Source organism: Nonomuraea aurantiaca (genome assembly GCF_020215705.1).
GTDB classification, from domain to species: domain Bacteria; phylum Actinomycetota; class Actinomycetes; order Streptosporangiales; family Streptosporangiaceae; genus Nonomuraea; species Nonomuraea aurantiaca.
The window spans coordinates 1-56,048 of sequence record NZ_JAIWNB010000035.1 but is presented as its reverse complement, the minus strand read 5'-3'; the positions used below and the strand labels follow the sequence as shown (position 1 = coordinate 56,048).

The 56,048-nt window shown below is 69.8% G+C and carries 51 protein-coding genes (1 of these 51 running past the window's edge); 19 read left to right on the top strand and 32 right to left on the bottom strand.

The annotated features are described in order from the left end of the window. From LDL49_RS48140 to LDL49_RS48125, 4 genes are all read right to left on the bottom strand, one after another. Positions 1 to 1,490, bottom strand: the 5' portion of a protein-coding gene (locus LDL49_RS48140) for a beta-N-acetylhexosaminidase (protein ID WP_225301666.1). 115 nt of this gene lie to the left of the window's left edge; 1,490 of the gene's 1,605 nt are visible here — the first part of the coding sequence; the start codon lies at positions 1,488 to 1,490; the stop codon falls past the left edge of the window. Further along, a complete protein-coding gene (locus LDL49_RS48135) occupies positions 1,487 to 2,338 on the bottom strand; it encodes an N-acetylmuramoyl-L-alanine amidase (protein WP_225301665.1) in 852 nt (283 codons plus the stop codon). Before LDL49_RS48135 ends, LDL49_RS48140 begins: the two co-directional genes overlap by 4 nt. Positions 2,339 to 2,414: 76 nt before the next feature. Beyond that, on the bottom strand, positions 2,415 to 2,669 hold the full coding sequence (locus tag LDL49_RS48130; protein WP_225301664.1) for a hypothetical protein: 255 nt from the start codon (positions 2,667 to 2,669) through the stop codon (positions 2,415 to 2,417). A gap of 96 nt (positions 2,670 to 2,765) precedes the next feature. Beyond that, positions 2,766 to 3,815 (bottom strand): LacI family DNA-binding transcriptional regulator, encoded by a 1,050-nt coding sequence (locus LDL49_RS48125; protein ID WP_263656463.1) that lies wholly within the window; start codon positions 3,813 to 3,815, stop codon positions 2,766 to 2,768. 200 nt (positions 3,816 to 4,015) lie between these two features. Between LDL49_RS48125 and LDL49_RS48120 the strand changes: the two genes are divergently transcribed. Beyond that, complete coding sequence (locus LDL49_RS48120; RefSeq protein ID WP_225301663.1) at positions 4,016 to 4,627, top strand: TetR/AcrR family transcriptional regulator; 612 nt, start codon at positions 4,016 to 4,018, stop codon at positions 4,625 to 4,627. 135 nt (positions 4,628 to 4,762) lie between these two features. Here the strand turns inward: LDL49_RS48120 and bldC are convergent, their stop codons facing one another. Next, positions 4,763 to 4,966 carry a developmental transcriptional regulator BldC gene (gene bldC, locus LDL49_RS48115; RefSeq protein WP_013133571.1) on the bottom strand — a complete coding sequence of 68 codons (204 nt, stop codon included), beginning with the start codon at positions 4,964 to 4,966 and terminating at the stop codon, positions 4,763 to 4,765. Between the two features lie 322 nt (positions 4,967 to 5,288). Then, positions 5,289 to 6,152 (bottom strand): DUF8083 family protein, encoded by an 864-nt coding sequence (locus LDL49_RS48110; protein ID WP_225301662.1) that lies wholly within the window; start codon positions 6,150 to 6,152, stop codon positions 5,289 to 5,291. Positions 6,153 to 6,259: 107 nt separating this feature from the next. On the opposite strand from LDL49_RS48110, the gene LDL49_RS48105 reads away from it, so the two are divergent. Both LDL49_RS48105 and LDL49_RS48100 read left to right on the top strand, forming a co-directional pair. Then, complete coding sequence (locus LDL49_RS48105; RefSeq protein ID WP_225301661.1) at positions 6,260 to 7,339, top strand: Glu/Leu/Phe/Val family dehydrogenase; 1,080 nt, start codon at positions 6,260 to 6,262, stop codon at positions 7,337 to 7,339. Positions 7,340 to 7,490: 151 nt separating this feature from the next. Continuing rightward, positions 7,491 to 7,703, top strand: a complete 213-nt coding sequence (locus tag LDL49_RS48100) for a DUF3073 domain-containing protein (RefSeq protein ID WP_225301660.1) — start codon at positions 7,491 to 7,493, stop codon at positions 7,701 to 7,703. Positions 7,704 to 7,949: 246 nt separating this feature from the next. On the opposite strand, the gene purM is transcribed toward LDL49_RS48100, so the two are convergent. The 4 genes from purM to LDL49_RS48080 form a co-directional block, all read right to left on the bottom strand. Next, entirely contained in the window at positions 7,950 to 8,975 is a 1,026-nt protein-coding gene (purM, locus tag LDL49_RS48095; protein WP_225301659.1) for a phosphoribosylformylglycinamidine cyclo-ligase, read from the bottom strand. Continuing rightward, positions 8,972 to 10,408 carry an amidophosphoribosyltransferase gene (gene purF / locus LDL49_RS48090; protein ID WP_225301658.1) on the bottom strand — a complete coding sequence of 479 codons (1,437 nt, stop codon included), beginning with the start codon at positions 10,406 to 10,408 and terminating at the stop codon, positions 8,972 to 8,974. The genes purM and purF overlap by 4 nt, the downstream gene beginning before the upstream one ends. Before the next feature lie 49 nt (positions 10,409 to 10,457). Beyond that, a complete protein-coding gene (locus LDL49_RS48085) occupies positions 10,458 to 11,204 on the bottom strand; it encodes an SDR family NAD(P)-dependent oxidoreductase (RefSeq protein WP_225301657.1) in 747 nt (248 codons plus the stop codon). 94 nt (positions 11,205 to 11,298) lie between these two features. Next, a complete protein-coding gene (locus LDL49_RS48080) occupies positions 11,299 to 11,703 on the bottom strand; it encodes a MarR family winged helix-turn-helix transcriptional regulator (protein WP_225301656.1) in 405 nt (134 codons plus the stop codon). Between the two features lie 141 nt (positions 11,704 to 11,844). On the opposite strand from LDL49_RS48080, the gene LDL49_RS48075 reads away from it, so the two are divergent. Continuing rightward, positions 11,845 to 12,840, top strand: a complete 996-nt coding sequence (locus LDL49_RS48075; protein WP_225301655.1) for a DUF4190 domain-containing protein — start codon at positions 11,845 to 11,847, stop codon at positions 12,838 to 12,840. A gap of 14 nt (positions 12,841 to 12,854) precedes the next feature. Here LDL49_RS48075 and LDL49_RS48070 read toward each other — a convergent pair whose 3' ends face one another. Then, positions 12,855 to 13,295 carry a sterol carrier family protein gene (locus tag LDL49_RS48070; protein WP_372470687.1) on the bottom strand — a complete coding sequence of 147 codons (441 nt, stop codon included), beginning with the start codon at positions 13,293 to 13,295 and terminating at the stop codon, positions 12,855 to 12,857. A gap of 166 nt (positions 13,296 to 13,461) precedes the next feature. On the opposite strand from LDL49_RS48070, the gene LDL49_RS48065 reads away from it, so the two are divergent. After that, positions 13,462 to 15,462 carry a PhoX family protein gene (locus LDL49_RS48065; RefSeq protein ID WP_225301654.1) on the top strand — a complete coding sequence of 667 codons (2,001 nt, stop codon included), beginning with the start codon at positions 13,462 to 13,464 and terminating at the stop codon, positions 15,460 to 15,462. 34 nt (positions 15,463 to 15,496) lie between these two features. After that, positions 15,497 to 17,374: an ABC transporter ATP-binding protein gene (locus tag LDL49_RS48060; RefSeq protein ID WP_225301653.1), complete on the top strand. Its 1,878-nt coding sequence runs from the start codon at positions 15,497 to 15,499 to the stop codon at positions 17,372 to 17,374. Here the strand turns inward: LDL49_RS48060 and LDL49_RS48055 are convergent. Next, the gene (locus tag LDL49_RS48055) at positions 17,371 to 18,795 is read right to left on the bottom strand and encodes an MFS transporter (RefSeq protein ID WP_225301652.1); all 1,425 of its coding nucleotides are present in this window, start codon (positions 18,793 to 18,795) and stop codon (positions 17,371 to 17,373) included. The genes LDL49_RS48060 and LDL49_RS48055 overlap by 4 nt on opposite strands. A gap of 69 nt (positions 18,796 to 18,864) precedes the next feature. Here LDL49_RS48055 and LDL49_RS48050 point away from each other — a divergent pair, with 69 nt between their 5' ends. After that, positions 18,865 to 19,518, top strand: coding sequence for a TetR/AcrR family transcriptional regulator (locus LDL49_RS48050; RefSeq protein ID WP_225301703.1), 654 nt, complete (start codon positions 18,865 to 18,867; stop codon positions 19,516 to 19,518). 10 nt (positions 19,519 to 19,528) lie between these two features. Next, complete coding sequence (locus LDL49_RS48045; protein WP_225301651.1) at positions 19,529 to 20,278, top strand: methylenetetrahydrofolate reductase; 750 nt, start codon at positions 19,529 to 19,531, stop codon at positions 20,276 to 20,278. 39 nt (positions 20,279 to 20,317) lie between these two features. On the opposite strand, the gene LDL49_RS48040 is transcribed toward LDL49_RS48045, so the two are convergent. The 3 genes from LDL49_RS48040 to LDL49_RS48030 are packed head-to-tail and all read right to left on the bottom strand — an operon-like array spanning position 20,318 to position 24,507. Next, positions 20,318 to 21,748, bottom strand: a complete 1,431-nt coding sequence (locus LDL49_RS48040) for an MFS transporter (protein WP_225301650.1) — start codon at positions 21,746 to 21,748, stop codon at positions 20,318 to 20,320. A gap of 45 nt (positions 21,749 to 21,793) precedes the next feature. Next, entirely contained in the window at positions 21,794 to 22,456 is a 663-nt protein-coding gene (locus tag LDL49_RS48035; protein WP_225301649.1) for a Crp/Fnr family transcriptional regulator, read from the bottom strand. 32 nt (positions 22,457 to 22,488) lie between these two features. Then, positions 22,489 to 24,507, bottom strand: coding sequence for an adenylate/guanylate cyclase domain-containing protein (locus LDL49_RS48030; RefSeq protein WP_225301648.1), 2,019 nt, complete (start codon positions 24,505 to 24,507; stop codon positions 22,489 to 22,491). Positions 24,508 to 24,747: 240 nt separating this feature from the next. Here LDL49_RS48030 and LDL49_RS48025 point away from each other — a divergent pair, with 240 nt between their 5' ends. Then, positions 24,748 to 25,539 carry a collagen-like domain-containing protein gene (locus LDL49_RS48025; RefSeq protein WP_225301647.1) on the top strand — a complete coding sequence of 264 codons (792 nt, stop codon included), beginning with the start codon at positions 24,748 to 24,750 and terminating at the stop codon, positions 25,537 to 25,539. 68 nt (positions 25,540 to 25,607) lie between these two features. On the opposite strand, the gene purL is transcribed toward LDL49_RS48025, so the two are convergent. The 4 genes from purL to purS form a co-directional block, all read right to left on the bottom strand. Then, positions 25,608 to 27,812 (bottom strand): phosphoribosylformylglycinamidine synthase subunit PurL, encoded by a 2,205-nt coding sequence (purL, locus tag LDL49_RS48020; protein ID WP_225301702.1) that lies wholly within the window; start codon positions 27,810 to 27,812, stop codon positions 25,608 to 25,610. 44 nt (positions 27,813 to 27,856) lie between these two features. Then, on the bottom strand, positions 27,857 to 28,534 hold the full coding sequence (gene purQ / locus LDL49_RS48015) for a phosphoribosylformylglycinamidine synthase subunit PurQ (protein WP_225301646.1): 678 nt from the start codon (positions 28,532 to 28,534) through the stop codon (positions 27,857 to 27,859). A 148-nt stretch (positions 28,535 to 28,682) separates the two neighbouring features. Beyond that, entirely contained in the window at positions 28,683 to 29,069 is a 387-nt protein-coding gene (locus LDL49_RS48010) for an ATP-binding protein (RefSeq protein WP_225301701.1), read from the bottom strand. 222 nt (positions 29,070 to 29,291) lie between these two features. After that, entirely contained in the window at positions 29,292 to 29,537 is a 246-nt protein-coding gene (gene purS, locus LDL49_RS48005; protein ID WP_225301645.1) for a phosphoribosylformylglycinamidine synthase subunit PurS, read from the bottom strand. Between the two features lie 226 nt (positions 29,538 to 29,763). Between purS and pdhA the strand changes: the two genes are divergently transcribed. From pdhA to LDL49_RS47990, 3 genes are read left to right on the top strand one after another with little or no spacing between them, the layout of a single operon-like run. Continuing rightward, a complete protein-coding gene (pdhA, locus tag LDL49_RS48000) occupies positions 29,764 to 30,855 on the top strand; it encodes a pyruvate dehydrogenase (acetyl-transferring) E1 component subunit alpha (RefSeq protein WP_225301644.1) in 1,092 nt (363 codons plus the stop codon). A gap of 51 nt (positions 30,856 to 30,906) precedes the next feature. Then, entirely contained in the window at positions 30,907 to 31,887 is a 981-nt protein-coding gene (locus LDL49_RS47995) for an alpha-ketoacid dehydrogenase subunit beta (protein WP_225301643.1), read from the top strand. 11 nt (positions 31,888 to 31,898) lie between these two features. Beyond that, positions 31,899 to 33,401 (top strand): dihydrolipoamide acetyltransferase family protein, encoded by a 1,503-nt coding sequence (locus LDL49_RS47990; protein WP_225301642.1) that lies wholly within the window; start codon positions 31,899 to 31,901, stop codon positions 33,399 to 33,401. Here the strand turns inward: LDL49_RS47990 and LDL49_RS47985 are convergent. Genes LDL49_RS47985 through LDL49_RS47970 form a run of 4 tightly spaced genes read right to left on the bottom strand, consistent with a single transcriptional unit; the run spans position 33,398 to position 37,110 of the window. Continuing rightward, complete coding sequence (locus LDL49_RS47985; RefSeq protein WP_225301641.1) at positions 33,398 to 34,570, bottom strand: adenylosuccinate synthetase; 1,173 nt, start codon at positions 34,568 to 34,570, stop codon at positions 33,398 to 33,400. The genes LDL49_RS47990 and LDL49_RS47985 overlap by 4 nt on opposite strands. Beyond that, positions 34,567 to 35,529, bottom strand: a complete 963-nt coding sequence (locus LDL49_RS47980) for a hypothetical protein (RefSeq protein ID WP_225301640.1) — start codon at positions 35,527 to 35,529, stop codon at positions 34,567 to 34,569. Before LDL49_RS47980 ends, LDL49_RS47985 begins: the two co-directional genes overlap by 4 nt. A 10-nt stretch (positions 35,530 to 35,539) precedes the next feature. After that, positions 35,540 to 36,382, bottom strand: a complete 843-nt coding sequence (locus LDL49_RS47975) for a molecular chaperone DnaJ (protein WP_225301639.1) — start codon at positions 36,380 to 36,382, stop codon at positions 35,540 to 35,542. Beyond that, the gene (locus tag LDL49_RS47970) at positions 36,379 to 37,110 is read right to left on the bottom strand and encodes an NUDIX hydrolase (RefSeq protein WP_225301638.1); all 732 of its coding nucleotides are present in this window, start codon (positions 37,108 to 37,110) and stop codon (positions 36,379 to 36,381) included. The genes LDL49_RS47975 and LDL49_RS47970 overlap by 4 nt, the downstream gene beginning before the upstream one ends. Before the next feature lie 143 nt (positions 37,111 to 37,253). On the opposite strand from LDL49_RS47970, the gene LDL49_RS47965 reads away from it, so the two are divergent. Next, on the top strand, positions 37,254 to 40,517 hold the full coding sequence (locus LDL49_RS47965) for a glycosyl hydrolase 2 galactose-binding domain-containing protein (RefSeq protein WP_225301637.1): 3,264 nt from the start codon (positions 37,254 to 37,256) through the stop codon (positions 40,515 to 40,517). 4 nt (positions 40,518 to 40,521) lie between these two features. Next, positions 40,522 to 40,815, top strand: a complete 294-nt coding sequence (locus LDL49_RS47960) for a Dabb family protein (protein ID WP_225301636.1) — start codon at positions 40,522 to 40,524, stop codon at positions 40,813 to 40,815. On the opposite strand, the gene LDL49_RS47955 is transcribed toward LDL49_RS47960, so the two are convergent. The 4 genes from LDL49_RS47955 to LDL49_RS47940 all read right to left on the bottom strand — a co-directional run bounded on the left by LDL49_RS47955 (position 40,778) and on the right by LDL49_RS47940 (position 44,679). Continuing rightward, entirely contained in the window at positions 40,778 to 41,356 is a 579-nt protein-coding gene (locus LDL49_RS47955) for a hypothetical protein (protein ID WP_225301635.1), read from the bottom strand. The genes LDL49_RS47960 and LDL49_RS47955 overlap by 38 nt on opposite strands. A 178-nt stretch (positions 41,357 to 41,534) precedes the next feature. Then, the gene (locus LDL49_RS47950; protein WP_225301634.1) at positions 41,535 to 41,759 is read right to left on the bottom strand and encodes a hypothetical protein; all 225 of its coding nucleotides are present in this window, start codon (positions 41,757 to 41,759) and stop codon (positions 41,535 to 41,537) included. 65 nt (positions 41,760 to 41,824) lie between these two features. Continuing rightward, positions 41,825 to 42,766 carry an MBL fold metallo-hydrolase gene (locus tag LDL49_RS47945; protein ID WP_225301633.1) on the bottom strand — a complete coding sequence of 314 codons (942 nt, stop codon included), beginning with the start codon at positions 42,764 to 42,766 and terminating at the stop codon, positions 41,825 to 41,827. A 107-nt stretch (positions 42,767 to 42,873) separates the two neighbouring features. Continuing rightward, positions 42,874 to 44,679, bottom strand: a complete 1,806-nt coding sequence (locus LDL49_RS47940) for an acyl-CoA dehydrogenase (protein WP_225301632.1) — start codon at positions 44,677 to 44,679, stop codon at positions 42,874 to 42,876. Positions 44,680 to 44,770: 91 nt separating this feature from the next. On the opposite strand from LDL49_RS47940, the gene LDL49_RS47935 reads away from it, so the two are divergent. Beyond that, positions 44,771 to 45,580, top strand: a complete 810-nt coding sequence (locus tag LDL49_RS47935) for a class I SAM-dependent methyltransferase (RefSeq protein ID WP_225301631.1) — start codon at positions 44,771 to 44,773, stop codon at positions 45,578 to 45,580. Then, entirely contained in the window at positions 45,571 to 45,741 is a 171-nt protein-coding gene (locus LDL49_RS47930; protein ID WP_225301630.1) for a hypothetical protein, read from the top strand. The genes LDL49_RS47935 and LDL49_RS47930 overlap by 10 nt, the downstream gene beginning before the upstream one ends. Here the strand turns inward: LDL49_RS47930 and LDL49_RS47925 are convergent. Then, on the bottom strand, positions 45,707 to 46,156 hold the full coding sequence (locus LDL49_RS47925; protein WP_225301629.1) for a hypothetical protein: 450 nt from the start codon (positions 46,154 to 46,156) through the stop codon (positions 45,707 to 45,709). The genes LDL49_RS47930 and LDL49_RS47925 overlap by 35 nt on opposite strands. Positions 46,157 to 46,240: 84 nt before the next feature. Here LDL49_RS47925 and LDL49_RS47920 point away from each other — a divergent pair, with 84 nt between their 5' ends. After that, positions 46,241 to 46,705 (top strand): GNAT family N-acetyltransferase, encoded by a 465-nt coding sequence (locus LDL49_RS47920; RefSeq protein ID WP_225301628.1) that lies wholly within the window; start codon positions 46,241 to 46,243, stop codon positions 46,703 to 46,705. Here LDL49_RS47920 and LDL49_RS47915 read toward each other — a convergent pair. Next, the gene (locus LDL49_RS47915; protein WP_225301627.1) at positions 46,678 to 47,226 is read right to left on the bottom strand and encodes a PadR family transcriptional regulator; all 549 of its coding nucleotides are present in this window, start codon (positions 47,224 to 47,226) and stop codon (positions 46,678 to 46,680) included. The two genes, LDL49_RS47920 and LDL49_RS47915, sit on opposite strands and share 28 nt — an antisense overlap. Positions 47,227 to 47,293: 67 nt before the next feature. Between LDL49_RS47915 and LDL49_RS47910 the strand changes: the two genes are divergently transcribed. Then, positions 47,294 to 48,043, top strand: a complete 750-nt coding sequence (locus tag LDL49_RS47910; protein WP_225301626.1) for an alpha/beta hydrolase — start codon at positions 47,294 to 47,296, stop codon at positions 48,041 to 48,043. Here the strand turns inward: LDL49_RS47910 and LDL49_RS47905 are convergent. Then, entirely contained in the window at positions 48,021 to 50,000 is a 1,980-nt protein-coding gene (locus LDL49_RS47905) for a molybdopterin-containing oxidoreductase family protein (RefSeq protein ID WP_308016284.1), read from the bottom strand. The two genes, LDL49_RS47910 and LDL49_RS47905, sit on opposite strands and share 23 nt — an antisense overlap. A gap of 174 nt (positions 50,001 to 50,174) precedes the next feature. Between LDL49_RS47905 and LDL49_RS47900 the strand changes: the two genes are divergently transcribed. Beyond that, positions 50,175 to 52,610 (top strand): lysylphosphatidylglycerol synthase transmembrane domain-containing protein, encoded by a 2,436-nt coding sequence (locus tag LDL49_RS47900; RefSeq protein WP_225301624.1) that lies wholly within the window; start codon positions 50,175 to 50,177, stop codon positions 52,608 to 52,610. Here LDL49_RS47900 and mgrA read toward each other — a convergent pair. Continuing rightward, entirely contained in the window at positions 52,579 to 53,577 is a 999-nt protein-coding gene (mgrA, locus tag LDL49_RS47895; RefSeq protein ID WP_225301623.1) for an L-glyceraldehyde 3-phosphate reductase, read from the bottom strand. The two genes, LDL49_RS47900 and mgrA, sit on opposite strands and share 32 nt — an antisense overlap. Further along, complete coding sequence (locus LDL49_RS58825) at positions 53,574 to 55,622, bottom strand: S9 family peptidase (RefSeq protein ID WP_225301622.1); 2,049 nt, start codon at positions 55,620 to 55,622, stop codon at positions 53,574 to 53,576. The genes mgrA and LDL49_RS58825 overlap by 4 nt, the downstream gene beginning before the upstream one ends. Positions 55,623 to 56,048 lie beyond the last annotated feature (426 nt).

Sequence of the window (56,048 nt, the reverse complement as noted above, 5' to 3'; positions counted from 1 at the left end):
GGACCGTCCAGCGGCCGGTACTCCACCCCGATCGCGTCGAGCCGGCCGAGATGTTCGCTCAGGCGGGCCGGGAAGTCGGTCCCCGCCGAGCCGGACCACGCCACCTCCGCCAGGGCGCACGCCCGCGGCCACGCCCGGTAGTCGAGCGTGCGGGGGTCAGGGATGCGCTCGCTCCAGAGCTGGGCCTGCGCCCCGACGACCCGCGACCGCTCCTCCTCGGACCAGTCGTCCGGGGCGGGGGAGAAGGCCGCGACGTCGGCGACCGTGATCGCGTCGCCGATCGCCACGGGCTCGTCGGCCGACGCCGACTCTGCGTAGTCGAAGTACAGCGGGAACACCGGTGTCGCGATCACTTCGTGGCCCGCCGCGGCGGCCCGGCGGCCGACGCTCATCCCGCGCCACGGCATCACCAGCGTGTCGTGCCGCAGCTCGCCGCTGACGAACGCCTCGTCCCACACGACCGCCCGCGCGCCGCGCTCTGCGAGCACGTCGGCCAGCCGGCGCAGGAACCACGCCTGCAACTCGCCCATGGAGGACAGGCCCAGCGAGTCGCGGTAGGCGGTGATCTCTGCGGAGGCGGTCCAGTGGTCGAGGACCACCTCGTCGCCGCCGATGTGCACGTAGGGGGTCTCGCCGATGGCGCCGATCAACTCGTCGAAGATCGTGGTCAGGAACTCCACTGTGGGCGGCATGGGAGACAGGATGGCCGGCGTGATGCCCCACCGCTCCAGCACCTGGTAGTCCTCATCGGAGGAGCCGAACTCCGGATAGGCGGCCAGGATCGCCTGGGCGTGCCCCGGCACGTCGATCTCCGGCACGACGGTGACGGCGCGGGCCCGCGCGTAGGCGGCGATCTCCGCCAGGTCGTCGAGCGAGTAGTGGCCGCCGTGCGGGATCTCGTCGTAGGCGTTGGGCTCGCGGTAGTGGTTGACCGCGGTGCGCGAGCGGTGCGACGACACCTCGTGCAGCCTCGGGTAGGCCCTGCTCTCCACCCGCCAGCCCTGGTCGTCGACCAGGTGCAGGTGGAGGCGGTTGAGCTTGTGCATCGCCATCAGGTCGACCAGGCGCAGCACCTCCCGCTTGGGGAAGAAGTGCCTGGCCACGTCGAGGTGCAGCCCACGCCACGAGAAGCGGGGAGCGTCCTCGACGCGTACCCCGGGAACGATCCACGCCGCCTCGGCCGAGAACGCGGAACGGTAGGACGCGTGCGGCAGCAACTGGTGCAGCGACTGTCCCGCGTAGAAGGCGCCCGCCCGGTCACCCGCCGTGATCTCCACTCCGCGCGACCCCACGACCAGCCGGTACGCCTCCGGCCCGAGGGCGGGGTCGTGCCGCAGGTCGACGGCTCCCGCGTCGCCCGGCCGCAGGTCGAGCACCGGGAGCGCCAGGCGTACGGCGTCGACCAGGTCAGCGGGCCCCGAGACGGCCGCGCCCGAGGCCAGCTCGTAGGAGGCGGAGAGATCGCTCAGCAGATTGGGGCGAGGAATCATGCTTTGAGATAGTGCTGCAATCCGTCGGCGAGCGCCACCGCGATCCGCTGCCTGAACGCGGGATCCTGGAACTTGGCCGCCTCGCCCGCGTTGCGCATGTTGCCGCACTCGATGAAGATCTTCGGCACGGTCGACAGGTTGAGGCCGCCGAGGTCGTTGCGGTAGTCGAGGGCCTTGCTGCCGATGTAGGTGGAGTAGGGCAAACCGGTGCCCTTCTTGAACGCGTCGCGCACGGCCACGCCCAGCCTGCTCGAGTCGGCCACGACGGGGTCGACCGGGCCGTTGATCTTCTTCGGCATGATGACGTGGAAGCCGTGGTCGGCGGCCGGGGCGCCGTCGCCGTGCACGGAGATCGCGGCGTCGGCCTTGGCCTTGTTGCCGATGGCGGCCCGCTGGGTGATGCACGGCCCGACACTGTTGTTGTCGGTCCTGGTCAGCTTCACCTTGGCGCCGCGGGCCTTCAAGATCTTGACCATGCGGTTGGCGACGTCCCAGCTGAAGGCGGCCTCGGTGTAGTGGCTCGCCGTCTCGGTGCCCGTCGTGTCACACGGCTTCCACTTGGTCAGCACGTTGACCTTGCGGTTGATGGCCGTGGGATTGCGGTAGTTGCCGCCGTTGTGCCCAGGGTCGATGACGATGGTCTTGCCCTCCAGCGGGCCGGCCACCGCCTGAGGCTTGGCATGGGCCTGAGACTTCGCCTGGGTCGGCGCCGACGCCGGGGCCGCGGCTGGGGTCGTCGCGGCTGCTCGGGCGGCCTGACCTGCTGCGGCGCCACCGCTGTCGGTGCCGCCGCACGCGGTGGCGATCAGGCCGCAGGCGGCGAGGAGTGACGCTGGTAGAGCACGCATGCGTTCCAACTTACGTCAAGCGGGGCCCTCACCAGACGCTTATGTGAAGAGCGGCTCCTGTGCGGAGAGCGGCTCCTCACCAGACGTGTTCGCCCACCTCCTGCCGCTCCAGCAGCGCGGCGAGCTCCCGGGCGTCCTCGGCGTCGAGGCCGAGGACGACGCGGGGACGGCCCCACGGGTGGTCGAGGGAGTGGGCGACGTAGCTGGCCACGGATTCTGCGCCGACGTCGATACCCCTGCCCCTGTCCCGGCCCGCGCGCCACTGCGCCCAGGCACGTTCGAGCTCGGTCGCCGCGCGCTGGGCGCAGGACACCAGTTCCGGATCACGCATGGTTGTCCCCCCGGATCAGATCGTGTCGCATGACCCTGACGAGTAAACCGCCGTGCGGCGCCGCCACCGCACGGGTTGACCCAGCTTTGGCTCTCTCTAAACGGGACCCGTGCTCCGCCGGACGATGAGTTCGGGTGTCACCTGTCGCAGGCGGGCTACTTTCGCGGGGTCTCCGATCCGGTCGCTGAGCAGTGCCGCCGCGGACCGGCCCATGGTGCGGCGCGGCTGGTCGACGGAGGTGAGGGAGATGTGGTGCGAGGCGGCCAGGTGGGTGTTGTCGTAACCGACCACCGACAGGTCGTCCGGTACCTTCAGGCCCAGTTCCGCCGCGGCCGAGAGGACGCCGAGCGCGACCACGTCGTTGGCGGCGAAGATCGCCGTGGGCCTGGGTTCGCGGCTGAGCAGGGCGAGGGCGGCCTGCCGGCCGTCCTCCTCGGTCGACTCCGCGGCCTCGACCATGATGTAGGGCGCCAGCGAGTGCCTGCGCATCGCCACGAGATAGCCCTCGCAGCGTGAGGAGCGCGGACCCTCGATGTGCGCGATCCGTTTGTGGCCGTGATCGACCAGGTGGTCGATGGCCAGACGGGCGCCGAGCTGGTCGTCGTCGACCACGATGTCGACGCCTTCGAGCTCGATGTCACGTTCCCCTACGACGACCGTCGGCGTGTAGGAGGTCGCCTCGATCAGCGTCTCGCTGGTCGGCGCGATGCCGAGTAACACCAGCCCGTCGACCCTGAGCTCCAGGAAGGCCTCCACGGCCTCGTCCTCGAAGGCGGGGTCCCATTGGCTGTTGCCGATCAGCATGCGCAGTCCGTCGCCGTGCAGGCTCTCCTGCAGTCCGTCGAGGAACTCGGCGTAGAACGGGTTGTGCAGGTCGGCGACGAGCGCGCCGACGAGGTGAGTGCGGCCCTCGACGAGGCTCCGCGCGACGGCGTTGGGCCGGTAGCCGAGCTCGCGGGCCGCCTGCAGTACGGCTTGCCGCCGGTGCTCACTCACGTGCGGGGATCCGCGTAGTACGAGTGAGACCAGCGACTTCGAGACGCCGGCTCGCTCCGCGACGTTGCGGATGGTCGGTCGTGGCCGAGGTACCGCGTCTACCTCCCTGAGCTCGGTAATAGTTGAAGTGTTGACGGGTGGTCCTGACATGTGTCTCCCCCGCGATGCGAAGTTGGGCACCTGTCTGACCAAACGATCGAGTTCGCCGCAGGGTACGGCCTCATGTTAGGGAAGGCTGATATTGACCCCTTGGCTACATGTCCGCTATTAGGCACGGCGTCGGATACTGTGCTGTTGTGACACCCGGGAAGTCAGCCGAAGCGGCCCGACCGGCTCGGCGCAGGCTCAGCGTGGATCGCCGTCGCGAGGAGCTCATGGCCGCGGCCCTCGAACTCTTCAGCACACGCGACGCGGAAGACGTCTCGATCGACGACGTGGCCTCGGCCGCCGGGGCTTCGCGGGCACTGGTCTACCACTACTTCGGCGGCAAGCAGGAGCTGTACGTGGCGGCGCTGAAGAGCGCGGCCGACCAGCTGGAGTCGCGGCTGCGCCCGCAGGGCGGCGGCCGGCCCCTGGAGGAGCTGGCCTCGGGGCTCGGGCGCTACTTCGACTTCGTCGAGGAGCACGCGGCCGGCTTCGCGGCGCTGCTGCGCGGCGGCCCCACCAACCGGGCGGGGGAGGTCGGGGAGATCGTCGACGGTGTGCGGCAACGCCTCTTCCGGCTCATCCAGCGGCAGATGCGGGTCGAACGGCCGAGCCCGGTGCTGCGTACGACGCTGAGATCGTGGATCGCGTCGGTGGAGACCGCCGGCCTCGACTGGCTGGAACACCGCGACATCGAGCGTCCGACGCTCGAGAAGATGCTCGTGGACCACATGGTCGCACTACTCGGAGTAGCCGCCGGCTATGACCCGGAGGTCAACCGGCTGCTGGATCTGCTGACCAGGGAACAACTGGCCTAGATCCCCTTCGGGAAGGATGGCGCCGGGCGGGCGGCGCCAGCTCCCCATTATGACATGACGTCGTCACCTGGGTGGACCGGGCTGTCCAGCACGGCCCACCATTCAACCCCCCTGAGGTTCGTGACGACCCCGGCACTACTCCGAGCGCTGCTGCGGAATCCCCGCCAGCAGTGCGCGGACCTCGGTCTCCCGGTAACGCCGGTGACCGCCGAGGGTACGAATCGACGTCAACTTGCCTGCCTTCGCCCACCGGGTAACGGTCTTGGGGTCGACCCTGAACATGGTCGCGACCTCAGCGGGCGTGAGCAGCGGCTCGGCCTCGGGTGTACGAGCTGACATTTGTGCGGCCTCTCCTCCGTGTGGACCGGCTCAGCGATCCTGTGACTCCCTTTGCGCGTGTCACGGATGTCCCCCTATAGCCCAGAGCGTGCGGCTTTTCTGAGCCATATGCGGCATCACCCGAAGTGACCATACCGCCACGCAGAGCGATTTGCGAGCCCTTCTTTGACCCAACTGCCCGCTCACATGGCGATGTCACGCTCGGTGATTCTAGCGACACGTTTCGTGGTATCGCAGTGAAAACGGCAAACTACTCAGTTCGCAGAAGAGAGCAGCCGCGAGTCATGACCTACTTATGCAGGTCAGACGGTTGTATTGGGGTTCAGTTGGCAGATTCCAGAAGTTGCATTGACTTCCAGCGCAGGATCACCCTCTGATACATGGCGTAGGCAAGCTCTTCTTGACCCGTGTCCAGACCTGTGAGGGCCGCTGAGAGCTCCGCGACGGACTGGTCCGCTTGCAGAGCGTCATCGTTCATGAGGCGCACCAGGCCGCCGTAGTCGAGCTCGACCAGCGAGTGCGGGTGGAACTCCTCCAGCCACCTCGCCACGTCCTCCACGTCCATGTTGTTCGCCACGTCGCCCAGGTGCCTGCGCAGCACCTGCAGCGCCCGCGCGCAGCGCCTCCTGGCCTGGGCCATGGAGGTGACATAGATGAGGTTGCGTCCCGTCGTGGTGGTCACGTCCTGTCCCGGCGTCGAGGAGCCGAGCACCAGCCAGCGCTCGTTGCCGTCGAAGGGTACGAACCACGCGGGTGGCACGTGCCATGCCGTCGTGCGGATGTGGGTGCGCAGCGTGGCGGAGTCGCCCGCGCGCTTGTAGCGGTCGAAGTCGTCGGCGGTCTGCTCGGCGATCGCCTTGGGCACGAACCGGTCCATGAGCTTCGTAGGAGTACTGCCACGCAGTCTCGAGAAGGCCAGCCACGAGCGCAGCCGGGTCTGCCACGGACAAACATAGAGACGGTCCTCAACGCGCCGCAGATAGGCGTTGGGGCTCTCCTGTGCGGGTGCCGGGTGGGGCGGCATGCCGAGCAGGCGCCCGACGGCCTCGGCGTGCTCGGCGTTGAGCGCGGTGGCCCGGCGGGGGCGATCACGCGATTCGGCGTACTCGGCCCAGACCTTGCGCTCGGACTCGGCGAACGCGGTCAGCGGCTCGTAGACCCGGAGGTAAGCGGCATAGGGCAGCACGGAGGCATCGTGTCATGAAGACAACCTGCTCGCATCGTCGCGCTACTACGCTGAGAGACGAGATCCGTCGCAACGGGGCGACGGACACGGGACAGGGAGTCACTACCGTGACCGATGTCTTCGGCTCGTCCCACAAGGACGTCCATGAGCAGGTCGTGTTCTGCGCCGACGAGCAGAGCGGCCTGCGGGCCATCATCGCCATCCACAACACCGCACTCGGGCCGGCCCTGGGAGGCACCAGGTTCTATCCGTACGCGGGCGAGCAGGCGGCTCTGGCCGACGTGCTCAACCTGGCCAAGGGCATGGCCTACAAGAACGCGCTGGCCGGTCTCGACCATGGCGGCGGCAAGGCCGTCATCATCGGCGACCCGCGCCGGGACAAGAGCGAGGCGCTGCTGCGCGCCTACGGTCGCTTCGTCGAGTCGCTCGGCGGGCGCTACATCACCGCCTGTGACGTGGGCACCTACAGCGAGGACATGGACGTCATCGCCCGGGAGTCACGCCACGTGATCGGCCGCACGCTGGCGCACGGTGGCGCCGGCGACTCCTCGATCCTCACCGCCTTCGGCGTCTACCAGGGCATGCGCGCCTCGGCCGAGCGCGTCTACGGCTCGCCGTCGCTTCGCGGCAGGCGGATCGGCGTCGAGGGCGTCGGCAAGGTCGGCCACCGGCTGGTCGACCTGCTGCGCGAGGACGGCGCCGACGTGGTCCTGTGTGACGTCGATCCCAAGGCGGTCGAGCGCGTACGGCGGCGTCACCCCGAGGTCGACGTCGTGGGCGACGCGGTGGCGCTCACCGGGGCCGACATCGACGTGTTCGCGCCCTGCGCGCTGGGCGGGGCCCTCGACGACCACTCGGCGGCCAGGCTGCGCGCCAAGATCGTCTGCGGCGCGTCCAACAACCAGCTCGCCCATCCGGGCGTGGAGAAGCAGCTCGCGGAGCGCGGCATCCTCTACGCGCCCGACTACGTGGTCAACTCGGGCGGCGTGATCCAGGTCGCCGACGAGCTCGAGGGCTTCAACATGGAGCGTGCCAGAGCCAAGGCGACCCAGATCTACGACACGACTCTGAAGATCTTCGCGATCGCGGCCGACGAGGGCGTCCCTCCGGCGGTCGCAGCAGATAGGCTGGCCGAGCGCAGAATGTCGGAAGTCGGGCGTATTAGGGGCATTTGGCTAGGCCACTGACGCCCCGCGCCCATACGACGTACCGAGCTGGGCACAAAACAGGTACGGTAATAGGCGAACGATAGGCTGACGCCCAAAGTCAGGCGGCGTCAGTGTGTGGTGCGTTAGCGACGAGGGGTCGGGGACGACCCCACACGAGGGGGTCGAGCCAATGGGGCGCGGCCGAGCAAAGGCCAAGCAGGTCAAGGTTGCTCGCCAGCTGAAGTACAACAGCGGTGGCACGGATCTTGATCGTCTTCGCGATGAACTCGGGGTCGGAGACTCCAGCGACAATGACGACGCCGCCGACGACCTCAGCGATGAGCTGGCGGATCGCTATGCAGATTACGTCGATGACTACAGCAACAAAGACGACGACAGGTAACCGTCGTTCCGGTTGAGCACCCAGCCCCACGGCACCCACCCGTGGGGCGCTTTTCTGCCGCCACCCCTTTTGATCTTTCAGGGTTACGGCAAGCACGGCCGGCCGCCACCCGCCGTACAGGGCTGAGGGCCTCCAGGAATACGGCCGCTGAGCCCGCACAGGGCTGGGCGCCGTTACAAGACGGTGTAACCGTCTGGGTGCCAACGGGTGGCAGGTGTCGTCGGCGACCCCGCCACCCTGTGAGCGTCAGCGGTAGGTGGCTTGGCCGGTGCCTTCTGTGACTTCGCCCAACACCCAAGCCGGTAGGTTGCGTTCGGCCAGTAGGCGGAGGGCTTCGTCTGCTGCCTCCTGGGCGACGATGGCGGCCATGCCGACGCCCAGGTTGAAGGTCTTGTCCATGTCCTTCTGCTCGATGCCGCCGTAACCCGCCAGGACCGAGAAGATCGGGGGCGGGGTCCACGAGGAGCGGTCGAGGACGGCGTCGAGGTGGCCGGGGAGCGAGCGGGACAGGTTGCTCTCGATGCCGCCGCCGGTGATGTGGGCGTAGGCGTGCACGTCGACCGTCCGGGCCAGCTCCAGGCAGTCGAGCGAGTAGATCTTCGTGGGCTCCAGCAGCTCGGTGCCGAGCGGCCTGGCCAGCTCGGGCAGGTCGGCGTCGAGCGACAGCGACGATTCGCGCAGCACGTGGCGTACCAGCGAATAGCCGTTGGAGTGCGCTCCCGACGACGCCAGGCCGAGGACCACGTCGCCGGCCCGCACGCGGTCGGCGCCGAGCATCGCCGACGCCTCCACGACGCCGGTGCCCGCGCCCGCCAGGTCGTATTCGTCGGGACCCATGGCGCCCGGGTGCTCGGCGGTCTCGCCGCCGAGCAGGGCCGCCCCGGCCAGCCGGCAGCCCTCGGCGACGCCGCCCACGATCTCGGCGATGCGCTCGGGCACCACCTTGCCGCAGGCGATGTAGTCGGTCATGAACAGCGGCTCCGCGCCGCATACCACCAGGTCGTCGAGGACCATGGCGACGAGGTCGACGCCGATCGTGTCGTGCTTGCCGTACTGCTGGGCGAGCATGACCTTGGTGCCCACGCCGTCGGTCGAGGTGGCCAGCAGCGGGCGCTGGTAGCGCAGCAGGGCCGAGGCGTCGAACAGACCGGCGAATCCGCTGGCGTCGTCGACCACCTCGGGCCTGCGTGAGCGGGCCACCTTGGCCTTCATCAGCGAGACGGCGCGCTCGCCCGCCTCGATGTCGACCCCGGCGGCCTCGTACGTCGTCACGCCTTGCTCTCCAACACGAACTTGCCCACGTTGTCCTGGTCGATGGGGATGGGATAGGAGCCGTCGAAGCAGGCCCGGCACAGGCGCTCGGCGGGGATCGTGGTGGCCTTGGTCAGGCCCTCCAGCGAGATGTAGCCCAGCGAGTCGGCGCCGAGCGAGGCCCGGATCTCCTCGATGCTGAGCGAGCCGGCGATGAGCTCGGCCCTGGTGGCGAAGTCGATGCCGTAGAAGCACGGCCAGGCCACGGGCGGCGAGGAGATGCGTACGTGCACCTCTTTGGCGCCGGCCTCGCGCAGCATCCTGACGATCGCGCGCTGGGTGTTGCCGCGCACGATCGAGTCGTCGACGACGACCAGACGCTTGCCCTCGACGACCTCGCGCAGCGGGTTGAGCTTGAGCCTGATGCCGAGCTGCCGGATGGTCTGCGAGGGCTCGATGAAGGTGCGGCCGACGTAGGAGTTCTTCACCAGGCCCTGGCCGTAGGGGATGCCGCTCTCCTCCGCGTAGCCGACGGCGGCGGGTGTGCCGGACTCGGGCGTGGGGATGACCAGGTCGGCCTCGACGGGGTGCTCGCGGGCCAGCGCGCGGCCGACCTCGACCCTGGTGACCTGGATGCCGCGCCCGGCGATGGTGGTGTCGGGGCGGGCCAGATAGACGTACTCGAACAGGCAGCCCTTCGGCTCCGCCAGCGCGAACCGGCGCGACCTGACGCCGCGCTCGTCGATGGTGAGCATCTCGCCCGGCTCGATCTCGCGGGTGAACGTGGCGCCCACGATGTCGAGCGCGGCCGTCTCGGAGGCCACCACCCAGCCCCGCTCCAGGCGACCCAGGACCAGCGGGCGGATGCCCTGCGGGTCGCGGGCCGCGTAGAGCGTCTTCTCGTCCATGAACACCAGTGAGTAGGCGCCCTTGACCTGCGGCAGCAGCTCGGCCGCCGCGTCCTCGATGGACCGGTCGCGGTCCTGGGCGAGCAGCGTGGTGAGCACCTCGGTGTCGGTGGTCGCCCTGGTCGCCCCGGGAGCCAGCCGCTGGGCCAGCTCCGGGGTGTTGATCAGGTTGCCGTTGTGGGCGAGCGCGAGGCCGCCGTCGTCGGTGGAGCTCAGCGTGGGCTGGGCGTTCTCCCACACGCTGGAGCCGGTCGTGGAGTAGCGGCAGTGGCCGATGGCCAGGTGACCCCTGAGGGTGCCGAGCACCGACTCGTCGAAGACCTGGGAGACCAGGCCCATGTCCTTGTAGACGAGGATGCGGCTGCCCTCGCTGACCGCGATGCCCGCGGACTCCTGTCCGCGGTGTTGCAACGCGTACAGTCCGTAGTAGGTGAGTTTGGAGACTTCCTCGCCTGGCGCCCAGACACCGAAGACGCCGCAGGCGTCTTTAGGAGCATGGTCTTGGGGGTCCAGGTCATGGCCGAGCCGGCCGTCGCCTTTCAGCACGTGCTTCAGTCTAGGTCGGCCGTTCCCCTGCTCGCACCCGGGGGCCAGATCAGAGGGCGTGCGCCGACCGGCCGGCGTTGGATCCGTCGCGGATGATCTCTCCGGTGAGGTTGCGGTTCGCCGCGGAGCCGAGGAAGACGATCAGCGCCGCCAGGTCGTCGGCCGTCGAGAGCCGCCGGGTGGGCGTACGGGCGGCGAGCGCGTCCGCGACCTCCTGCGGAACGGGCCGTTCGCGCTCGGTGAGGGTGAATCCGGCGGCGGCGACGTTCACCAGGATGCCGTCCTTGCCGGCCTCCCAGGCCAGTGCGCGGGCCATGCCGTGCAGGGCCATCTTGGCCGTGCCGTACGCGCCGGGGCCCGGCAGTCCCTCCTCCGCCGCACCCGACGAGACGAACACGATCCGCCCGAAACCATTCCGCCGCATGCCGGGCAGCACCGCCCCCGCGAGGATCGCGTTGCCGACCACGTTGGCGTGCAGGGCGGCCGTCCACTCCGCCGCGGGTACGTCCTCGAAGGCGACGCTGTTGGGCATGATCGTGCCCCAGCGCACGGCGTTGGCGACCAGCGCGTCCACGGGCCCCGCCGCCCACGCGGCGGCGGTGATGCTCGCGTGGTCTTCCAGATCGAGGTGGACGGCCGTGGCCGTGCCCCCGGCCTGCTCCACACGCTTGACCACCTCGGCCGCCCGTTCCTCGCCCGAGTTGTAGGTGATGGTGACGCGGGCTCCCGTGGCTCCGTAGGCGACGGCCGTGGCCGCGCCGATGCCGGACGAACCGCCGGTGACGAGCACGTGCATGATGAACTCCTCTATTTGTTAGCCGACTAATTAGCCAGCTAACTCTATCGCGACGCCTGCGCGCAAGGCGGTTTCGCTGGGAGTGAAAGGGTCGTTAGGGCATGGCACGCAGCAGGCGGCCGAACATGTCCCGCTCATCCGGGTCGAACGCGCTCAGCAGCTCTTCGTCCATCCTGGTCCAGATCTGCTCCACGGGCTCGCGGACCGCCTTGCCCGCGTCGGTCAGCCAGACCCGGCTCACCCGCGGCCGGTCGGGGTCGGGCGAACGGTGCAGGAAGCCGGCCCGCTCCAGGCGCTGGACGGTCTTGGTGACGGTCGGCGGCTCGACGCCCAGCCGCCGGATGAGCTCGGTCTGGGTGAGGCCGTCCTCCTGCCACAGCTGGTTGAGCAGCAACTCCTGGCCGCTGTGCAGGCCGAGCGGGACCAGGGCCGCGGCCATCCGGTTGCGTTTCGTCTTCATGACCATGATCAACGCGTAGGTCAGGGTCTCTTCCAGCATGTCCTCATCTTGCCCGTCGCCTGCCACTTTGGCGCATGGTGACCCAAGGATGAGCGGGCTCTTACCGTGTCGCGTGGTTTCGGCGATGTCTGCCGCGAAAAGGTGAAGTATCCGGCATACGACCCGTCGGGAGACGCAGACGTGACCACACCTGGGGATCCGAACCAGCCTCGGCCGAACGACGGCGACCCCTCGAAGGACGAGCCTCCGGAGGAGCAGCCGCGGCCCCGCCGCGAGCCGGGCAAGCCGTTCCACCCCGACCTGCCCACCGCGCCCGAGACCCCTGAGCCGGCCGAGGTCGAGGAGGGTGGTGGCGAGGCGGAGGAGACCCAGGTGTTTCCGACGCCGGGCGCGCGGCCGTCCTATCCGGGCTGGAATGACGAAGGAGAGGAGCCCGGCGCGCCGGGACCCACGCCGCCGTCGCGCTACGAGCCGCCGACCTCGCCGGAGGGGGAGCCGCCGCGCCACGAGCCGCCGCCCTCGCCTGAGGGTGGGCCGCCGCCGTCACCGGAGGAGGACCGGCCGTCGTTCGTGCCGCAGCCTCCGTCGTACGGGGAAGCCGGGCCGCAGACCCCGTCCTATGGGGAAGGGCGGCCGCCGGAGGAGCCTCCTCGGACCGAGCCCATCCCGGCCGTGCCCGGCACCTCGCCCTCCAGCCCGTACGGCGGGCCGCCCGGCGGGGGCGGCCCAGGCTACGGCCCACCGCCAGGGGGCGCCGCCTACCCGCCAGGGGGCGCCGCCTACCCGCCAGGGGGCGCCGCCTACCCTCCAGGGGGTCCTTACCAGCAAGGGGGCCCGTACCAGCAGTACCAGGCGGGCCCACCCGCCCAGCCCGGCAGCGGCCTGGCCACGGCCTCGCTGGTGCTGGGCGTCGCCAGCCCGTTCCTCGTCTTCGTCTGCTTCACCGGCCTGCTCACCGCGATCCTGTCGATCGTCTTCGGCTGCGTCGCGCTCAGCAAGGGCGTGGGCAAGGGCCGCGCCATCACCGGCATCGCGGTCAGCATCCTGGCCCTGATCATCTTCGCCGTCGTGGCCATCTGGTTCTGGAGCGTGGTCCAGGAGTGCGGCCACCTTCCCGGCCAGCTCGCCGACCAGTGCTTCGAGAGCAAGTTCCCCTGGATGAGGCGTACTCCCTAGTGTTCGCCAGCCCGCTAGGAGAGCGGGAGATGGCCGGACAGGTCGGCACGGGCGCCGCTCGCTGAGACGGCGCCCTTCGCCATGGCCTCGGCCCACGTGAGGCGGCCCAGCGCGAGCTCGATCCAGGTGCGGCCGTCCGTCTCCACGACGTTCGGGGGAGTGCCGCGGGTGTGCCGCGGCCCCGCGATGGCCTGTACGGCCGCGTACGGCGGCACCCGCACCTCCACCGTCCGGCCGGGCGCCTCGGTCGCCAGCCGGTCGAGCAGGTGGCGTACGGCCTGCCGGGCGGCGTCGCGTTCGGGCCGGAGATCGCGTTCGTAGGCGGCGAGCACGGCGGAGACCAGCGCGTCGGCCAGTGCCGAGGACGGTCCGTCGAAGGGTGGTTCGTCCAGCGCCACGAGCTGGGCGTCCAGTGCGGCCCGCATTTTTTCCGGGTCCAGTTTCCGCGAAGGCACTTGACCATTGTGTCGTGGAAAGCGTTCATCGTGTCGGAGGTCCTCGTTCACCTGCGGTTTCGATGGCGGTCGTAGCGTCCCCGCCGTAAGACAGCTCATTTTTGGAGGAACTGTGGCGAACCGGCTGCTACCGCTGCTTCCCGCGCATACATCTGGACGATCGGCGATGACCTGCCGGTTCCGCTGCGGCAACGCCTGTGCGCACGACGTGGCCAACACCAGTGACAACACCTACTTCGGCGATGTGGTCGCCGAGGCGATGTCCCGCCGGGGCATGCTCCGCGCCGGCGCCCTGGGCGCTCTGGCCGCCGGGGTCGTCGGGGCCGGCGTCGCCGGGGCCGTACCGGCTCTGGCCGACTCCACGGAGCCGCCGGAGGCCGAGCTCCTGGGCCACTCCTCGGGCGGCATCCGCTTCACCCCCGTGCCGCCGAACAAGGAGGACGCGCTGACCGTCGCCGAGGGCTACACCTCGGGCGTCGTCGCGCGCTGGGGCGACCCCGTGACGGCCGACGCGCCCGCGTTCGACTTCGACCACCAGAGCCCCGAGGCGCAGGCCAAGCAGTTCGGCTACAACTGCGACTTCGTCACGCTCTTCCCGATGGGCGCCAACCGCGGGCTGCTCTGGGTGAACCACGAGTACACCAACGAGAACCTGATGTTCCGCGGCTACACCAACGGTGCCGCCGCCACCGAGGACCAGATCAAGATCGCGCTGGCCGCCCATGGCGGCTCGGTCGTCGAGATCGAGCGCGTCCGCGGCACCGGCCAGTGGAAGCTGGTCACCACCGGCCGCCGGCGCTACAACCGGCGCGTCACCGCCCAGACGCCGATGCGCTTCAGCGGCCCGGCCGCGGGCAGCGACCTGCTCAAGACCGCCGCCGACCCGAAGGGCCGCACGCCCGTCGGCATGCTGAACAACTGCTCCGGCGGATCCACGCCGTGGGGCACCGTGCTGACGGCCGAGGAGAACATCGACCAGTACTTCGTCAACGGCGACAAGGTCCCGGCGGCGCAGCTGCCGTACATCTCCCGCTACACGATCACCACCGGCACCCCGTCGAGCAGCCGCCGCTTCGACCGCGTCGAGGAGCGCTTCGACCTGGCCAAGCACCCGAACGAGGCCAACAGGTTCGGCTGGGTGGTGGAGATCGACCCGTTCGACCCCGACTCGACGCCCGTCAAGCGGACCGCGCTGGGCCGCCTGAAGCACGAGGCCGCCAACACCACGCTGGCCCGCGACGGGCGCGTGGTCGTGTACATGGGGGACGACTCCCGCTTCGAGTACATCTACAAGTTCGTGTCGAAGAACCGGTTCATCCCCGGTAACGACCGGCACAACAGGGACCTGCTCGACGAGGGCACGCTCTATGTCGCCAAGTTCACCGGAGACAGCCCCGCCGCCGAGATCGACGGGTCGGGCAAGCTGCCCTCCGACGGCGCCTTCGACGGCTCCGGCCAGTGGATCCCGCTGGTCTCGGGCGACAGGTCGTACGTGGACGGCATGACCGCCACCGAGGTGCTGGTCTACACCCGCGTCGCCGCCGACAAGGTGGGGGCGACCAAGATGGACCGCCCCGAGGACATGGAGCGCAACCCCGTCACCGGTGGCGTCTACGTGGCGCTGACCAACAACACCAACCGCACCGCGGCCCAGGTCGACGAGGCCAACCCGCGCCCGTCCAACAAGCACGGCCACGTGCTGGAGATCGTCGAGCGGCGCGACGACGCGGGGGAGAGGACGTTCGCCTGGTCGATCCCGCTGGTCTGCGGCGACCCGAACGACCCGGCGACCTACTTCGCCGGCTACGACAAGACGAAGGTCTCGCCGATCTCCTGCCCGGACAACGTGGCCTTCGACCGGGACGGCAACCTCTGGATCGCCACCGACGGCAACCAGCTGGGCAGCAACGACGGTATGTTCGTGATGCCCGTGCGCGGCAAGGAGCGCGGGCACCTGCGGCAGTTCCTCACGGTCCCGCTCGGCGCGGAGACCTGCGGCCCGATGGTCACCGTGGACCAGCGCAGCGTGTTCGTCGCGGTGCAGCATCCGGGCGAGCTGGACGGCGCCACCCCCGACAAGCCGGCCAGCCACTGGCCCGACGGTGACCAGCCGCGTCCGTCGGTCGCGGTCGTCTGGCACGAGAAGGGCCAGAAGATCGGCGCTTGACCTGAAGTTAAGTTGAGGTCCTAGGCTGCCATGCATGAGCATGGAAATGACCGCCTGGCATCAGCTGTACTCGATGAACAACCAGACGGAGCGCCGCCCGCTGTCCAGGGCGACGCTCCGTCGCATCGGCGCCTTCGCCCGGCCACACCGGCGAAGGGTGACGCTCTTCCTGGTGTTAAGCGTGGTGATGGCGGCCTTGGCGGTGGTCGCGCCGGTCCTCGCGGGCCGGGTCGTCGACGCGATCGTCAAGGGTGAGGCGTTCGGCATCGTGGCCGGGCTGGCGGGGTTGATCGCGGTCCTCGCCCTGGCGGAGGCCGGGCTCGGCCTGGTGACCAGATGGCTGTCGGCGGGGCTCGGCGAAGGACTGATCCTCGACCTGCGTACGGCGGTCTTCGACCACGTCCAGCGGATGCCGATCGCCTTCTTCACCAGGACCCGCACGGGCGCCCTGGTCAGCCGGTTGAACAACGACGTGATCGGCGCGCAGCGCGCCTTCACCGACACCCTGTCCAGCGTGGCGGGCAACATCGTGACGCTCGTGCTGACCCTCATCGTGATGATCGGGATCTCCTGGCAGATCACGCTGCTCGCGCTGTTGCTGCTGCCGGTGTTCGTCCTGCCCGCGCGCCGGATGGGCTCCAGGATCGCCCGGCTGCGGCGTGAGGCGGCCGACCACAACGCGGCCATGGGCACGCAGATGACCGAGCGCTTCTCCGCGCCCGGAGCGACGCTGGTGAAGCTGTTCGGCCGGCCCGCCCGCGAGTCGGCGGAGTTCGCCGCGCGGGCGAAGCGGGTGCGTGACATCGGCGTGCGCACGGCCATGACCCAGTCGGTCTTCGTCACCGCGCTCACCCTGGTGTCCGCGCTGGCCCTGGCCCTCGTGTACGGTCTCGGCGGCTTCTACGCCTTGCGCGACCAGCTCGACCCCGGCTCGGTCGTGGCCCTGGCCCTGCTGCTCACCCGCCTCTACACGCCGCTGACCGCCCTGGCCAGCGCCCGAGTGGACGTGATGAGCGCGCTGGTCAGCTTCGAGCGGGTCTTCGAGGTGCTCGATCTCGAACCGCTCATCAAGGAGCGGCCGGGCGCGGTCCAGGTCCCCGATGGGCCGGTCTCCGTGGAGTTCGACGACGTGCATTTCGCCTACCCCGCGGCCGACAAGGTCTCGCTCGCCTCGCTGGAGGAGGTCGCCGTCCTCGACTCGCGCGGCGGGGTCGAGGTGCTGCACGGCGTCTCCTTCACGGCCGAGCCGGGCCAGATGGTCGCCCTCGTCGGCTCCTCGGGCGCGGGCAAGTCGACGATCGCCCAGCTCCTGCCGAGGCTGTACGACGCCGACTCGGGGTCGGTGCGGATCGGCGGCGTGGACGTACGCGACCTGACCGCCGACTCGATCCGCGACACGCTCGGCATGGTGACCCAGGACGGGCACCTGTTCCACGAGACGATCAGGGCCAACCTGCTGCTCGCCCGGCCCGAGGCCGATGAGACGGAGCTCTGGGAGGTGCTCGGCCGGGCCCGGCTGGCCACGCTCATCGAGTCCCTGCCCGACGGTCTCGACACCGTGGTCGGGGAGCGCGGTTACCGGCTGTCGGGCGGCGAGCGCCAGCGGCTGACGATCGCCCGGCTGCTGCTGGCCAGGCCCAGGGTGGTGATCCTGGACGAGGCCACCGCGGCGCTCGACTCCACCTCGGAGGCGGCCGTGCAGGAGGCGCTGGGCGAGGCTCTGCAGGGCAGGACCGCCGTGGTGATCGCGCACCGCCTCTCCACGATCCGCGCCGCCGACGTCATCCTGGTGATCGAGGACGGGCGGGTGGTCGAGCGGGGTACGCACACCGAGCTGCTCGCCGCCGGGGGGCGCTACGAGGAGCTGTACCGCACCCAGTTCGACGAGCCCGCCACCGTCGGGGCCGCTTAGGCGGCGGTCGTCTGCTCGTGCCGCTCGGGTCGCGGCTGGTTCACCTGGCCGCTCGTACGTTGGGTGCGCAGGGCGTACAGGCTGACCGGGATCGCCGTCAGCACGAGCACGGCCGCCAGCACCAGCGTGAACTGGTAGGCGTCGAGGAAGGCGGCCAGCGGCGGCCGGTCACTGGCGCTCTGCCTGGAGCTCAGCACCGCGCCCAGGACGGTGATGCCGAGCAGCCCGAACACCTCGCGCGAGACGTTCAGCACCCCAGAGGCGACTCCCGAGCGGCCCTGGGGCATGCCGGAGAGGATCGCCGCGGTCAGGGGCACCAGCAGGCCGCCGCCCAGGCCGTACACCAGGAACCAGGGCAGCACGTCACCGTAGCCGCCGTCGGCGCCGATCCCGGAGATCATGAACAGGGCGCCGCCCATCAGCGCCATGCCGAGCGCGACGGTCGGGCCGATGCCCAGCCGCGCGCTGACCCGCTGCGACAGGATCGCCATGACCGCCATGACCAGGGCCATCGGCACGAACGCGGCGCCGGCCTCGGTAGGGGAGAAGGCGAGCACGTTCTGCAGCCAGAGAGCGCTGAAGAAGTAGATGCCGAACACGCCGAACGACCAGATGCCCATGGTGATCAGGCCGCCGCTGAACATCCTCGCCCTGAACAGTGACAGGTCGATCATCGGCTCGGCGGACCGCGCCTCGACGAGCAGGAACGCCAGCGCCGCCGCGAGCGCGACACCGAAGGCGGTCAGGATCTCCGGCGAGGTCCAGCCGGCGCCGTCGCCCTCGATCAACCCGTAGGTGAGGGCGAACAGCGCGAGCGCCGAGGCGGCCAGGCCCGGGAGGTCGAGGCCGCGCCGTACCCGGGTGAAGGCGGGACGGACGGCCCAGAGCGCGAGACCGAGCGTCACCAGTCCGATCGGCACGTTGATCAGGTAGATCCAGCCCCAGTGCAGCCGCTCGCTGATGAAGCCGCCGGCCGCCGGGCCGAGCGCCATCGACAGGGCGCCGGAGGCGCTCCAGATGCCCACCGCCCGCCCGCGCTCGCCCGGGTCGGGGAAGATCTGCGTCAGCAGCGAGAGCGCCGTAGGCGTGAGCATGGCCGCGCCGAACCCCTGCACGGCGCGGGCGGCGATCAGCATGGTGCCGTCGGTGGCCAGCCCGGCGGCGAGGGACGACAGCGTGAAGATCACCAATCCGGTCGCGAACACCCGCCGGGCGCCGAACACGTCGGCCAGCCTGCCGCCGACCAGCATGAGCCCGGCGAACACCAAGATGTAGCCGCTCACGATCCACTCCAGGCCGGAGATCGTCAGCCCGAGCTCCCGCTGGATCGTCGGCAGCGCGACGTTCGCCAGGTTGTTGTCGAGATAGGTCATGAAGGTGCCGAGCGTCACCGCGGTGAGCGCCCACCAGCGCCGGTCCATATTCGTCTCCTATACGCCGTACTTGTACGTCGTATAGTGAACTTGTACGTCGTATAGTTGTCAACCGTGATGGGAAAACTGACCGCGGCGGCCATCGTCGAGCGGGCCCTGGAGATCGGTGACGCCGAAGGGCTCGACACCGTGACGATCAGGCGCCTGGCGGCCGACCTGGGCGTGACGCCGATGGCCCTCTACTGGCACTTCAAGAACAAGGACCAGCTGCTCGTCGGCATGGCGGATCACCTGATCCTGGGCTTCGGCATCAAGGCCGACGACGACCGCCCGTGGCCCGACCGGCTACGGGAGCTGGTCGAGGGCCTGATCAGGGTCCTGCGCGCCCACCCGTGCGCGAAGAGCGTGCTGGAGCAGGTGGACCAGGGCGCCGTGCCCAGCTTCCTGGCGGTCTGGGACCTGGCGCTGGGGCTGGCGCGGGCGGCGGGGTTCACGGTGGAGGAGTGCTGTCTGATCTCCAAATACCTGCTGCAGAGCGCCATCTCCATCGCCGACGCCCCGGTCCACTTCCGCTCCCGCCACACCTCGGAGGAGATCGCCGAGATCGTCCGGGTGAAGCGCCTGGGCCTGGAGTCACTGCCGGCGGACCAGTACCCGAACCTGGTGGAGATGGCGGGCCCGATGGTCGAGGGGATGACGGCCGGCTTCTACGACTCGTTCGGCGTGGACCTGGTCATCAGCGGCGTGGAGGCCTTGGCGGCCAGGCGTTAGGGTGCTCGGCATGACTTTCGAGCTGGTCTGCGAGATCGAGCCGCCCACCACGCCGGACCTGAAGCACGTCCGGCACCAGATCGGCACGATGAGCAAGATCGCCCACTCGTTCCTCATTCCCGACAACCACATCGGCCGGGCGACCGTGTCCAGCGTGGCAGTCGCGCACGAGGTCGAGGCGATGGGCGGGCGGAGCATCGCCTGCCTCAACTCCCGCGACCGCAATCTGCTCGGCTTCCAGCGCGACCTGCTGACGGCCGCGGCCTACGGGGTCGACCAGTTCCTGTTCGTCTACGGTGACAAGCCGGCGAGCGGCATCCGGACCAGCGACCTGACCGTCCGCTCGATGATCGAGGAGGCCAGGAACTTCGACGGCGGGTTCCGCGTCGGCGCGGCGGCCGGGCTGCGTCCCCTGCCTGCCTGGAAGCGCGCGGCCGACTTCCTGTTCCTCCAGGTCGGCTTCTCTGTGGAGGCCCTGCTGCGCTGGCGCGAGGCCAACCAGGTCGACGTGCCGGTCTACGCGGGGGTGATGGTGCTGGCCAGCGAGCGCCACGCCCGCACTCTGGCCGCGGCGATCCCCGACATCGCCATCCCCGACCGGCTGATCCACGCGGTGGCGGCCGACCGCATGGCGGGCGTGGACGCGGCCTGCGAGCAGGTCCTGGCCATCCGCGACTCGGGCGCCTTCGACGGCGTCCATCTGATCCCGGTCAGCCGCTACCGCGACGTGGAGCCGAGGCTGGCCGCGGCTTTCGGCTGAGGCCGCTGCTCGCGCTCCCGAGCGCCTGGAAGCCGATCGTCACGACGGTCGTGGCCGGGCCAGTGCGGCGAACAAGGTGCCCGTCAGGGCGACGGCGAACAGCATCGCGTACGTCCGCTCGAACCCGTGCATCACCTGCCCCACCGCCACCGGCGACAGCTTGGCCAGCGTCCCCGCGTACACCTGGGCCCGTTCGGCCGGTCCCACCGAGCCGGCCAGGACGCTCAGCGACACGCCCACGCTGATCACGATCCCCATGTTCATGATCATCACCCGGAAACCGTTGACCACCCCCAGGCTGCCGCTCGGCAGCGCCCGCATGACCTGCGTGGTGTTGCCGGTCAGGAAGGTGCCGCTCCCGCAGCCGGCCACGAACAGGCCGATCCCGATGATCCAGTACGGCGTGGCCGGGTCCGCCGTCAGCATCAGTGTGCCGAGCCCCACGGCGCTCATCAGCGAGCCGCCGATCGCCACGACATATGGGGAGATCTTCAGCGAGCCCACCAGGGGCGAGGCCACCGCCATGCCGACCGGCACCGGCAGCACGCTCAGCCCGGCCGTGAAGGCGTCCACGCCCCTGGCCGCCTGGAAGTACAGCGCCACGACCAGGATCAGCGCCGAGCGGGCCAGCGCGTTGCAGAACGAGGCCAGGTTGGCGAAGGCCAGCAGCCGCTCCCCGAACAGCCGCAGGTCGAGCACCGGATGCGCGGCCCGCCGCTCCACCAGCGCGATCAGTGGCACCAGCACCGCGAACACCGCCGCCCCCGTCAGCACGGCGGGGCTCGACAGCCCGGCGGAGCCCGCCTCGGACAGGGCGATGAGGATGGCCGAGAGCGCGGCGAACACCAGGGCGTTGCCCAGCGCGTCCACCGGTTCGCGGGGGCCCCGGGGCATCTTTCGCAGGATCACCGCGCCCCAGCCGAAGGCGAGCAGGCCGGCCGGTACGTTCACCCAGAAGATCCACTGCCAGCCGGCCGTGTCCGCGATGAGCCCGCCCAGTGTCGGCCCGGCGAGCTGGGCCACGGAGAGGGTGCCGATGTAGACGCCCATGCCCTGGCTGAGCCGGTCGGGCGGGAACGCGTCGGTGATGATGACCGTGCCGTTGGCCAGGATCATCGCCGCGCCGACCGCCTGCAGCACGCGCATCGCGACCAGGAACCACACGCCCGGCGACAGCCCGGCCAGCAGCGAGGCCACGGTGAACAGTGCGAACCCGGCCAGATAGATCTCCCGCCGCCCCAGCAGGTCCGCCACCCGGCCGAAGAACACCAGGCTGGCCGTGTTGACCAGCAGGAAGGCCAGCAGGATCCAGCCGGATTCGAACGGGCTCGCGTGGAAGTGCCGGACCACCGTGGGCAGGGCGACGTTCAGGGTACTGCCCGCGATACCGATGAGGACGAGGCCGAGGCTGGTGACCGAGCAGACGCGCCAGGCGTAGCGGAGGCGGTCGTCGTAGGCGGCGAGGGGCATGCCGTCCACTATGACGTACGACGTACGTCCGATTTGTCGGCAGGGCTATCTGGCCCGCTTGCGCAGCCCGTCAAGATCGTGGATCACCACGCGCCGCCGCCCGGTCTCGATCAGCCCGCGGTCCCGCAGCAGCCGCAGCGCCTTGCTGACCGCCTCGCGCGAGGCCCCGGTCCACCCGGCCAGCTCGTCCTGGGAGAGCGGCAGCGCCACGCGTACGCCGCTGTTGGTCTTCTCGCCGTAGCGCTCGGCCAGCTCGATCAGCCTGGTCGCCACCCGGCCCGTGGTGTCGAACGCCCCGTACTCGATCCGCTTGCGGTCCGCGTCGCGCAGCCGTCCCGTGACGAGCTGCATGAGCAGTACGGCGATGCGCCCGTGAGCCTGGAGGAACGCCGGGAAGTCGCGGACCACGATGCCCGCGATCGGCTCCAGCGCGGTGACCGTGGCCGAACGCGGCGAGCCGTCGATGGCCGACATCTCCCCGAGCAGGCCGCCCGGCCCGCGTACGGCCAGCACCACCTCGGTGCCGCTGCTCGTGTGCGAGGAGACCTTCACCCGGCCCTCGGTCAGGACGAGCACCCAGTCGGAGGTGTCGCCCTCGCTCATCACGGTCGTGCCGCGTTCCCACCTGCGCGGGCGGCCCGCGGCGCGCATTTCCTCGACCTCGTCGGCTGTGAGCATGGAGAGGAACTCGCCGGGATCTGCGTTCATGCGCCGATTATGTCGGTACGGTCAGCGCCCTTCTAGGTCATCGCGGTCAGAACGTAGGCACCCACGAGTTCTTCCTTGCCCTTGAGGCTCAGCTTTCCGAGGGGGTTCACCGTGACGCCGGCTCCCAGCTGCCTGCGCGTCGTCTCGCCGATCACCACCGTGCCCGGCTCGGCGAGGCCCTGCAGCCGGGCGGCCACGTTCACGCAGTCGCCCATCGCGTTGAAGCCGCGTAGCTCGGGGCTGCCGATGTTGCCGACCAGGGCGGGACCGGTGTTGACGCCGACCCGGAACGTCGGCCACGCCTCCGCGTCCTCCCGCTTCCAGGCGATCTCCTCGGCCACCTCGGAGGCGGCCTCCTGCATGGCCAGCGCGGCCCGGCAGGCGGCCCTGGCATGGCCGCGCTGCGTGGCCGGGGCGTTGAACAAGGCCAGCAGCGCGTCGCCGACGAACTGCACGATCGTGCCGCCGTTGGCCAGGATGCAGGGCACCGCGGCCGTGTGATAGCGGTTGAGCATCTCGACGATCTCGCCGGGGGTGACCCGCTCCGAGAACGTGGTGAAGCCCTTGAGGTCGGCGAAGAGCGCGGTCAGCTCCTTCATCTGGCCGCCGAGGGCCGCCTGGCCCGGATCGGCGAGCAGGGCGTTGGCCACGTCAGGCGACATGTACTGGCGGAAGAGCGTGTCGAGCTCCTGATAGAGGCGGGCGTTCTCCAGCGAGATCGAGATCTGCCCGGCCAGGGTGGCGGCCAGCGCCTCGTCCTGCGCCGTACGGCCGACCGGCACCTCGAGCACGCCCGCCAGGTTGCCCTTGACCGTCAGCGGGAAGGCGAACAGGTTGTCCCGCCTGATGGGGGCGTCTCCGGCGAACTCGTACGCGCGGGAGCCGATCTGCGTCTTGCCGTCGGCGACCAGACCGATCCGCACGTCGCCGTACGCCTGCCGGACCCGTTCGAGCGCGGTGGCCAGGAGGTCGCTCTCGGACTGGCGTACGCGGGTCTGGGCGCTCACCGCCACCAGGGCGCTCAGGCGCTCCGAGAGCTCCCGCTCGCTGGCCAGCGCCTCGCCGGCCCGGTCGAGGACCGCGGCCTGCCCCTCGTTGAGCCGGAACTTCTCCGATAACCGGGTGGCCGCCAGCGGCTCGCCACGCCGTACGTGCTCGACCAGCTCTTCCAGGACCGCGTCGTAGTCCCGCTGGATGCGGGCCACGGTCGCCGACAGCGCGACCGAGTCGAACAGACCGCCGCTCGACCCCTCGCGCCTGAACTGGATGTAGGCGCTGTAGGCGACGAAGACGAAGGCCAGGGTCAGCAGGATGTGCCACTCCCACCAGGACAGGTGCCAGTTGAGCTGCGACATCCCGGCGATCATGGCCTCGGCGAGCAGCGCATAGGCGGTGATCAGGCTGACCAGCATGGCCGACGGCCGCTGCCGGTGCAGCTGGAACATCATCACGCTGGCCGCGCCGTACAGGCCCAGGCCCGGCAGCGACAGCCAGACGAGCCAGTTGACCGGCTCCTTGAGCGGTGGCTGGCTGAGCGGCGTCAGCCCCGGGATCAGCGAGGCGAGCCCCCAGAGGACCATGAATCCGAGGAGCACGCCCCGGATGACGTGCTGGGATCTCATGACGGTCCGCGCCGCCCGCTCGCCCAGCGGGAAGGCCGAGACGAACGCGAACGCCGAGGCGATCGTCAGCCCGACCTGCTGCCCGAGGTCGAACCCTATCGATCCGGTGGGCAGGATGATCTGCGGAGTGGCCAGGCCGTGCAGGAAGAAGAAGCCGGCGCTGGCCAGGAACACCATCGAGACCAGGAAGAGCCGGGCGTCCTGCCGTTTCCGCGACGCCTCGCTGATCAGCGCGCCGAGCGCCACGTTGAGGCCGGCCACCGAGATGATCATCCAGAAGTGGCTGGAGTGGTGCTCCCACATGATGTTGAGGTGGCTCTGGGCCAGCAGCAGCCAGAGGCCGAGCAGTGGCAGGGCCAGATGGATGGCCCAGACGACCCCTCGCACCGGCTGCGTGGCAGGAGGGAGGTAGGGACTGGCGGTCGACAAGGTCATCCTCCGTGGAATGCGTGCGCCCCCGAACGGTCCCGATTATCCATCGTAGACAGGCCCGGCCAATGCGTCCTTTTACCCACAGCCGACTTTCATGACTCGTCAAGTGGCGTCATCACCGTCTGTCTGGTTTGTCCTGTAATGAACCCGTTATGCGTTTCCTGTCATCCGTTGGAACGGTTGAAACGTGAACCTCATGCTCAACCTGAGCAACACCCGTTCCCCGGAAGGAAAGCCGTGGCTATCAAGATTCGCGGTGCGCGTACGCTCACCCTCGCCACTGTCGGAGCGCTCGCCGCCTCGCTCCTCGCGGTTGGCGGAGTCGCCACCGCGTCGTCGGCTTCAGAGGTGTACGCGTGCGTGCACAAGAAGACCCGGTACGCCCGCATCGTCAACGCCACCACCCCGTGCCGGAAGACGGAGACCCGGATGGTGATCGGCGGCGGCGGCCAGTCGACGACCACGATCACGGAGGGCACCAAGGGCGACACCGGCCCGCAGGGGCCGAAGGGTGACACCGGCCTCCAGGGCCGTCAGGGCTTCCCCGGCAAGAACGGCAAGGACGGTAAGGACGGCCTCCCTGGTAAGGACGGCCTCCCCGGTAAGAACGGCACCGATGGCAAGGACGGTCTCCCGGGCAAGAACGGCACCGACGGGGTCGATGGCAAGGACGGCAAGGACGGCCTTCCGGGCAAGCCCGGTGCCGACGGCAAGGACGGCGCTGACGGCAAGAACGGCCTGCCGGGCAAGGACGGCAAGGACGGTGAGGACGGGAAAGGCATCACCTACACGACCTACACCCGTTCGAACAACTTCAGCTCGGGCAGCGGCTCCGCCTCCTGCAACAGCGGCGACGTGGCGACCGGCGGCGGCTTCACCATCAGCGGCAACGGCAACGTCACCAGCAGCGCCCCCAGCGGCGCGTCGAGCTGGTCGGTCACCGCGGCCAAGAACGACACCAACAACCTGACCAGCGGCAACCACGGCGTGAGCGGCACCGTTTACGTGGTCTGCCTCAAGAAGTCCTGATCCTCAAGACCGCCTGACAAGCGAAGGCCGGTACGGCAGCACCCCGTACCGGCCTTTGCGCTGAAATCTCAGCCGAACAGCGCCGGCAACGTGCCGGAGTGCGTCTCGCGCAGCTCCGCGACCGGCACCTCCAGCACCCCCTCCACCACCAGCGACGTGCCGCCGGTGGTGCCGAGGCCGTAGCAGGGCACCTCGTGGTCGGCGCAGAGCGCGGCGAACCGGTCGAACGCCTCCGGCCGGACCACCACCAGCGCGCGGGCCGACGACTCGCTGAACAGGTCCGTGAACGCGTCACCGCTCAGCGCCACCGTCGCCCCGATGCCCCGCGCCAGGCAGGACTCCGCGAGCGCGATGGCCAGGCCGCCGTCGGACAGGTCGTGGGAGCCCTCAAGGAGCCCCTGAGCGGCGGCCTCCACCAGCACGGTGGCCATGGCCTGCTCGGCCGCCAGGTCGGCCGCGGGCGGCAGGCCGCCGAGGTGGCCGTGGGCGACGTGCGCCCACTCCGACCCGCCGAACTCCTCCTTCGTCTCACCGAGCAGCGCGATGCGCAGGCCCTCGGCGACGAACCCGGTGGCGATCCGCTTGGCCACGTCGTCGATCACGCCGAGCACGCCCACGACCGGTGTCGGGTGGATCGGGGTCGAGCCGGTCTGGTTGTAGAAGGAGACGTTGCCGCCGGTGACCGGCACGCCGAGGGTGCGGCAGGCGTCGGCGAGCCCGCGTACGGCCTCGGCGAACTGCCACATGACCTCCGGGTCCTCGGGCGAGCCGAAGTTGAGGCAGTTGGTGACGGCCAGCGGACGGGCCCCGGTGACGGCGACGTTGCGGTAGGCCTCGGCCAGCGCGAGCTGGGCGCCCGCGTAGGGGTCGAGCCGCGCGTAGCGGCCGTTGCCGTCGGTGGCCAGGGCGATGCCCCGGGTCGTCGGCTCGGCGCCGGCCATGACCTCGGAGATACGCAGCATCCCGGCGTCGGCGGGCTGGGCGAGCACGGTGTTGGAGCGGACGTAGCGGTCGTACTGAGAGGTCACCCACTCCTTCGACGCCAGGTTCGGCGAGCCGAGCAGCTCCAGCAGGGTGAGGCGCAGGTCGGCGGGCCGGTCGAGGCGGTCGGGGGTGTCGGCGTTGAGCGCGACCTGCCCGGCGGGCTCGTGGAAGGGCCGCTCGTAGACCGGGCCGTCGTCGGCCGCGGTGCCGGGCGGGATGTCGACGATCGTCTCGCCGTCCCAGGTCATCACCAGCCGGCCGGTGTCGGTGACCTCGCCGATCACGGTGGCCGGGACATCCCACTTCTCGCAGATCGCCATGAACGCCGCGATGTCCGACGGCCGGACCACGGCCATCATCCGCTCCTGCGACTCGCTCATCAGGATCTCCTCGGGCCTGAGCGAGGGGTCGCGGAGCGGGACCAGGTTGAGGTCGACGTGCATGCCGCCGGTGCCCTTGGCGGCCAGCTCGGTGGTGGCGCACGAGACGCCGGCCGCGCCGAGGTCCTGGATGCCCACGACCACGTCGGCCGCGTACAGCTCCAGGCAGCACTCGATGAGCAGCTTCTCCATGAACGGGTCGCCGACCTGCACGGCGGGCCGCTTGGCGTGCGACTCGTCCTCGAAGGTCGCCGAAGCGAGCACCGACGCGCCGCCGATGCCGTCGGGCCCGGTCGAGGCGCCGAACAGCACCACCTTGTTGCCCGGCCCCGGCGCGGTGGCCAGCTTGATCTGGTCCTTGCGCAGCAGGCCCACGCAGAGCGCGTTGACCAGCGGGTTGCCGATGTAGCAGGGGTCGAAGACGACCTCGCCGCCGATGTTGGGCAGGCCCAGGCAGTTGCCGTAGCTGCTGATGCCCTCGACCACGCCGGGCAGCACGCGCCGGGTGTCGTTCTGGTCGGCGCCGCCGAAGCGCAGCGCGTCCATGACCGCGATCGGGCGGGCACCCATCGACATGATGTCGCGGACGATCCCGCCCACGCCGGTGGCGGCGCCCTGGTGCGGTTCCACGTAGGAGGGGTGGTTGTGCGACTCGATCTTGAAGGTGGCGGCCCAGCCGTCGCCGATGTCGACGACGCCGGCGTTCTCCCCCATGCCGACGAGCAGCGCGTCGGACTTGGGGGCCTTCGTGGCGAACTGCCGCAGGTGCACCTTGGACGACTTGTACGAGCAGTGCTCGGACCACATGACGCTGTAGATGGCCAGCTCGGAGCCCGTGGGACGACGGCCGAGGATCTCCTTGACCCGGTCGTACTCCTCCTGCTTCATCCCCAGCTCGGCGAACGGCATCGGCTCGGCGGGCGTCTCGGCGGCCCGCTTGACGCTGTCGGTGCTCACGCGTTCACCAGCTTCTTGAGGATGGAGGTGAAGAAGCCGAGCCCGTCCGTGCTCGGCGCGCCGACGAGGTTCTCGACGGCGTGCTCGGGGTGCGGCATGAGGCCGACCACGTTGCCGGCCTCGTTGCGGATGCCGGCGATGTCGTTGACGGAGCCGTTGGGGTTGCCGAGGTAGCGCACGACCACGCGGCCGTCGGCTTCAAGTGCGGCGATCGTCTCGGGGTCGGCGACATAGCGGCCCTCGCCGTGCTTGATCGGCAGCACGACCTCCTGGCCGGCCTCGAACGAGCTCGTCCAGGGCGTGCCCGTCGCCTCGACGCGGAGCCGCTGGTCACGGCAGACGTAGTGCAGCGACGCGTTGCGCGTCAGCGCGCCAGGCAGCAGGTGCGCCTCGCACAGGATCTGGAAACCGTTGCAGGTGCCGAGCACCGGCAGCCCCTCACGGGCGGCCGGGACTAGCTCCCGCATCAGCGGCGCGAACCGCGAGATGGCGCCGCACCGCAGGTAGTCGCCGTAGGAGAAGCCGCCGGGCAGGAAGACGGCGTCCACGCCCTTGAGGTCGTGGTCGGCGTGCCACAGCGGAACCGCTTCCGCGCCGGACAGTCTGATCGCTCTGGCGGCGTCCTGATCGTCGAGAGTTCCTGGAAAGGTGACTACCCCCACGCGGGCGCTCATGTCTTGCGTTCCTCCAGCGTTCGTGGTGTGCACCGCCAAGGCTATCTGGTGCTCGCCGATGCCTCCCAACGGCGTCATCGGGTACGGCGGGCACGCCAGGAGGCGGGCCGCCATGACGGCCCGCGAAGGGAGCAGAGGGATCGAACGGCTAGACCGCGGCCAGCTCGCGGGAGCGGCGGTTCGCCGTTTCCTCCCAGGCGAGGGTCTTGCGGAGGTGGACCGTGGTGCCGCGGCCGGGAGTGATGCCGAAGGAGATCTCGTCCACGACCGAGCGCATGATCAGCAGGCCACGGCCGTTCTCGGTGTCGGGGGGCGGAAAGTGCAGGGGCATCGAGGGCAGGCCGACCCCGTTGTCGACGACGCGTACGTCGCAGCGGCCGTAGCCGATCGAGGCCGTGACCTCATAGCGGTTGGCCGGGCCGCCATGGCGTACCGCGTTAGAGCACGCTTCGGAGACCGCGAGCAGCATGTCGGAGATGCACGCCTCGCTCACGTTGAGCGAACGCATCGCATCCCCTAGCACTCGTCTGACCATCGGTATGCCGATCGCATCCCGAGGCAGCGCCAACGAGAACTCAATATCCACCGGACTCCTCCGGGCTCCGGAATGTCACCTGGAGTAGGTTTCCCCGTGAAATCGGGGCTAACCGCAAAATCACGTTGTTGTTATTTACTGTTGGCAAGCCCGTGGCATTGTGGCATGCCGGAACCCGACTTTAGCCACTCGCGGGTATTTCGATGCGTCAAATGTGCTGTTCTACTCTTCAACCCGCACGACGTAGTCCTCGATGACGGTGTTGGCCAGGAGCGTCTCGGCCATCTTTCGGACGTCCGCAAGTGCCGCCTCGTCGGCCGGACCGTCCAGTTCGACCTCGAAGCGCTTGCCCTGCCGTACGGCCGCGACGCCGGAGAAGCCCAGCCTGGGCAGCGCGCGGGCGATGGCCTGGCCCTGGGGATCGAGAATCTCGGGCTTCAGCATGACGTCTACGATGACGCGCGCCACTGCGTTCCTCCTGGGTGCGGCGGGAGTTGGGAAAGCCAGCCTACCGGCGCGTGTGGCAGGCAACACAACGGGAACGGGGAGGGGATGGGGCTTGCGCTGAGGGCTGTGACGTCTGCCACCATGTCCCCAAACGCGTACGAACCACCACCACATGGTCCGACGCTCGAAAGGCTGGCCTAAGGTGGCAACCCCATCGACCCCGGCCCTGACCGCACAGGAGTGGCACGTGACACTCGACGCCTCTCGTGGTGCACAAGCACCCCCGGAGCTCGTCCAGCTCCTCACCCCCGAGGGTGAGCGGGTCGAGCACCCCGACTACGACATCGACCTCAAACCCGAAGAGGTGCGATCCCTCTACCGCGACCTCGTGCTCGTCCGGCGCGTCGACCTGGAGGCGGTCGCTCTGCAGCGGCAGGGCGAGCTCGGCATCTGGGCCTCGCTGCTCGGCCAGGAGGCCGCGCAGATCGGCTCTGGCCGCGCGCTGACCGACGCCGACATGGCCTTCCCCACCTATCGGGAGCACGGCGTGGCCTGGTGCCGCGACGTCGACCCGGTGAAGCTGCTCGGCCTGTTCCGCGGGGTGAACCACGGCGGGTGGGACCCCAAGGAGCACAACTTCCACCTCTACACGATCGTGATCGGCAGCCAGACCCTGCACGCCGTCGGCTACGCGATGGGCGTCCAGCGCGACGACGCGAACGCGGCCGTCATCGCCTACTTCGGCGACGGCGCCAGCTCCCAGGGCGATGTGAACGAGTCGTTCGTCTGGGCCAGCGTGTTCAACGCGCCGATCGTGTTCTTCTGCCAGAACAACCAGTGGGCCATCTCCGAGCCCCTGGAGAAGCAGAGCCGCATCCCCCTCTACCGCAGGGCCTCCGGGTTCGGTTTCCCCGGCATCAGGGTCGACGGCAACGACGTGTTCGCCTGCCTCGCCGTGACCAGGCAGGCGCTCAAGAACGCCCGCGAAGGTCAGGGCCCGGTGCTCATCGAGGCGTTCACGTACCGGATGGGCGCCCACACCACCACGGACGACCCGACGCGCTACCGCGTGGCCAGCGAGCTGGAGGCGTGGAAGCTCAAGGACCCGATCGAGCGCGTCAAGTCGTACCTGTTCAAGAACGAGTTCGCCGACCAGGCTTTCTTCGACTCGGTCGAGGGAGAGGCCGACCAGCTCGGCGCCGACCTGCGCAGGCGCTGCCTGGCGATGCCCGACCCAGGGCCGCTCGCGATGTTCGAGCACGTCTACTCCGAGCCGCACGCGCTGATCGACGAGGAGCGCGCCCAATACGCCGCTTACCTGGAGGGCTTCAGTGAGTGAGCGAACCCCTGAGCACCGCATGACCGTCGAGCCCTGGGCGAAGGAGGCGTCATGACCGTGCTCAGCCTGTCCAAGGCGCTCAACGAGGGCATGCGCAAGGCCATGGAGGACGACCCCAAGGTCCTCATCATGGGCGAGGACGTCGGCAAGCTCGGCGGCGTGTTCCGGGTCACCGACGGCCTGCAGAAGGACTTCGGCGAGGACCGGGTCATCGACACCCCGCTGGCCGAGTCGGGCATCATCGGCACCGCGATCGGCCTGGCGCTGCGCGGCTACCGGCCGGTGTGCGAGATCCAGTTCGACGGCTTCGTCTTCCCCGCGGCCGACCAGATCATCACCCAGCTCGCCAAGATGCCGATGCGCTCGCTCGGCGCGATCAAGCTGCCCGTCGTCGTACGCATCCCCTGCGGCGGCGGCATCGGCGCGGTCGAGCACCACAGCGAGTCGCCGGAGGCATATTTCACGCACACCGCCGGGCTGCGCGTGGTCGCCTGCTCCAACCCGGCCGACGCGTACACGATGATCCAGCAGGCCATCCGCTCCGAAGACCCGGTCATCTTCTTCGAGCCCAAGCGCCGCTACTGGGAGAAGGCCGAGGTCGACACCACAAGCACCGACTGGTGGCTGCCTCTCGACCGCGGCCGGCCGGTGCGCCAGGGCACCGACATCACGCTGATCGCCTACGGCCCGATGGTGAAGACCTGCCTGGAGGCCGCCACGGCCGCCGAGGCCGACGGGCGCTCGGTCGAGGTCCTCGACCTGCGCTCGCTCAATCCGCTCGACGCGCCGCTGGTGATGGACTCGGTACGCCGTACCGGCCGGGCCGTGGTGGTGCACGAGGCGCCGGTCAACAGCGGCTTCGGCGCCGAGCTGGCGGCCAGGATCACCGAGCAGTGCTTCTACCAGCTGGAGTCGCCGGTGCTGCGCGTCGGCGGGTTCTCCACGCCCTACCCGCCGTCGAAACTGGAGGAGCACTACCTGCCCGACCTCGACCGGGTGCTCGAGGCCGTCGACCGCGCCTTCGGCTACTGAGGAGGGGACTCATGCGACGTGAATTCAAGCTCCCCGACGTGGGCGAGGGTCTGACCGAGGCGGAGATCGTCCGCTGGCACACCAAGCCCGGTGACACGGTCAAGGTCAACCAGATCGTGGTGGAGATCGAGACGGCCAAGTCCATCGTCGAGCTGCCGATCCCTTGGGACGGCGTGGTCTCCGGGCTGATGGCCGACGAGGGCCAGACGGTCGACGTCGGCAGGCCCATCATCGCCGTCGACACGGACGAGCCGGACGACGGCTCCGGAAACGGGACCACCCGGGTCAAGGCGGCTGAGGCCGGCGAGGTCAAGGCGGCTGACGCCGGTGCGGCCGGGGCGGCGGACGCCGACCGGATCGAGGCGCTGGCCGACGACCTGGTCCCGCGCCCTCCGGCGGAGGGAGCCGTCGAACCCGGCGCCCACGGCAGCCCCGCCCCCAAGGAGGAACGCCAGGCGGTCCTGGTCGGCTACGGCGTCAAGACCGGCGCCACCAAACGCCGCCCCCGCAAATCCCGCCCTGACGGGCCCGCCCAGCCGCCCGTGATCCCGGTCGCTCCCGAGCTGTCCGTGATCCCGGCCACCCCGGTCGCGAACCCGTCCCGCGTCGAGGTCGCCGCGCCGTCCGGGCCGGTGGCGCTCGACACCCCGCGCCGGGTCGCCGTCCTGGCCAAGCCGCCGGTACGCAAGCTGGCCAAGGACCTGGGCGTGGACCTGACCACCCTGACCGGTTCGGGCCCGAACGGCTCGATCACCAGGGACGACGTCCACGCCGCCGCGGAGGGGCCCGCCCCGCGGGCGACCACCGAGCAGGGCGAGGAGGAGCGCATCCTGGTCAAGGGCGTCCGCAAGATGACCGCCCAAGCCATGGTGACCAGCGCCTTCACCGCCCCGCACGTCACCGAGTTCCTCCAGCTCGACGTCACTGAGACCATGGAGGCGGTCCGGCGCCTGCGCACGCTCCCGGACTTCGCCGAGGTCAAGGTCTCGCCGCTGCTCCTGGTCGCCAAGGCCGTGCTCACGGCCGCCCGGCGCCATCCGATGATCAATTCCTCATGGGACGAGGCCGCTCAGGAGATCGTGGTCAAGCACTACGTCAACCTGGGCATCGCCGCCGCCACCCCGCGCGGCCTCGTCGTCCCCAACATCAAGTCCGCCCACCGGCTGTCCCTCCCCGAGCTGGCCGCCGAGCTGGGCCGGCTCACGGAGACGGCCAGGGCGGGCCGCACCCAACCGGCCGAGATGGCGGGCGGCACGATCACGATCACGAACGTGGGCGTGTTCGGCGTCGACACCGGCACCCCGATCCTCAACCCGGGTGAGGCCGCCATCCTCGCCTTCGGTCAGATACGGGACATGCCGTGGGTGGTGGACGGCGAGCTCGCGGTTCGCAAGGTGACGACGCTGGCGCTCTCCTTCGACCACCGGATCGTCGACGGCGAGCTGGGATCGCTGTTCCTGCGCGACGTCGGCGCCATGCTGGAGGACCCCCTCCGCGTGCTCGCCTGGAGCTAACCGAGGGCGGGGGTGAGGACGCGCTTGTCGGCCGAGGTCGGGCCGTGTGACCCGACCCAGACGGGTGCGCCCAGAGCGTCCGCCACGGCCGCGGGCCAGTCGGTGACGGCATCGCCGTACACCGGCTTGGCCCGCAGCAGGCGAGCGGTGCGCGTGGCGCGGTCGCCGAGCCGGAGGTCACCCCCCTCGTACGCGTGGCACAGCCGCGAAACCGGCGCGTCCAGGTGCGTCAGCGCCAGCCCGTCGACGCCGCCGGCCACCTCCACCGCGTACCGATGCGCCACGGCGTCGAAGTGCCCCACCCGGAACGGCCCCTGCCACGGTCCGGTGCCGTTGTGCGGCTCCGGCAGCTCCAGCGTGGGGTCCTCCGTGACCAGCGGCCCCGGCCCGTGCCGGGGAGTGTAGGTCCGCAGCACGCCCAGCCGGAGCGCCCCGGCCCCGCCGAGCAGCTCCAGCGCGTTCGCGAAGGTCGTGGTGCTCCAGGTCGTGTACGGGTCGAACCCGTGGTTCTCGTCCAGCAGCACCCCCTGAGCCCCCTCGAACACCACCGGCCCCCGCCTGAGCAGCTCATCGGTGGAGTCCACCAGCCGTACCCGCGACGCGAACGCCCGGTAGGCCGCCACGCAGTCCGCCACCGGCGGCCCGTCCACCCCCAGCGCCTCCCGCAGCAGGCCGAGCTTGTGGGTCAGCGTCGCGGGGGAGTCGCCCGCGCGCGGCGCGAGCGAGCCGTGCGACAGCGAGTACGCCATCGCCTCACCGACGCCCATCCCGCACGACCCGTGCCGCTCCGCCCCGCGCGCCAGCTCGCGCCGCCGGCCCGCCTCGACGTGGTACGGCGTGGCCAGCAGGCAGTCCCGGTGGACCGTGATCAGTCCGAACGGATCCGGCACACCCAGCCGTTCCAGATGGGCGGCCTCGGCGGAGAGCGCCAGCGGATCGACCACCACGAACCTCGACAGATGCGTCGGCACCCCTCGCAACGTCCCCGAGCCGAACTGCGCGAACGTGTGGTGCCGCCCGTCCGGCAGCACCACGTTGTGCGCCGCCTGGGCGCCGCCGTTGAAGCGGATCACCGCGTGGACCGGCCGGGTGGCGCACAGCCAGTCCACGACGGTGCCCTTGCCCGCGTCGCCGTACCCGAGGTCGGCGACGATGACGTGTTCGCTCACGCGTCGAGCCCGTCGAGCGCGCCGAGCTCGTCGAGTCCGTCGAGCGGCTCCGACACCACGAGCGTGCCGCGGTCCAGCTTGGCCAGTGCCTTCGACACCGAGGCACCCGCGGCGGAGCCGAGCCCGGCCAGGTCGTCGAGGCCCTCGTCGAGACCGATGGCGTCCTCGCCGAGCCCGATCGTCAGCGCGATCGTCTCGCAGACCGCGTCGAGGTCGTCGAGCTCCAGCACGTTCTGGCCGAGCAGGTCGCGCCAGACCCGCAGCACCCGCGCGTCACCGGCGTAGCTGGAGCCGGCGGGCAGGATGTAGTAGACGTCCCACTTCTCGGTCAGCTCGGCGACCATCACGGCCACGTCGATGTCGCGCGGGCGCGGGTCGCCGATCAGCTTGGCGACGGCCTTCCCGCTGACCCGCGGATAGGGCAGCTCGTCGCCGATGATGAACAGGTATCCCCGCTTGCCGCGCTTGTCGTAGCAGTCGATCGAGGTGTGCCTGGCCATGAAGTACATGGCCAGCTCGTACGACTCGGACATCTGGCCGCCGCCCCCGCCCTCCAGCAGGATCTGGCCGAGCTGCTCGTCCATGCGGTTGTCGGACTCGAACTGCCCCACCTGGAGCGGCGCCCGGTCGCAGGTCGCGTCGCCGATGGCGCCGAACATGATCTGTGGGTCGGCGGCGTACCCCTTGCGCAGCAGCAGCCCGAGCAGGTCGGGCAGCTTGGCCTGCAGCGTGCGCGGCACGTGGCCCATCGAGCCGGTCACGTCGAAGAGCACGGCGACGGCCAGCGAGTCCGGGTGCTCGTCGGAGTCGCGGCTCTCCCGAGTGACGCCGAACGGGTCGAGGTCGGGGTGGGTGGTGGAGGCGCCGCCGTCGCTGTAGGCGAAGGCGCTGGCGCCGGTGGCGGCCCGGTAGCGGGCGGCCGAGCTGTAGACGTCGGTGGACCAGATTCCGCTGCCCAAGATGTTCTCCCTAGAGGTGAAGGGGCCGGTAGGTACGCGGCCCGTAAAGGTCTTCGAGGAGCTCGTCGAGCTCGCCGAGCAGCGCCCACGCGTCGGAGGGCGGGCGCAGCAGGCAGCCGCGGACGAAGGCGCGCATCGTGCGGGGGTGCTCGCCGAGCAGCCCGGCGACGCATCGGGTGACGCCCAGCACGTCGTCCGACGCCTCGGAGAGCTGGGACCGGCACCAGTCGACGAGGACGAGCCCGTGGTCGAGGGGGTGGACGAGTACGTGGCGGGGGAGCACGGCGCCGTGCGTGACGCCGGCCCGGTGCGCCAGGCCGGTGGCCACCAGCAGCCGCCGCCAGATCCAGGCCACGTCCCGGGGGTCGAGGCCGGTGCCGATCCGGGTCAGGGGGACGAAGCCGCCGGGCGCCCGGCTGAGGACGTTCGCCTGGCGGACGGTCCGCCCCGCTTTATGGCGAAATTTCGAGACAAGGCGGGGGATGTACGGCAGGAAGCGCGGGTCCGCCTCCGCAGCGATCCGGGTGAGCGCGGCGGCCTCCCGTACCAGCAGGTGGTTGTCGGACGGGTCGCGCGGCAGCTTGAGCAGCGCGTCGCCGTCCGCCGGATACAGGACTGCGGTGCCGCCCCGATGCAGCGGCGGCCCGATCCGGTACGGCCCGACCCGCCGGCCCCGGTTGAAGTCGGACCACAGCTCGGCCAGCCGGGCGAACGCCCCCGCAGTGTCCGGAGACACGTCCGGGTGGAGTAACCGGGCATAGCGCCGGTAGACCCGCGCGGGGGAGCCACCCGTGAAAAGGTCGGCGGCCGAACGCGCCCCTGTGACGATCGACGCGGCCTCCTCGGCATTCACCGGATCTCGTCCTCTCGTGAGGGCCGCAGCAGGGCGGGATGCAGCAGCCGGGCGTCGCCCGCGCGGTACAGCTTGGCCCGCGGCCCGCCCCTGGACCCGCCGGTCTGCGTGGTCTCGCCGGTGCCCTCCACGAACCCGGGCACCGACAGCACCTTCCGGTGGAAGTTGCCCGCGTGCAGCGGCGTGCCCCAGACGCTCTCGTAGATCAGCCGCAGCTCGGAGATCGTGAACGTGTCGCCCGCGAACGCCGTGGCCAGCGGGGTGTACTCCAGCTTCGACCGGGCCCGCTCCACACCGTCGGCCAGGATGCGCTCATGGTCGAAGGCCAGCCGCGGCACGTCGTCGACCGGATGCCACACGGCCGCCGCCGCGTCGGTGCCCGCCCGGGGATCGGGCAGGTCGGGGGCGAAGGCCAGGTACGAGATCGACACCACCCGCATCCGCGGGTCCCGGCCGGGACCGCCGTAGCTGGCCAGCTGCTCGATGTGCGCGGGCGCGGTGTCCAGCCCGGTCTCCTCGGCCAGCTCGCGCACCGCCGCCCCCGCCAGGTCCTCGTCGGGCCTGATGAAGCCGCCGGGCAGCGCCCAGGCGCCCTCGTACGGCTCCACGCCGCGCTCCACGATCAGCACGTGCAGCCGCCGGTCGCGGATGGTCAGCGCCACCACGTCGACCGTCACCGCGACCGGTGGATAGCGCCGCGGGTCGTAGCCGGCCAGGAACTCTTCCATCACCAGTCCTTCTCAATCTGAGTCAATCTCGACTTGAGAATAACCAGCCAACATCACCATGTCCAGAAATTTGGGGATTTACGAGATCGCGTTTAGTTGTTAAGAAGGTTTATTAACAAACTCCATCGGCCTTGCGAGGACCCATGGCGCGCTCCCGGCTCATCCTCATCCTGCTCTGGACCTGCACTTTGCTGGTCAGCGCTGGAGGTGTCGCCCTGGCCGCCCCGGCCGCGACCGCCTCCTCGACAGCTCTCTCCGGCTACAAGATCCAGTCATCCGCCAAGGTGTCGGACTCCGGCGCCGCGATCTCCACTCCCGGCTACGCGGCCTCCGGCTGGTATCCGGTCGGCCCGCGCTCGACCGTCCTGGCCGGGCTGCTGGAGAACAACGTCTACTCCGATCCGTTCTTCTCCACGAACATGCAATCGATCCCGACCGCCGACTTCGACGTGCCCTGGTGGTACCGCTCGGACTTCACGCTCGGCTCGGAGACCGGGTTACGCACGTTCATCGACATCAGCGGCGTGATGTCGAGCGCCGACGTGTGGGTCAACGGCAGCCAGGTGGCCACGGCCGCCCAGGTCGCCGGCGCCTACACCCGGAACGAGCGCGACATCACCGCGCTGGTCCACCCGGGCGCCAACTCGGTGGCCTTCCGCGTCAACGCCAACAACCCCAACAACCACCTGACGATCGGCTGGATCGACTGGGTACAGGTCCCGCGCGACGACAACACGGGCATCTTCCGCGACGTGCTGATCAGGCGTAGCGCCGACGTCTCCCTGCGCGACGCGCACGTGATCACCAACCTGGCCGTCCCGGCGCTCGACCGCGCCGACCTGACGATCAAGGCCGATGTACGCAACGGCACGGGCAGCGCGGTGACCACCACGGTCAGCGGCACGATCGGCTCGCTCACCTTCTCCCAGAACATCTCGTTAGCCGCGAACGAGACGAAACGGATCACATTCAGTCAGACGCTGAACAACCCGCAGGTCTGGTGGCCGTACCAGATGGGCGCCCAGCCCCTCTACGACCTCAACCTCACCGCGACCGTCGGCGGCGCGGTGAGCGACTCGCTGACCCAGCGCTTCGGCGTCCGCAAGGTGGAGTCGGGCAAGAACGCCAGCGGCCGGCGCTTCTACAAGATCAACGGCCGGTCGATCCTGATCAGGGGCGGCGGCTGGTCGCCGGACATCTTCCTGCGCAAGGACCTGCGCTATCTCGAAGACAAGATCCGCTACGTCAAGGACCTCGGTCTGAACACGATCCGCATCGAGGGCCACCTGGACACCGACGAGCTCTACGACCTGGCCGACAAGTACGGCATCCTGACCATGCCCGGGTGGGAGTGCTGTAACAAGTGGGAGGGCTCGTTCGCCACGGCCGACTATCCCATCGCCAAGGCGTCGATGCAGGCGGAGGCCACCCGGCTGCGCAACCACCCCAGCGTGATCTCGTTCCTGATCGGCTCCGACAACCCGCCGACGGCCCAGAAGGAGACCAACTACCTCGACGCCCTGACGGCCGCCGAGTGGCCGCTGCCGATCGTCTCGGTGGCCTCGGACAAGTCCAGCCCGCAACTGGGCAACTCCGGCCTGAAGATGCCCGGCCCGTACGAATGGGTGCCGCCGAACTACTGGTACAACAAGCGCGAAGGCGGCGCGTTCGGCTTCAACTCCGAGACCAGCGCGGGCCCGGACGTGCCGACGCTCGACTCGCTGAAGCGGATGATGACCACCGCGCAGATCAACTCGCTGTGGCAGAGCCCGAGCGCGACGCAGTATCACCGCTCCCCGTCGAGCACGTTCAACAACCTGACGATCTACCACAACGCCCTCAGGGGCCGGTACGGCGTGCCGTCCAGCCTGAATGACTATGTGAAGAAGGCGCAGCTCGCCCAGTACGAGGCGGTCCGCGCGCAGTTCGAGGCATACGGCCGCAACTTCACCGACTCCAGCAACCCCTCGACCGGCGTCATCTACTGGATGCTCAACAGCGGCTGGTCCTCGCTGCACTGGCAGCTGTTCGACTACTACCTCGACCAGGGCGGCTCCTACTGGGGCGCGCGTGAGGCGAACAAGCCGCTGCACGTGCAGTACTCCTATGACAACAAGTCCGTCGTCGTGGTCAACTCGGGCACCTCGGCCGCCTCGGGCCTGACGGTCAAGACCGACGTGTTCAACATGGACGGCACCTCGAAGTACACCAACACGGCCACCGTCACCGCCCCCGCCGACGGCGGCAAGGCCACCGCGGTCACCGTGCCGTCGATCAGCGGCCTGTCCACGACCTACCTCGTACGGCTGAGCCTGCTGCGGGGCGGCGAGGAGATCGACCGCAACGTCTACGCCCTGTCCACCGCGAGCGACGTCATCGACTGGGACAACAACGACTGGTACTACGTGCCGACCACCAGCTACGCCAACCTGACCGGGCTCAACGGCCTGGCCCAGGCCCCGATCACCGCCACCGCCACCTCGCCGTCCCCCGGGAACGTGAGTGTGACGATCAAGAACACCGGCACCGGCGCGATCCCCGCGTTCATGCTCGACGCGCACGTCGTGGACGCGGCCGGCAAGCCGGTGCTGCCGATCCAGTGGTCGGACAACGCCATCAGCCTCTGGCCGGGCGAGTCCAAGACGCTGACCGCCACGTACCGTGCCTCCGACCTGAGCGGCGCGGCGAGCGTCAGGGTCTCCGGCTGGAACACCGCGACGCTCACCGTCCCGGCCGGGCCGACCGGCCCGCCCGACACCGAGAAGCCCAGCGTGCCGGGCAACCTGCACAGCACCGCCAAGACGTCCAACAGCGTCTCGCTGGCCTGGGACGCCTCCACCGACAACACCGGCGTGACCGGCTACGACGTCTACAACGGCACGACCCTGGCCACCACCGTCACCGGCACGACGGCGACGGTCTCGGGCCTGACGGCCGCCACGTCGTACACGTTCACGGTCAAGGCCCGCGACGCGGCCGGCAACACCTCGGACGCCTCGAACGCGGTCACCGAGACCACCGGCAGCGGCCCGGTCGTCTACCAGGCCGAGGATGCGACGATCTCCCAGGGCGTGGTGGAGTCGAACCACGACGGCTACACGGGCACCGGCTTCGTGAACTACGACAACCTGACCGGCAGCTACGTCGAGTGGACGGTCAACGCCCCCGTGGCGGGACCGGTCACTCTGGAGCTGCGCTACGCCAACGGCACGACGGTGAACCGGCCGATGTCCATCACGGTCAACGGCGGCGCCGCCGTGACCCGCGATTTCAACGCCACCGGCAACTGGGACACCTGGCAGACCTCCACCCTCACCGTCACCCTCGCGCAAGGAGTCAACAAGATCAGAGCCACCGCCACGACGGCCAACGGTGGCCCGAACGCCGATCGGATCTCGATAGGCTGACCTCATGATTCGCCACGTCGTGCTGTTCACCTGGACCGAAGACGCCACCGAGGAGCAGAAGGCCACGGTGGCCACCGAGTTGCGCAAACTGCCGGGGATCATCCCGGAGATCCGCGCGTACACGGCGACGGCCGACGCGGGCATCAACCAGGGCAACCACGAGTTCGGGGTGGTCGCCGACTTCGACAACGTCGACGACTACCTGGTGTACCGCGATCACCCTCAGCACCAGAAGGTGATCGCGGAACACATCAGGCCCATCATGGCGAGCCGGGCCGTCGCTCAACTTTCTCTGTAGGCTGCTCGTCGGTCCACCCCAGCCGCTCGACCAGCAACGACTCGAACGGCCGGCCGACCGGCAACCATGCCTCCTTCCCGTCCGGCCGGAGCAGTTCGCTCTGCACAGCCAGCAGATCACCGCTGTCCCGGTCGATGATGATCTGCTGCTGCAGGGGGTCGCCGAGAAGCAGCGCGACCCCCGCGCGGCCCTCGTCGTCCTTGACTCCGTCGGCCACCTTCACGTGCGGCAGCCCGGCGAGCATCCGGTAGACCGCCGCCCGCGTGCCCGGAGTGCTCGGAGCGTCGAGGAGCAGCCACCTGCCCGCCGTCCAGAGCCAGCCCTCCTGGTTGTCGGCGTCCGCGGGATACTGCTTCAGCAGCTCGGCCTTGAGAGCCTTGGCGTCGGTCGGCAGTTGCGCCACGGGCTTCAGCTTTTCCTGCCGCAGCTCCCGCCGCCACCAGGCGCCCGTGCCCGGGGGCTGCGCGGCCAGCCGGTCCGCCGCCGCCGCGAGCCCCACCCGGGACCAGGCGGGCAGCCGGCGGCGCGGGGGGCGGTCCATGAGCCGCGCCCGGATCCCCATCGTCCGGGCCGGATCGGCGGGCCGGATCGGGCCAGCGCCCGGTAGCGCCGGAGCTCGGCCCGCCGATGCTTGCCGACCAGATTGGTGGCGATGCCGTACAGCCAGCATCTGATGCCGCCTTTGGCGGCGTCGGCCCGCTCCCGGGAGACCCTTCCGGTTAGATTTCCGGCGGGTTGTTCTCGCGGTGCATCAGCTGGTGGTCAGAGGTACGGCCCCGTTTCGGGGCCAGCACGATGCTCAGGACCACGCCCACCCCGCCGACGATCATGAAGATGACGCCGATCGTGTCCATGTGCACGCTCTGGCCGAACACGTCCGGTTCGATGGCGAATCGCAGGATGGCGCCGAGCGTGAGGAAGAAGATGCTGACCCCGACACCCATGACGACCTCCAGAACGGCAAAGAACGCGTACGCCCTCGGTCATACCCGGGTATGCGTGATCACACTCAGGCGAGACAGGACAGTGGCTTCCCGTCATTGAAGGTGATCATGTCGACGACGGCCGCGACGAGGTCGATCGTCCCGCCACGGGGCAGTCCGCCCAGCTCGGCGTAGGCGCGGTGCAGGTTGCCGACGATGCGCTCCGCGTCCAGCAGCTCGCCCCACTCGCCCAGATCGGTCTCGCGGGCCGCCTCCAGGGGAGTCAGCCCCGCCGCCCGGCCGCGCTCGGCGGTCGCCAGCACGAACTCCAGGTAGCGCCGCACCGGGTCGAAGACCTCGGGCCCGCACACGTCGCCGTGCCCTGGCACGACCGTCTCCGCGCCCAGCTCCCTGAGCTGGGCGAGCGCCTCGATCGCGCCCGTCACCGAGCCCATCAGCACGAACGGCGTGCCGCCGTTGAAGGCCAGGTCGCCCGCGAACAGCAGCCGCCGCTCCGGGATCCAGACGTAGGAGTCGTTGGTCGTGTGCGCGGCGAAGCCGACGTGCCGCACCTCGCAGCGCAGGTCGTCGGAGTAGACCGTGACCCGGTCGGTGTAGGTGAGGAACGGCGCCACCGCCTCCAGGTCGCCCCACTCCACGTCGGGCGACCAGGCGAACGTCCGGTAGTCGGGGATGCCCTCGGCCAGGATCAGCTCGCGGGTCCGCTCGTGGGCGACGATGGTGGCCTCGGGGAAGAGGTAGTTGCCGAAGGTGTGGTCGCCGTGGTGGTGGGTGTTGATCAGCGTGGTGATCGGCCGGTCGGTGACCTCGGCGATGGCCTGCCGGTACGCCCGGGTGCGGCGCTCGGTCGAGCAGGCGTCGATCGAGATCACGCCGCGCCGCCCGGCCAGGAAGCCGGTGTTGTTGATCCACCAGCTGCCGTCGGGCTGGATGTAGGCGAAGACGCCCGCCGAGACCTCTTCGACGCGAGGCGGGGGCAGCGGGTGATCGTGGGTGGACGCGCTCATGCCGCGAACGTACCCGGTGCGGGGCGTACGGACTGTGTATTTCGCAGCAGAACGCCCGCTTCACAGCGAAGCGGGCGTTCAGCGGGCGGCGGCTGGTCTGTTCGGACCTAGAAGGCGGCCTCCGGCAGGTCCATCAGGTCCTGGCCGGTGGCGGTGAGCACCCGGCGCTCGGTGGCCAGGCGGGGCAGCACGGTCGTCGCGAAGAACGAGGCGGCGGCGACCTTGCCCTGGTAGAAGGCGTCCTCGCCGTCGGCGAGCCGGGCCAGCGCGACCTCGGCCTGGCGCAGCAGCAGCCAGCCGATCACCAGGTCGCCCAGGGCGAGCAGCATCCTGGTCGTGTTGAGCCCGACCTTGTAGACCTCGCTCGGCGTCTCCAGCGCGGCCAGCGCCCAGCCGGCCATCGTGTCGCCCATGGCCTTGATGTCGGCGGCGGCCTCGGCGAGCAGCTTGCGCTCCTCCTTGAGGCGGCCGTTGCCGGCGTCGGAGGAGGCGAAGGCGTTGATCTCGGCCAGCAGCGAGCCGATCGCGGCGCCCTGGTTGCGCAGGATCTTGCGGAAGAACAGGTCCAGGCCCTGGATCGCGGTGGTGCCCTCGTACAGGGAGTCGATCTTGGCGTCGCGGATGTACTGCTCGATCGGGTAGTCCTGCAGATAGCCCGAGCCGCCGAGCGTCTGCAGGGACCGGGCGAGCAGCTCGTACGACCGCTCGGAGCCGACGCCCTTGACCAGGGGCAGCAGCAGGTCGTTCATGTCGCGCGCGTGCCGGTCGCCGGGGTTCATCTGGATGGCGTCCTGGAACGTGGCCGTGTAGAGCACCAGCGCGCGCATGCCCTCGACGTACGACTTCTGCAGCATCAGCTCGCGGCGTACGTCCGGGTGGTGCGTGATCGGCACCCGGGGCGCGGACTTGTCGGCCGTCCTGGTCAGATCGGCGCCCTGGGCGCGGCTCTTGGCGTACTCCAGGGCGTTCAGGTAGCCGGTGGAGAGCGTGGCGATGGCCTTGGTGCCGACCATCATGCGGGCGTGCTCGATCACCATGAACATCTGCCTGATGCCCTCGTGCACGTCGCCGACCAGCCAGCCGATGGCCGGGTGCTTGTCGCCGAAGGTGAGCTCGCAGGTCGTGGAGACCTTCAGGCCCATCTTCTTCTCCACGTTGGTGACGTAGACGCCGTTGCGCTCGCCCAGCTCACCCGTCTCCAGGTCCACGTGGAACTTGGGCACCAGGAACATCGACAGGCCCTTGGTGCCGGGTCCGTGTCCCTCGGGGCGGGCCAGCACCAGGTGGAAGATGTTCTCGGACATGTCGTGCTCGGCGCTGGTGATGAAGCGCTTGACGCCCTCGATGTGCCAGGTCCCGTCGGGCTGCCGGGTCGCCTTGGCCCGGCCCGCGCCGACGTCGGAGCCCGCGTCGGGCTCGGTCAGCACCATGGTGGCGCCCCAGTCGCGCTCGATGGCCAGCTCGGCGAAGCGCTTCTGGGCCTCGGTGCCGACCTCCCACAGCGTGTAGGCGAAGTTGGGGCCGGCGGCGTACATGTAGAGGGCCGGGTTCGCGCCGAGGACCATCTCGGCCGTGGCCCAGGCCAGGCTCCGGGGGATGCCGGGGCCGCCCAGCTCGCGCGGCAGGTCGAGATGCGCCCAGCCACCGTCGACCAGCGCCCGGTACGACTTCTTGACACCCTCCGGCACGGTGACCGAGCTCGTGGCCGCGTCGAAGACCGGCGGGTGGCGGTCGCCCTCCTCGAACGAGTCGGCGAGCACACCGGTGGCCAGTCTGTTGACCTCTTCCAGAATGCCGCGGGCGACCGATTCGTCGATGTCGGCATACGGCCCGGTGCCGAGGATCTCGCGTCGCCCGAACACCTCGAAGAGGTTGAACTCCAGGTCACGGACGTTGCTCTTGTAGTGGCCCATGAGTGTGGATCTCCTTGAACCGGGGGCGTTATGTACTGGCCAGTAACCTTACTCGAAATGCTACCCGCGAGTAACCATGAATATGCGTGGCATGCTCATCTCCATGGACGCCGAAGAACTCGCCACCCGGTGGCGAGAGCGACTGGACTCCTGGGCCATCCCCGCCGAGATCATGGCCAAGGCGCCGGTCGATCCGTGGGGCCACTCCCCGGCGCGGTTCGCCACGCGCACCGACAGGGCACTCGCCGAGCCCGACGACGGGCCGACCTCGACGCACCTCAGCGAGGCGCTGGAGGAGGGCGCCACGCTGCTCGACGTCGGCGCGGGCACCGGCGCCGCGTCGCTGCCGCTGCACGACCGGCTCTCCATGCTGTACGCGGTCGACACCTCCGCCGCGATGCTCGACGAGCTCACCCTCAGGGCGGACAAGCTCGGCGTCCCGCTCACCGCGATCGAAGGCCGCTGGCCCGACGTGGCGGGGCAGGTGCCGGTCGCCGACGTGGTGGTCTGCGCCCACGTCATCTACAACGTGCCCGACCTGGCCGACTTCCTCCGCGCGCTGAACGACCACGCCAGGCGCCGCGTCGTCATCGAGCTGCCGCACCGCCACCCCATGAGCTGGATGGCCCCGCTGTGGCAGCACTTCCACAACGTGGACCGCCCGGTCCGGCCGGTCGCCGAGGACTGCGTGGCACTGGCGGCCGCGCTCGGCTTCGCCGTACGGGTCGAGGAGCGGGAGGCGCCGCTGGACCGGTTCAACTCCCTGGAGGACCTGGCCGACAGCGTCTGCCAGCGCGCCTGCCTCGACCCCGCGCGCTCGGCGGAGGTCGGCGCGACGGCCCTGGAGCTCGGCATGTGGCCGCTTCCACGGGAGCGCTGGACCACGATCTGGTGGGACTGAGCGCGGCCGCCAACCGGCTGATGCTCCAGGAGTTCCTCACGATGCCCGGGATCGACCCGGCGCCACCGCGGGCCAGACCCCTGGAGGAGGCCAGGCGGGCCATGGACGACCTGATCAACCGCCGGGTCACTGGGAAGATCGTGCTCGTCCCTGCCTCGTGAGCGTCAGGACGCCGGCGATCACATAGACCAGGGCGCCATGCCAGACCGACTGGAACGCCGAGCCGAACACTCCCTCCCCGTCGAGTACGAGCTGCACCGGGTAGTCCAGGACCGCCGTGATGGCGGCCGGCAGCAGCGCGAACCTCCACGGGTGCTTCAGCGCCCACAAACGCGCCTGGCGGGTGACCCGGTCGCCCTCGTTCGGCTTGGACACCGCGCCGATGGCGGCGACCAGCGCGAACACGCTGATCCCCAGGCCGAGCGACCACACCAGGCCAGCGGAGTCGGTAAGCACACCCAGCCCGAAGCTGACCGCGGCCGTCGCGCCACCGCTGACGGCGGCGGTCTTCCAAGGGGCGCCACGCAGAGCGGCGCCGGACAACGAGACCTCATCGCGTCGACTGATTTCGTTCATGTCCCCAGAGTGCCTTTCGACACCCCTTTATCGCATCGGGGACCTACCCTGAGCCCTCCCTGACTTGTCGGGCATGATTCGGGCATGGACGAAACCTGGATTTTCCGCCCGGCCCGTGCCGACGACGTGCCCGCCGTCGTGGCGATGCTGGCCGACGACCCGCTCGGTGCCAAGCGCGAGGGAGATCCGGCCGACGAGCGCTATCTGGCGGCCTTCGCCCGGATCGACGCCAACCCCTACGACGAGCTGATCGTCGCCGAGCGTGGCGGCAAGATCCTCGGGACCATGCAGCTCACCTACCTGGCCGGGCTCTCGCGGCTCGGGGCCGAGCGCTGCCAGATCGAGGCCGTCAGGGTCGACGCCTCCACCCGGGGTCAGGGTCTGGGACGCGAGATGATGTGGTGGGCGATCGACCGGGCGCGGGCTCGGGGCTGCGCGATCGTCCAGCTCACCTCGGACAAGTCGCGCACCGACGCGCACCGGTTCTACGACTCGCTCGGCTTCAGCGCCTCGCACGAGGGCTACAAGCTGTCGCTGTCGCCCAGCTGATCGATCATCCATCTGCACCACTCGGCGCGGTGCCGCTCATATCCCAGGCCGCACCGCAGTGTCGCGTAGTTGCCGAAGCGCGGATCGCCGAACGGCGGCGGGCCGTCGAACGCCGCCTCCTCCCGTTCGTACTCGGCCAGCCGCGCCTCGTGCGCGGCCAGCTGGTCGGCGAACATCCGCCTGACCAGCCCCGCCTCGGCCAGCCACGCCGCGTACGTCTTGAGCACCAGCTCGTCCCGCTCCGGCCGCTCCTTCGGCGGCCGGGTCACCCACCCGCGCAGCTCCGCGGCGCCCTCGTCCGTCAGGTGGTAGACCTTCTTGTCCTGCGGCCCCGGCCCGTGCCTGGCCTCGTAGCCGACCAGGCAGGCGGTCCGCAGCTTCTGCAGCTCGGCGTGGATCTGGCTGTGCCCGGCGGTCCAGAAGAAGCCGATGGGCCGCCGCATGGCCGCGGCGATGTCGTATCCGGTGCGGTCGCCGCGAGCCAGCACGGCGAGGATCGCGAATCCCAGCGTTGAGGTCATGGTGCCGCCAAGGGTATTGTCCCATCAACTATGTCACTTCAGACATAGTGCAGCGAAGGGGCGGCGGATGCGCGCGATCATCGGCTCGATCGGGCTTGTTCTGGCACTGACCGCCTGCGGAGGCGCGGTCAGCACCACGACCACGGCCACGGCCACGGCCGCGACCCCCACCCCGCCTACACCGGCGGCGAAGGCGGTGGTGACGGGCCCCAACGTCTCCGGATGCTTCACCAGCGCGGACGGCAAGATCTTCACCTACGGCGACGACCTGCCCGGCGTCATCACCGGCAAGGGCTCGGTCGGCGTGGTGATCACGTACGAGCGCAACGGCAACGTCTGCACCTGGCGCCCGCTCTCCGACCGCCTGGTCGCGGCCGGCTACCGTGTCCTGCTGTACGCCAGGAAGAGCGCCGAATACCCCGACGAGGTGACGGTCGCCATGGCCAAGCGCCTGTCCAAGGAGAAGGGCGTGCGGCGGCTGTTCCTGGTCGGCGGCTCCATAGGCGCGACCGCCTCCGTCCCGGCGGCGGAGCGGCTGGGCTCCAAGGTGGCCGGGGTCGTCGCCCTGTCCGGCGCGGTCGCCGAGGGCGAGGCGGCCAAGCTGACGGTCCCGCTGCTCCAGATCGGCAGCGAGAACGACGCGTACGGCGGCGCCAAGGACCTCCAGCGCACCCACGACGCCGCCACCAAGGCCCCCGACAACGAGCTCCACGTCATCAAGGGCGGAAGCCTGCACGCCTCAGCGCTGTTCGGCAGCCCTCAAGGCCCCGAGGTGCTCGACCGGATCATCGACTTCATGGACCGGCACAAGGGCTGACCTCGACCAGGTTGTCATGGAAGGCGGGACCCCTGCCCATGTCGGCGTCGCGTTCGGCCACGACCGCGTTGGCATTCGCGCCGCCGGGGCTGTGCTTGGGCCAGCGGCCCTTGGGCGAGGCCACCACGCCGGGCGCCACGCGGTCGCTCACCTCGACGTCGGCCAGGAACTCGCCGCTCGCGTTGTGCACCCGCACCCGCTGCCCGCTCACCAGCCCGCGTGCCTCGGCGTCGGCCGGGTTGACCAGCACCACGGGCTCCTTGGCCCGGCGTCTGAGCTCCGGGTTGTTGCCGAAGATCGTGTTGAGGAAGGTGTGCGCCGCCGGTGTCACCAGGGTCAGCGGGTACGGCGAGCCGTCGGCCGTACGCAGCGAATGGGGTGGGACGTAGGCCTTGCCGCGCGGCGGGAAGCGGAGCCGGCCGGAGGCGGTGGGGAAGCCTTCGGCGAAGGGGGTGAACGGCTGGGGGTAGTTCATCCGCACCCATCCCTCCTTGCGCAGCCGGTCCAGCGTGACGCCCTCCAGCGACGGGTGGCCGCTGCTCAGCAGCTGCTCGGCCAGCTCCAGATCGGAGTCGTACAGCGACGGCTCCGTCATCCCCATGTGGGCGGCCAGGCGGCGGAACGTCTCGGCGGTGGACAGGCACTCGCCCGGCGGCGCCACGGCGGGCTCGTTCCAGAGCAGGTAGAGGTGGCCGTACCCGGCGTGCAGATCCATGTGCTCCGTCTGCATGGTCGCGGGGAGCACGATGTCGGCGTAGTCGACCGTGTCGGTCGGGAACTGCTCCATGACCACCGTGAACAGGTCCTCGCGGGCCAGCTGCCGCCGGATCCTGTTGGCGTCGGGGGTCGAGCCGACCGGGTTGGCGGCGTACACCCAGAGGCACTTCACCGAGTCCAGCTCGGAGGCCAGCCGGGTCATGGTCAGCGTACGGACCGGCTTGGCCAGCAGGTCGTCGCGCTTGTCGATGTCGAGATGCACGTGGCCGCTGGTGGAGTAGGCCACGCCGCCGCCCGGGTGGCGCCAGTCGCCGGTGACGCCGGGGATCGCGGCGATCGTCCGCAGCGCGGTGCCGCCGCCGGCGTGCCGCTGGATGCCCATCGTGGTCCGGATCGCGGTCGGCCGGGTGTGCGCGAGCCGCGTCCCCAGCTCGCGGATGTCGGCGGCCGGGATGCCGGTGATCTCGGCGGCCCGCTCGACGGGGTAGGCCAGGATCTCCTCGCGGAAGGACTCCCAGCCTTGGGTGTGCTCGGCGAGGAACTCCTCGTCCTGGGTGCCCTCGGCGAGCACCACGTTCAGCAGGGCCAGCGCGAGCACGGCGTCGGTGCCCGGCCGGATCGCCAGATGCCGGTCGGCCTGGTCGGCGGTCCTGGTGCGGATCGGGTCGATGGCCACCACGTACGCCCCGGTCGCGCGGGCGTCCTGGACGAACTTCCACAGGTGGTGCCCGCTGGTCAGCGTGTTCGTGCCCCACAGCAGGATCAGCCGGGACAGCGCGAGGTGCTCGGGGTCCATGCCGGCGGGCGTGCCGTTGGTCAGGCTCAGCCCGGCGCCGCCGGCCGTGGCGCAGATGTTCAGCCAGTGCTTGGAGGCGCCCAGCATGTTCCAGAACCGGCGCCCGGCGACGCCCTCGCAGCCCTGGATGTAGCCGAGCGAGCCCGTGCCCACGTACGGCCAGATGGCCTCGCCGCCGTGCTCGTCGATGATGTTCCGCAGCCTGACGGTGATTTCGTCGAACGCCTCCTCCCAGGAGATACGCTCGAACTCGCCCGACCCCTTGGGCCCGGTACGGCGCAGCGGGTACAGGATGCGGTCGTCGGCCTGGGTGTGCTCCAGATACCGGTTGACCTTCACGCAGAGCGCGCCCCGGGTGTAAGGCTGCTCCGGATTGCCGCGCATCTTCACGGCCTTGCCGTCCTCGACCGTGACGATCCAAGAGCAGGTATCAGGGCAGTCCAATGGACATGCCCCCAAAACTCGCAACTCACCCGACATGCGACACAGCTTACGTGTCGCTCCGCCAGGCATTAGGGGAGCCACGGCATGTCCCGACTCGCGGTAGAAATCAAGGGTGAAGGATTGAAGGGGCCCAAAGATCGTACGGTCGGTCGGGAAGGTGCAGAATCTCTGTCGGTGGCCGAAATCAGGGAACGTGATGACGCGGAGGACCTCGCGGAGGGGGATCCAGCCGTGGCCGAAGCGCGCGCTGACACGGACGTCTACGTAGTCGAGCCGCTGCTGCCCCAGCGCCTGCGCCGGCCCTCCGACCTGCTGCGCTTCCTCTCCACGCTGCTCGTGCTCGCCGCGGTCGTCCTCATCGCCCTGGTCGCCAAGCAGACGCTCAACGGCCTCGAAGCCGACGTCAAAGAAGGCACCACCCTCGTCCCCGATCTGCTCAGCCGCGTGGCGACGTTCCTCGGCGGCGCGGCCGTGCTCATCGTGCCGGTGGCCTTCGCCGTCGAGCGCGTCTTCCACCGCGACGGCCTGCGCGTGGCCGAGGGCCTGATCGCCGCGATCATCGGCATGGTCGGCTCGTTCCTGCTCGGCCAGTGGCTGATCGGGGGCAGCGCCGAGGACCTGCGCATGCTGCTGACCGGCGGGCGTTCCATCGAGCCGCTCAACACGCTGCTGACCTCCGTGGTCGCCTACGCCACCGCCGTGCGCATCTCGCGCCGCCCCACCTGGCGCATGCTCATGTGGACGGTGATCGCGCTCGACATCTTCGCGCTCTTCTCCGGCAGACAGATCACGCTGCCGGGCGCGATCGTGCCCGTCCTGGTCGGCATGGCCGTGGGCTACGGCACCCTGTACGGCGTGGGCAGCCCCAACACCCGGCCGCCCGGCAACGCGGTCATCGCCGCCCTCCGCAAGCTCTCCTTCTCCCCGCAGTCGGCCCGCCGCATCGAGGACGACCACCAGGGCAGCCGCCGCTACGCCATCGGGCTCAAGGACGGCAGCAGCCTCGACGTCACCGTGCTCGACCGCGACCGGCAGGTGGCCGGCCTGCCTTACCGGCTCTGGCGGCGGATCCGGCTCAACTCGGAGACCAGGCGCCGGGCGATCAGGTCGCTCCGCGCCGAGCTGGAGCGCGAGGCGCTCATGGCCTACGCCGCGCAGGCGGCCGGCGCGAGCACCCCGCGCCTGCTCGGCACCAGCGAGATCGGCACCGAGGCCGCGCTGCTCGCCTACGAGCACCTCGAAACCCGCCCGCTCGACGACGTGCCCGACGCCGACATCGACGACGCCCTGCTCGCCCAGATCTGGGAGCAGGTCGCGCTGCTGCAGATCCAGCGGCTCGCCCACCGGCGGCTGACCGGCGACAGCATCCATCTCGACCCGGCCGGCCGGGTCGTGCTCACCGACGCCCGCAGCGGCGAGATCGCGGCCGGCGACCTGCTGCTCCGGCTCGACGTCGCCCAGCTGCTCACCTATCTGGCGCTGCGCGTCGGCGCCGAACGCTCCGTGCGGGCCGCCGCCGCCGTCATGGGGTCCGACGCGCTGGCCGCCGCGATGCCGCTGCTCCAGCGCATCGCCCTCACCCGCGAGACCCGCTCGGCGCTGTCGAAGGACAAGGGCGTGCTCGGCGAGCTGCGCGAGCACATCGTGGCGCTCAAGCCGCAGGGCAAGGTCGAGGAGATCCGGCTGGAGCGGTTCCGGCCGCGCACGCTGGTCACGATGATCGCCAGCACGCTGGCCGCGTACTTCCTGCTGTCGCAGCTCAGCCAGGTCAACGTCGTGCATGTGGTGACCACCGCCAACTGGGCCTGGTCGGTGCTGGCGCTGGCCGCCTCGTTCGTCAGCTTCGTGGCCGCCGCGCTCATGCTCAGGGGCTTCGTACCCGAGCATCTACCGCTCTGGCGCACGGTCCTCGTCCAGTTCGCGGCCTCGTTCGTCAAGCTCGTCACGCCCGCCGCCGTCGGCGGCGTCGCGATCAACACGCGCTACCTGCAGAAGCGCGGCATCTCGCCCGCGCTCGCGGTGGCCAGCGTGGGCGCCTCGCAGCTGAGCATGATGGTCTTCCACATCGCGCTGCTGCTGCTGTTCGCCTACATCACCGGGTCCAACACCGCCACCGCGTTCAGCCCGTCCCGTGGGCTGGTCGTGGTGATGCTGTCGGTCGCGGTGCTGGTCGTGGTGCTGTTCGGGGTGCCGCCGCTGCGCCGGTTCATCACCGGGCGGATGCACAAGCTGTTCGCCAACGTGCTGCCCAGGCTGCTCGACGTGCTGCAGTCGCCGCGCAAGATGATCGAGGCCTGCGTCGGCACCTTGATGATCACGATCGCGTTCGTCGTCTGCCTCGACGCCTGCGTCGAGGCTTTCGGCGGTGAGCTCAGCTTCACCGCCGTCGCCGTCGTCTACCTCACGGCCAACGCGATCGGCTCGGCCGCGCCCACACCTGGTGGCCTGGGCGCGGTCGAGGCGTCGCTCACCCTGGGCCTGACCGTGGCCGGGCTGCCCGCCGAGCTGGCCACGTCGGCCGTCCTGTTGCACCGGCTGCTCACGTTCTGGCTGCCGGTGCTGCCCGGCTGGGCGGCCTTCACCTACCTCCAGCGGCACGAAGCTCTATGACCTTGTCGATGGCCTCGAGCTCGTCCTGAGTGAACGCCGGGCCGTCGACGCAGGCCACGTTGTCCTCCAGCTGCTTCACGCTGCTCGCGCCGATCAGCACGCTGGTCACCCGCGAATCCCTGATCGCCCACGACAGCGCCATCTGCGCCAGCGACTGGCCGCGCGTCTTGGCGATCTCGTTGAGGTCGCGCGCCAGATCGCGGTCGATCCGGTCGGCGCTCAGGAACCGGCTGGTCGCCGCCCGCGAGTCGTCGGGGACGCCGTCGAGGTAGCGGTCGGTCAGCAGCCCCTGGGCGAGCGGTGAGTAGACGATGCACCCCATGCCCGCCTCCTCCAGCACATCGAGCAGCCCGTCCTCGATCCAGCGGTTGATCATCGAGTAGGACGGCTGGTGGATGAGCAGCGGCGTGCCCAGCGCCCGCATGATCCGCGCGGCCTGCGCCGTCTGCTCGGCGGAGTAGTTGGAGATCCCCGCGTACAGTGCCTTGCCCGAGCGCACCGCCCGGTCCAGCGCGCCCATCGTCTCCTCCAGCGGCGTCTCGGGATCGGGCCGGTGGCTGTAGAAGATGTCGACGTAGTCGAGCCCCATCCGCGCCAGCGACTGGTCGAGGCTGGCGAGCACGTACTTGCGCGAACCCCACTCGCCGTACGGCCCCGGCCACATGTCGTAGCCGGCCTTGGTGGAGATGACCAGCTCGTCCCGGTAGCGGGTGAAGTCCTCGCGGAAGATCCCGCCGAAGTTGCGCTCCGCCGAGCCGTACGGCACACCGTAGTTGTTGGCCAGGTCGAAGTGCGTGACGCCCAGGTCGAACGCCCGCCGCAGGATCGCCCGCGAGTTGTCGATCGGCCGGTTGTCGCCGAAGTTGTGCCAGAGACCGAGCGAGACGGCAGGCAGCTTGAGGCCGCTGCGCCCGCTGCGGTTGTACGGCTGGCGCTCGTAGCGGTCGTCGTCAGGCTGGTAGGTCATGAGGTGCCTCTCTCGATGATCCAGGAGAGCGCGAAGGCCTCTTCGCGCCAAACGTCATAGCGCCCGCTCCGGCCGCCGTGTCCCGCGCCCATCTCCGTCTTCAGCAGGAACGGACCACCACCTGCCGTGGCCCGCAGCCTGGCGATCCACTTCGCGGGCTCGTGGTAGAGCACCCGGGTGTCGTTCAGGCTGGTGATCGCGAGAATCGGGGGATACGGGCGATCGTCCACGTTCTCGTACGGCGTGTAGCTCTTCATGTACGCGTATACGTCGGCGTTGTGCAGGGGGTCGCCCCACTCGTCCCATTCGATCACCGTCAGCGGTAGCGACGGGTCGAGGATCGTGTTGAGCGCGTCGACGAACGGCACCTCGGCCACCACGCCCGCGAACTCCTCCGGAGCCAGGTTCGCCACCGCGCCCATCAGCAGGCCGCCGGCCGAGCCGCCCCTGGCGACGATCCGCTCGCTCCAGCCCGACGCCTTCAGGTGCCTGGCCGCCGCGACGAAGTCGGTGAAGGTGTTCTTCTTCTTGGTGAGCTTGCCCTCCTCGTACCAGCGACGGCCCATTTCGCCGCCGCCCCTGATGTGCGCCACGGCGAAGATGAAACCGCGGTCGAGCAGGGACAGCCTGGGGACCGAGAAACCGGGGTCGATGGAGGTCTCGTAGCTGCCGTAGCCGTACAGGACGGTGGGGGCGGGCTTGGCGGTGTCCTTGCGCTTGACGAGGGAGATCGGGACCCGGGTGCCGTCCTCGGCGGTGGCCCACTCGCGGAACTGCTCGTAGTCGCCCGGGTCGTAGCCGCCCAGGACGGGGCGCTGCTTGAGCAGGATCAGCTCGTGGGTGGCCAGGTCATAGTCGTAGACGCTGGCCGGGGTGATCATGCTGGTGTAGGCGAGCCGGAGCCTGCCGGTGCTGAACTCCGGGTTGCCCGCCGGCCCGACGTCGTAGAGCGGCTCGGGGAACTCGATCTCGTATTCGTCGCCCCCGTACGGGAGGACGCGGATGCCGGTCAGCCCGTCGCGGCGGAAGTGGACGACGGCGTGGCCGGCGAACGCGTCGACCTCAAGGAGCCTGGTGTCGGCGCTGTGGGCGATCACCGGCGTCCAGGTGCTGGGCGCGTCGATCGGGGCGGTGGCCAGCTCGAAGTTCTCGGCGTTCTCGTTGTGGAGCACGTAGAAGAAGTCGCCGGCGTGCTCGATGCCGTACTCGACACCGGCCTTCCTGGGACGGACGACCTGGAACTCGCCCGTCGGGTCGGCGGCGTCGAGGATGCGCACCTCGCTGGTGATCTTGCTCCCGGCGCCGAGCACGAGGTACTTCTCGCTGCGGGTGAGCCCGATCCCGACCCAGTAGCGCTCGTCGCTCTCCTCATAGACCAGCACGTCGTCCGGCGAGCCGAGCGTGTGCCGGTAGACCTGGAAGGGACGCCAGGCGTCGTCGACGCGCGTGTAGAAGAACGCCGACCCGTCGGCCGACCAGGCGCCGCCGTAGAAGACGTTCTCGATCTCGTCGTCGAGCAGCTCGCCGGTCTCCAGGCTCTTGAACCTCAGGGTGAAGCGCTCGTCGCCCTTGTAGTCGGTGGAGTAGGCCAGCATCGTCCCGTCGGGCGTGATGGCGCTGGTGCCGACGGAGAAGAACGCGCTGTCGCCCGCCAGCTCGTTGCCGTCGAGGAGGACCTGCTCGTGGTCGAGGCGCTCGCCCGGGGTGACCGCGGGCGGGGTCTCGCCGTCTGCCGGTACGCGGCAGGAGACGGCGTACTGCTTGCCCTCCTCCGTCCGGCTGAAGTACCACCACTCGCCCTTGCGGCTCGGCACCGACAGGTCGGTCTCCTGGGTGCGGCCCTTGATCTCCTGGAAGACCTGCTCCTGGAGATCGCCGAGGTGAGCGGTCTGCTGCTGGAGGAACGCGTTCTCCGCCTCCAGGTAGGCGATCGTGTCGGGATCGTCCTTATTGGTGAGCCAGGCGTACTCGTCGATCACGGTGTCGCCGTGATGGGTGCGCTCAGTCGGTGACTTCTTCGCCTGCGGCGGTGTTTTGCTACTCACGTGGGGAGTCTATGTTCCGGGCCGTGATCGTTCTGTGGCCTCCGATCGGAGTGAAGGCGTCTCGAGTGGTCGGGGGCGCTGCTAATCTTTAGAAGTCGCCAGGTGCGGCGCAACCAACCTCCTCCACTTCGGTGGTTTTGACGTGGGTTGTGTTGTGCTTGGTGGCAGTCACTTCGATTCGCTACCCGGTCTACGGGATGGTAAATTGAAGGGGCGGTCGAAATTCCAAGCAAGTCCGGTCAATTTGACACAAAAACGGACTGGTGAAAGAATAACGACACAACGGAAAACGAAATGAACGCCTCTCGCAGGTTGGGGAGTACGCGTCCGTTTCTTGAGAACTCAACAGTGTGTTAAAAGCCAGTGCATGATGCACAACCCCGTCATGTCTGCGCCTTTATGGTGTGGATGTGGTGGATTCCTTTT

Excerpts from the sequence above, each read along its gene's own strand:
- LDL49_RS48135 (WP_225301665.1), bottom strand. The coding sequence starts at position 2,338 with ATGCGTGCTCTACCAGCGTCACTCCTCGCCGCCTGCGGCCTGATCGCC.
- LDL49_RS48130 (WP_225301664.1), bottom strand. The coding sequence starts at position 2,669 with ATGCGTGATCCGGAACTGGTGTCCTGCGCCCAGCGCGCGGCGACCGAG.
- LDL49_RS48125 (WP_263656463.1), bottom strand. The coding sequence starts at position 3,815 with ATGTCAGGACCACCCGTCAACACTTCAACTATTACCGAGCTCAGGGAG.
- bldC (WP_013133571.1), bottom strand. The coding sequence starts at position 4,966 with ATGTCAGCTCGTACACCCGAGGCCGAGCCGCTGCTCACGCCCGCTGAG.
- LDL49_RS48100 (WP_225301660.1), top strand. The coding sequence starts at position 7,491 with ATGGGGCGCGGCCGAGCAAAGGCCAAGCAGGTCAAGGTTGCTCGCCAG.
- LDL49_RS48085 (WP_225301657.1), bottom strand. The coding sequence starts at position 11,204 with ATGCACGTGCTCGTCACCGGCGGTTCGTCCGGCATCGGCGCGGCCACG.
- LDL49_RS48080 (WP_225301656.1), bottom strand. The coding sequence starts at position 11,703 with ATGCTGGAAGAGACCCTGACCTACGCGTTGATCATGGTCATGAAGACG.
- LDL49_RS48065 (WP_225301654.1), top strand. The coding sequence starts at position 13,462 with ATGACCTGCCGGTTCCGCTGCGGCAACGCCTGTGCGCACGACGTGGCC.
- LDL49_RS48060 (WP_225301653.1), top strand. The coding sequence starts at position 15,497 with ATGAGCATGGAAATGACCGCCTGGCATCAGCTGTACTCGATGAACAAC.
- LDL49_RS48055 (WP_225301652.1), bottom strand. The coding sequence starts at position 18,795 with ATGGACCGGCGCTGGTGGGCGCTCACCGCGGTGACGCTCGGCACCTTC.
- LDL49_RS48050 (WP_225301703.1), top strand. The coding sequence starts at position 18,865 with ATGGGAAAACTGACCGCGGCGGCCATCGTCGAGCGGGCCCTGGAGATC.
- LDL49_RS48045 (WP_225301651.1), top strand. The coding sequence starts at position 19,529 with ATGACTTTCGAGCTGGTCTGCGAGATCGAGCCGCCCACCACGCCGGAC.
- LDL49_RS48040 (WP_225301650.1), bottom strand. The coding sequence starts at position 21,748 with ATGCCCCTCGCCGCCTACGACGACCGCCTCCGCTACGCCTGGCGCGTC.
- LDL49_RS48035 (WP_225301649.1), bottom strand. The coding sequence starts at position 22,456 with ATGAACGCAGATCCCGGCGAGTTCCTCTCCATGCTCACAGCCGACGAG.
- purL (WP_225301702.1), bottom strand. The coding sequence starts at position 27,812 with ATGCCGTTCGCCGAGCTGGGGATGAAGCAGGAGGAGTACGACCGGGTC.
- purQ (WP_225301646.1), bottom strand. The coding sequence starts at position 28,534 with ATGAGCGCCCGCGTGGGGGTAGTCACCTTTCCAGGAACTCTCGACGAT.
- LDL49_RS48010 (WP_225301701.1), bottom strand. The coding sequence starts at position 29,069 with ATGGTCAGACGAGTGCTAGGGGATGCGATGCGTTCGCTCAACGTGAGC.
- LDL49_RS47995 (WP_225301643.1), top strand. The coding sequence starts at position 30,907 with ATGACCGTGCTCAGCCTGTCCAAGGCGCTCAACGAGGGCATGCGCAAG.
- LDL49_RS47990 (WP_225301642.1), top strand. The coding sequence starts at position 31,899 with ATGCGACGTGAATTCAAGCTCCCCGACGTGGGCGAGGGTCTGACCGAG.
- LDL49_RS47970 (WP_225301638.1), bottom strand. The coding sequence starts at position 37,110 with ATGGAAGAGTTCCTGGCCGGCTACGACCCGCGGCGCTATCCACCGGTC.
- LDL49_RS47965 (WP_225301637.1), top strand. The coding sequence starts at position 37,254 with ATGGCGCGCTCCCGGCTCATCCTCATCCTGCTCTGGACCTGCACTTTG.
- LDL49_RS47960 (WP_225301636.1), top strand. The coding sequence starts at position 40,522 with ATGATTCGCCACGTCGTGCTGTTCACCTGGACCGAAGACGCCACCGAG.
- LDL49_RS47955 (WP_225301635.1), bottom strand. The coding sequence starts at position 41,356 with ATGGACCGCCCCCCGCGCCGCCGGCTGCCCGCCTGGTCCCGGGTGGGG.
- LDL49_RS47950 (WP_225301634.1), bottom strand. The coding sequence starts at position 41,759 with ATGGGTGTCGGGGTCAGCATCTTCTTCCTCACGCTCGGCGCCATCCTG.
- LDL49_RS47945 (WP_225301633.1), bottom strand. The coding sequence starts at position 42,766 with ATGAGCGCGTCCACCCACGATCACCCGCTGCCCCCGCCTCGCGTCGAA.
- LDL49_RS47940 (WP_225301632.1), bottom strand. The coding sequence starts at position 44,679 with ATGGGCCACTACAAGAGCAACGTCCGTGACCTGGAGTTCAACCTCTTC.
- LDL49_RS47935 (WP_225301631.1), top strand. The coding sequence starts at position 44,771 with ATGCTCATCTCCATGGACGCCGAAGAACTCGCCACCCGGTGGCGAGAG.
- LDL49_RS47925 (WP_225301629.1), bottom strand. The coding sequence starts at position 46,156 with ATGAACGAAATCAGTCGACGCGATGAGGTCTCGTTGTCCGGCGCCGCT.
- LDL49_RS47920 (WP_225301628.1), top strand. The coding sequence starts at position 46,241 with ATGGACGAAACCTGGATTTTCCGCCCGGCCCGTGCCGACGACGTGCCC.
- LDL49_RS47915 (WP_225301627.1), bottom strand. The coding sequence starts at position 47,226 with ATGACCTCAACGCTGGGATTCGCGATCCTCGCCGTGCTGGCTCGCGGC.
- LDL49_RS47910 (WP_225301626.1), top strand. The coding sequence starts at position 47,294 with ATGCGCGCGATCATCGGCTCGATCGGGCTTGTTCTGGCACTGACCGCC.
- mgrA (WP_225301623.1), bottom strand. The coding sequence starts at position 53,577 with ATGACCTACCAGCCTGACGACGACCGCTACGAGCGCCAGCCGTACAAC.